At 71.8% G+C, this 57,671-nt stretch carries 45 protein-coding genes and 1 pseudogene (1 of these 46 running past the window's edge); 16 read left to right on the top strand and 30 right to left on the bottom strand.

Annotated elements, in window-relative coordinates; translation table 11 throughout:
* The 5 genes in view from pcaB to M5362_RS00210 are tightly spaced (at most 17 nt apart) and all read right to left on the bottom strand, a layout consistent with a single transcriptional unit that may run on beyond the window.
* A protein-coding gene (gene pcaB / locus M5362_RS00230; protein ID WP_260225124.1) for a 3-carboxy-cis,cis-muconate cycloisomerase crosses the window boundary here: on the bottom strand, window positions 1-1,172 show its 5' portion. 169 nt of this gene lie to the left of the window's left edge; only the first 1,172 of its 1,341 coding nucleotides appear in the window; the start codon lies at window positions 1,170-1,172; its stop codon lies off the left edge, out of view.
* Window positions 1,169-1,735 carry a protocatechuate 3,4-dioxygenase subunit alpha gene (gene pcaG, locus M5362_RS00225; RefSeq protein ID WP_260225123.1) on the bottom strand — a complete coding sequence of 189 codons (567 nt, stop codon included), beginning with the start codon at window positions 1,733-1,735 and terminating at the stop codon, window positions 1,169-1,171. The genes pcaB and pcaG overlap by 4 nt, the downstream gene beginning before the upstream one ends.
* A 6-nt stretch (window positions 1,736-1,741) precedes the next feature.
* The gene (gene pcaH / locus M5362_RS00220) at window positions 1,742-2,512 is read right to left on the bottom strand and encodes a protocatechuate 3,4-dioxygenase subunit beta (RefSeq protein ID WP_260225122.1); all 771 of its coding nucleotides are present in this window, start codon (window positions 2,510-2,512) and stop codon (window positions 1,742-1,744) included.
* 17 nt (window positions 2,513-2,529) lie between these two features.
* Window positions 2,530-3,279 carry a CoA transferase subunit B gene (locus tag M5362_RS00215; RefSeq protein ID WP_260225119.1) on the bottom strand — a complete coding sequence of 250 codons (750 nt, stop codon included), beginning with the start codon at window positions 3,277-3,279 and terminating at the stop codon, window positions 2,530-2,532.
* The gene (locus M5362_RS00210) at window positions 3,276-4,028 is read right to left on the bottom strand and encodes a CoA transferase subunit A (protein ID WP_260225118.1); all 753 of its coding nucleotides are present in this window, start codon (window positions 4,026-4,028) and stop codon (window positions 3,276-3,278) included. Before M5362_RS00210 ends, M5362_RS00215 begins: the two co-directional genes overlap by 4 nt.
* Before the next feature lie 140 nt (window positions 4,029-4,168).
* Between M5362_RS00210 and M5362_RS00205 the strand changes: the two genes are divergently transcribed.
* Window positions 4,169-4,627, top strand: coding sequence for a MarR family winged helix-turn-helix transcriptional regulator (locus M5362_RS00205; protein WP_260225117.1), 459 nt, complete (start codon window positions 4,169-4,171; stop codon window positions 4,625-4,627).
* 112 nt (window positions 4,628-4,739) lie between these two features.
* Here M5362_RS00205 and M5362_RS00200 read toward each other — a convergent pair whose 3' ends face one another.
* A complete protein-coding gene (locus tag M5362_RS00200) occupies window positions 4,740-6,653 on the bottom strand; it encodes an IclR family transcriptional regulator C-terminal domain-containing protein (protein WP_260225116.1) in 1,914 nt (637 codons plus the stop codon).
* A 153-nt stretch (window positions 6,654-6,806) separates the two neighbouring features.
* On the opposite strand from M5362_RS00200, the gene M5362_RS00195 reads away from it, so the two are divergent.
* Window positions 6,807-7,997: a 4-hydroxybenzoate 3-monooxygenase gene (locus tag M5362_RS00195; RefSeq protein WP_260225115.1), complete on the top strand. Its 1,191-nt coding sequence runs from the start codon at window positions 6,807-6,809 to the stop codon at window positions 7,995-7,997.
* Between the two features lie 84 nt (window positions 7,998-8,081).
* Here M5362_RS00195 and opcA read toward each other — a convergent pair whose 3' ends face one another.
* On the bottom strand, window positions 8,082-9,002 hold the full coding sequence (gene opcA, locus M5362_RS00190) for a glucose-6-phosphate dehydrogenase assembly protein OpcA (protein WP_260225114.1): 921 nt from the start codon (window positions 9,000-9,002) through the stop codon (window positions 8,082-8,084).
* Between the two features lie 197 nt (window positions 9,003-9,199).
* Between opcA and M5362_RS00185 the strand changes: the two genes are divergently transcribed.
* Entirely contained in the window at window positions 9,200-10,117 is a 918-nt protein-coding gene (locus M5362_RS00185; RefSeq protein ID WP_260225113.1) for an oxidoreductase, read from the top strand.
* A 19-nt stretch (window positions 10,118-10,136) separates the two neighbouring features.
* Here the strand turns inward: M5362_RS00185 and M5362_RS00180 are convergent, their stop codons facing one another.
* The 4 genes and pseudogenes from M5362_RS00180 to M5362_RS00165 all read right to left on the bottom strand — a co-directional run.
* Entirely contained in the window at window positions 10,137-11,438 is a 1,302-nt protein-coding gene (locus tag M5362_RS00180; RefSeq protein WP_260225112.1) for a sugar ABC transporter permease, read from the bottom strand.
* Window positions 11,435-12,214 (bottom strand): ATP-binding cassette domain-containing protein, encoded by a 780-nt coding sequence (locus tag M5362_RS00175; RefSeq protein ID WP_260225111.1) that lies wholly within the window; start codon window positions 12,212-12,214, stop codon window positions 11,435-11,437. Before M5362_RS00175 ends, M5362_RS00180 begins: the two co-directional genes overlap by 4 nt.
* A 131-nt stretch (window positions 12,215-12,345) precedes the next feature.
* The gene (locus tag M5362_RS00170; RefSeq protein WP_260225110.1) at window positions 12,346-13,428 is read right to left on the bottom strand and encodes a sugar ABC transporter substrate-binding protein; all 1,083 of its coding nucleotides are present in this window, start codon (window positions 13,426-13,428) and stop codon (window positions 12,346-12,348) included.
* Between the two features lie 82 nt (window positions 13,429-13,510).
* A pseudogene (locus tag M5362_RS00165) lies at window positions 13,511-13,786 on the bottom strand (EamA family transporter); the annotation flags it as partial.
* A gap of 449 nt (window positions 13,787-14,235) precedes the next feature.
* Between M5362_RS00165 and M5362_RS00160 the strand changes: the two are divergent.
* Window positions 14,236-14,592, top strand: a complete 357-nt coding sequence (locus tag M5362_RS00160; RefSeq protein ID WP_260225109.1) for a VOC family protein — start codon at window positions 14,236-14,238, stop codon at window positions 14,590-14,592.
* A 153-nt stretch (window positions 14,593-14,745) separates the two neighbouring features.
* Window positions 14,746-17,136, top strand: coding sequence for an excinuclease ABC subunit UvrA (locus tag M5362_RS00155; RefSeq protein ID WP_260225108.1), 2,391 nt, complete (start codon window positions 14,746-14,748; stop codon window positions 17,134-17,136).
* 78 nt (window positions 17,137-17,214) lie between these two features.
* Here the strand turns inward: M5362_RS00155 and M5362_RS00150 are convergent, their stop codons facing one another.
* The 4 genes from M5362_RS00150 to M5362_RS00135 form a co-directional block, all read right to left on the bottom strand.
* Complete coding sequence (locus M5362_RS00150) at window positions 17,215-19,281, bottom strand: iron ABC transporter permease (RefSeq protein ID WP_260225107.1); 2,067 nt, start codon at window positions 19,279-19,281, stop codon at window positions 17,215-17,217.
* A 5-nt stretch (window positions 19,282-19,286) separates the two neighbouring features.
* The gene (locus tag M5362_RS00145; protein ID WP_260225106.1) at window positions 19,287-20,267 is read right to left on the bottom strand and encodes an iron-siderophore ABC transporter substrate-binding protein; all 981 of its coding nucleotides are present in this window, start codon (window positions 20,265-20,267) and stop codon (window positions 19,287-19,289) included.
* Window positions 20,264-21,124: an ABC transporter ATP-binding protein gene (locus M5362_RS00140; RefSeq protein ID WP_260225105.1), complete on the bottom strand. Its 861-nt coding sequence runs from the start codon at window positions 21,122-21,124 to the stop codon at window positions 20,264-20,266. The genes M5362_RS00145 and M5362_RS00140 overlap by 4 nt, the downstream gene beginning before the upstream one ends.
* Before the next feature lie 738 nt (window positions 21,125-21,862).
* Window positions 21,863-23,170 (bottom strand): ABC transporter substrate-binding protein, encoded by a 1,308-nt coding sequence (locus M5362_RS00135; RefSeq protein ID WP_260225104.1) that lies wholly within the window; start codon window positions 23,168-23,170, stop codon window positions 21,863-21,865.
* 185 nt (window positions 23,171-23,355) lie between these two features.
* Here M5362_RS00135 and M5362_RS00130 point away from each other — a divergent pair, with 185 nt between their 5' ends.
* Window positions 23,356-24,669: an ROK family protein gene (locus M5362_RS00130; RefSeq protein WP_260225103.1), complete on the top strand. Its 1,314-nt coding sequence runs from the start codon at window positions 23,356-23,358 to the stop codon at window positions 24,667-24,669.
* Window positions 24,670-24,810: 141 nt separating this feature from the next.
* On the opposite strand, the gene M5362_RS00125 is transcribed toward M5362_RS00130, so the two are convergent.
* Both M5362_RS00125 and M5362_RS00120 read right to left on the bottom strand, forming a co-directional pair.
* Window positions 24,811-25,149, bottom strand: a complete 339-nt coding sequence (locus tag M5362_RS00125; protein WP_260225102.1) for a hypothetical protein — start codon at window positions 25,147-25,149, stop codon at window positions 24,811-24,813.
* 203 nt (window positions 25,150-25,352) lie between these two features.
* A complete protein-coding gene (locus M5362_RS00120) occupies window positions 25,353-25,982 on the bottom strand; it encodes a TetR/AcrR family transcriptional regulator (protein WP_260225101.1) in 630 nt (209 codons plus the stop codon).
* A 69-nt stretch (window positions 25,983-26,051) separates the two neighbouring features.
* Between M5362_RS00120 and M5362_RS00115 the strand changes: the two genes are divergently transcribed.
* Complete coding sequence (locus M5362_RS00115) at window positions 26,052-27,665, top strand: FAD-binding oxidoreductase (RefSeq protein ID WP_260225100.1); 1,614 nt, start codon at window positions 26,052-26,054, stop codon at window positions 27,663-27,665.
* A 57-nt stretch (window positions 27,666-27,722) separates the two neighbouring features.
* Window positions 27,723-28,307 (top strand): RNA 2',3'-cyclic phosphodiesterase, encoded by a 585-nt coding sequence (gene thpR, locus M5362_RS00110; RefSeq protein ID WP_260225099.1) that lies wholly within the window; start codon window positions 27,723-27,725, stop codon window positions 28,305-28,307.
* A 43-nt stretch (window positions 28,308-28,350) separates the two neighbouring features.
* Here the strand turns inward: thpR and M5362_RS00105 are convergent, their stop codons facing one another.
* The gene (locus M5362_RS00105) at window positions 28,351-29,028 is read right to left on the bottom strand and encodes a macro domain-containing protein (RefSeq protein ID WP_260225098.1); all 678 of its coding nucleotides are present in this window, start codon (window positions 29,026-29,028) and stop codon (window positions 28,351-28,353) included.
* A 277-nt stretch (window positions 29,029-29,305) separates the two neighbouring features.
* Here M5362_RS00105 and M5362_RS00100 point away from each other — a divergent pair, with 277 nt between their 5' ends.
* Together M5362_RS00100 and M5362_RS00095 are read left to right on the top strand one after the other, a co-directional pair.
* Window positions 29,306-30,925 carry an ADP-ribosyltransferase domain-containing protein gene (locus M5362_RS00100; protein WP_260225097.1) on the top strand — a complete coding sequence of 540 codons (1,620 nt, stop codon included), beginning with the start codon at window positions 29,306-29,308 and terminating at the stop codon, window positions 30,923-30,925.
* A 143-nt stretch (window positions 30,926-31,068) separates the two neighbouring features.
* Window positions 31,069-31,866 (top strand): crotonase/enoyl-CoA hydratase family protein, encoded by a 798-nt coding sequence (locus tag M5362_RS00095; RefSeq protein ID WP_260225096.1) that lies wholly within the window; start codon window positions 31,069-31,071, stop codon window positions 31,864-31,866.
* Between the two features lie 42 nt (window positions 31,867-31,908).
* Here the strand turns inward: M5362_RS00095 and M5362_RS00090 are convergent, their stop codons facing one another.
* The 3 genes from M5362_RS00090 to M5362_RS00080 all read right to left on the bottom strand — a co-directional run bounded on the left by M5362_RS00090 (window position 31,909) and on the right by M5362_RS00080 (window position 35,915).
* Window positions 31,909-33,975, bottom strand: a complete 2,067-nt coding sequence (locus M5362_RS00090) for a SpoIIE family protein phosphatase (protein WP_260225095.1) — start codon at window positions 33,973-33,975, stop codon at window positions 31,909-31,911.
* 153 nt (window positions 33,976-34,128) lie between these two features.
* Window positions 34,129-34,641 (bottom strand): GNAT family N-acetyltransferase, encoded by a 513-nt coding sequence (locus tag M5362_RS00085; protein ID WP_260225094.1) that lies wholly within the window; start codon window positions 34,639-34,641, stop codon window positions 34,129-34,131.
* Window positions 34,642-34,733: 92 nt separating this feature from the next.
* Window positions 34,734-35,915 carry a low temperature requirement protein A gene (locus M5362_RS00080; RefSeq protein WP_260225093.1) on the bottom strand — a complete coding sequence of 394 codons (1,182 nt, stop codon included), beginning with the start codon at window positions 35,913-35,915 and terminating at the stop codon, window positions 34,734-34,736.
* 139 nt (window positions 35,916-36,054) lie between these two features.
* Between M5362_RS00080 and M5362_RS00075 the strand changes: the two genes are divergently transcribed.
* From M5362_RS00075 to M5362_RS00065, 3 genes are all read left to right on the top strand, one after another.
* Entirely contained in the window at window positions 36,055-36,450 is a 396-nt protein-coding gene (locus M5362_RS00075) for a hypothetical protein (RefSeq protein WP_260225092.1), read from the top strand.
* Window positions 36,451-36,660: 210 nt separating this feature from the next.
* The gene (locus tag M5362_RS00070) at window positions 36,661-38,157 is read left to right on the top strand and encodes an MFS transporter (RefSeq protein ID WP_260225091.1); all 1,497 of its coding nucleotides are present in this window, start codon (window positions 36,661-36,663) and stop codon (window positions 38,155-38,157) included.
* Between the two features lie 161 nt (window positions 38,158-38,318).
* Window positions 38,319-40,133 carry a SpoIIE family protein phosphatase gene (locus M5362_RS00065; RefSeq protein ID WP_260225090.1) on the top strand — a complete coding sequence of 605 codons (1,815 nt, stop codon included), beginning with the start codon at window positions 38,319-38,321 and terminating at the stop codon, window positions 40,131-40,133.
* Window positions 40,134-40,187: 54 nt separating this feature from the next.
* Here M5362_RS00065 and M5362_RS00060 read toward each other — a convergent pair whose 3' ends face one another.
* Both M5362_RS00060 and M5362_RS00055 read right to left on the bottom strand, forming a co-directional pair.
* Window positions 40,188-42,389: an OmpL47-type beta-barrel domain-containing protein gene (locus M5362_RS00060; protein ID WP_260225668.1), complete on the bottom strand. Its 2,202-nt coding sequence runs from the start codon at window positions 42,387-42,389 to the stop codon at window positions 40,188-40,190.
* A gap of 2 nt (window positions 42,390-42,391) precedes the next feature.
* The gene (locus M5362_RS00055) at window positions 42,392-44,884 is read right to left on the bottom strand and encodes a ThuA domain-containing protein (protein WP_260225089.1); all 2,493 of its coding nucleotides are present in this window, start codon (window positions 44,882-44,884) and stop codon (window positions 42,392-42,394) included.
* Between the two features lie 196 nt (window positions 44,885-45,080).
* Here M5362_RS00055 and M5362_RS00050 point away from each other — a divergent pair, with 196 nt between their 5' ends.
* Entirely contained in the window at window positions 45,081-46,133 is a 1,053-nt protein-coding gene (locus M5362_RS00050) for a multicopper oxidase domain-containing protein (protein ID WP_260225088.1), read from the top strand.
* A gap of 124 nt (window positions 46,134-46,257) precedes the next feature.
* A complete protein-coding gene (locus tag M5362_RS00045; protein WP_261365452.1) occupies window positions 46,258-46,515 on the top strand; it encodes a WhiB family transcriptional regulator in 258 nt (85 codons plus the stop codon).
* Window positions 46,516-46,722: 207 nt separating this feature from the next.
* On the opposite strand, the gene M5362_RS00040 is transcribed toward M5362_RS00045, so the two are convergent.
* From M5362_RS00040 to M5362_RS00030, 3 genes are all read right to left on the bottom strand, one after another.
* Window positions 46,723-47,565: an RNA polymerase sigma factor SigF gene (locus M5362_RS00040; RefSeq protein WP_374214392.1), complete on the bottom strand. Its 843-nt coding sequence runs from the start codon at window positions 47,563-47,565 to the stop codon at window positions 46,723-46,725.
* 173 nt (window positions 47,566-47,738) lie between these two features.
* Window positions 47,739-48,173, bottom strand: coding sequence for an ATP-binding protein (locus M5362_RS00035; RefSeq protein WP_260225086.1), 435 nt, complete (start codon window positions 48,171-48,173; stop codon window positions 47,739-47,741).
* A gap of 139 nt (window positions 48,174-48,312) precedes the next feature.
* Entirely contained in the window at window positions 48,313-49,500 is a 1,188-nt protein-coding gene (locus M5362_RS00030) for a PP2C family protein-serine/threonine phosphatase (protein ID WP_260225085.1), read from the bottom strand.
* Between the two features lie 108 nt (window positions 49,501-49,608).
* On the opposite strand from M5362_RS00030, the gene M5362_RS00025 reads away from it, so the two are divergent.
* Window positions 49,609-50,115, top strand: coding sequence for a MarR family winged helix-turn-helix transcriptional regulator (locus M5362_RS00025; protein ID WP_260225084.1), 507 nt, complete (start codon window positions 49,609-49,611; stop codon window positions 50,113-50,115).
* 171 nt (window positions 50,116-50,286) lie between these two features.
* Here the strand turns inward: M5362_RS00025 and M5362_RS00020 are convergent, their stop codons facing one another.
* From M5362_RS00020 to M5362_RS00005, 4 genes are all read right to left on the bottom strand, one after another.
* Window positions 50,287-51,486 (bottom strand): PP2C family protein-serine/threonine phosphatase, encoded by a 1,200-nt coding sequence (locus M5362_RS00020; protein ID WP_260225083.1) that lies wholly within the window; start codon window positions 51,484-51,486, stop codon window positions 50,287-50,289.
* A gap of 63 nt (window positions 51,487-51,549) precedes the next feature.
* Entirely contained in the window at window positions 51,550-51,921 is a 372-nt protein-coding gene (locus M5362_RS00015; RefSeq protein WP_260225082.1) for an STAS domain-containing protein, read from the bottom strand.
* A gap of 92 nt (window positions 51,922-52,013) precedes the next feature.
* Complete coding sequence (locus M5362_RS00010) at window positions 52,014-54,677, bottom strand: GAF domain-containing SpoIIE family protein phosphatase (protein WP_260225081.1); 2,664 nt, start codon at window positions 54,675-54,677, stop codon at window positions 52,014-52,016.
* A gap of 82 nt (window positions 54,678-54,759) precedes the next feature.
* A partial coding sequence (locus M5362_RS00005) for a response regulator (protein WP_260225080.1) occupies window positions 54,760-57,671 on the bottom strand: 2,912 nt, incomplete at its 5' end.

Raw genomic sequence — 57,671 nt, 5'->3', positions numbered from 1 at the left:
TCCTTCGCACGGGCGCGCCCGAGGACGGGGGTGAGAGCGGCGGAGAGCCGCTCGGAGACGATCAACCCGCCGGTGAGGCCGAGGTGTCGGCGCATGACGTCGGCGTGGACCCTGAGCCCCTCCGCCAGTTCGGCGGCGTCGCGGGCCGCGCCGCCGACGACACGGAGCAGTTCGCGCAGCGGCTCCCACTCGGCGTGCCACGCCCCGGCCGGCCGCTCGTCCTCGGCGGCCAGCGAACCGTACAGCGTGGCGGCGAGGTGCGGGGCTCGCCGTGCGGCCGCGGCGACGAGCGTGGCACGCACGGGGTTCGCCTTGTGCGGCATGGCGGAGGAGCCGCCGCCCGCCCCTTCCGTGAGCTCCGCGATCTCGGTCCGGGAGAGGGTGAGGACGTCGACGGCGCTCTTCCCGAGGGCACCGGCGGTGAAGGCCAGGGCTCCCGCGAGGTCGGCCACCGGGGTGCGCAGGGTGTGCCAGGGCAGCGCGGGCTCCGCGAGGCCCGTCTCCCGCGCGTAGGCGGCCACCAGCCGGCCGGTACTCCCCGCGGCGCCTCCGCCGTACGCGTCGAAGGCGGCCAAGGTCCCGGCGGCGCCGCCGAGTTGGGCCGGCAGGGAGTCCCGAACCGTACGGACCCGGTCGCGCGCGTCGAGCACGAGCGCGCGCCAGCCGGCCGCCTTGAGGCCGAAGGTGGTGGGCACGGCGTGCTGGGTGAGGGTGCGGCCGGGCATGGCCGTCTCCCGGTGCGCGGCGGCCAGCGCGGCCAGCGCCGACTCCGTACGTCCGAGGTCGGCCAGGACCAGGTCAAGGGTGCGGCGCGCGACCAGCATCGTCGCGGTGTCCATGATGTCCTGGCTCGTCGCGCCGCGGTGGACGTACGCGCGCCACTCCCCCGGCACGGCGGCCGTGAGGTCCGCGACCAGCGGGATGACGGGGTTGCCGCCGGCCCGGGCGCGCAGCGCGATGTCGCGCGCGTCGAAGCGGGCGCCGCCGGCCGCGGTGGTGACTGCGTCGGCGGCCTCGGACGGCGCCTGTCCGACGGCGGCCTGGGCGCGGGTGAGGGCCGCCTCCGCGTCGAGCAGGGCCCGCAGGAACGCGGTGTCCCCGGTCGCGGCCTCGGCCGGGCCGCCGGCGCGCCCCGGCGCGAGGAGGCCGACGTCGGTGGCGTCGGAGGTCATGTGAACTCCAGGAAGACCGTCTCGCCCTCGCCCTGGAGGCGTATGTCGAAGCGGTACGTGCGGGGCGCGGCCCGTTCGTCGGGCCGGGCCACCAGCGTGGCGCGGCGCTCGGCGGGCAGTGAGTCGAGCAGTATGTCGGCGCCGTCGCGCAGGTACGCGCGGGTGAAGAGGTGGTGCAGCAGCCCGCGGGCGAAGACGCAGACGCTGATGTACGGCAGGCCGGTGTTGCCGGGCGGCAGCGTGGAGAGCGCGTAGTGGCCGTCGGCGTCCGTGGCGACGCGGCCGAAGCCGGTGAAGTCGGTTCCGTTACGGCCGAGATGGCCTCCCGTGACGGGGTCGCGGCGCATCGACCCGGGCGCACCCGCGAGGGAGCCGTCGGGGGCGGCCTGCCAGAAGTCGAGGAGCGCGTCGGGGACGGGGGCGCCCGCGCCGTCGTACACGTGGCCGTGCAGGACGATCCGGTCCGGGTGGCCGTGCGGCGCCATCCGCTCCCCTTCGGGGAAGGGCAGGGCGTAGCCGTAGAACGGGCCGACGGTGTGGGAGGGGGTCGGGAGCGGCGTCATCGGGGTTCAGCGCCCTTCTTCGATCCAGGTGGCGGAGGGGCCGTCGAGGACGATGTCCCAGGCGTAGCCGAGGGAGAACTCGGGCCGCGACAGCGCGTGGTCGTAACGGGCGACGAGCCGTTCGCGTGCGGCCGGGTCGGTGACCGAGCGCAGGATCGGGTCGTGGACGAAGAGCGGGTCGCCGGGGAAGTACATCTGCGTCACGAGCCGCTGGGTGAACGCCGTGCCGAAGACGGAGAAGTGGATGTGGGCGGGGCGCCAGGCATTGGCGTGATTGCGCCACGGATACGCGCCCGGCTTGACGGTCGTGAAGGTGTAGCGGCCCTTGTCGTCGGTGAGGGTACGGCCGACACCGGTGAAGTTCGGGTCGAGCGGGGCCGGGTGCTGGTCGCGCAGATGGGCGTACCTGCCGGAGGCGTTGGCCTGCCACAGCTCGATCAGCTGGCCGCGCACGGGCCTGCCGGCCCGGTCGAGGAGGCGTCCCGAGACGGTGATCCGCTCGCCGAGGGGCTCGCCGGCGTGCTGCCGGGTGAGGTCGTTGTCGGTCTCGGTGATGTCCGTGGGGCCGAAGACCGGGCCGGCGAGCTCCACGGTCTCGGGGTCGCCCCCGTCGACGGCGACGAGCGGCTGCCGGGGGTGGCGGAGCAGGGAGCTGCGGTACGGGGCGTAGTCGCGGGCCGGGTGGCTGCGGGGTGGGGCGCCGGCGGCCCGTTCCTTGTCGTAGGCGTGCTGCAGCTCGTCGATCTCGGTGTCGATGTCCGACTGGGTGAGGGCCATGTGGGTTCCCGGGTCTGTCAGCGGGCGGGGGCGTCGGGGAGCGGGGTGTCGGGGAGCGGGGTGCCGGTGTCCGGGGCGCCGGGGAACGGGACGTCGGTGGGTGGGTCGTGCGGGGCGTCGTGGGGGCGTGTTCCTGGGGCGAGGCGGACCGTGGCGGCCGTCCGGGCGAGGACGTCCGCCGGGTCGACGCCGGGCGCGGTCTCGGTGAGGACGAGGCCGTCGTCGGTCACGTCGAGGACGCCGAGGTCGGTGACGATCCGGTCGACGCAGCCCCGGCCGGTCAGCGGGAGGGTGCACTCCTCCACGATCTTCGGGGTGCCGTCCTTGGCGGTGTGGGTCATCACGACGATGACGGTCCGGGCTCCGTGGACGAGGTCCATCGCTCCGCCGATGCCGGTGACGAGCTTGCCCGGTACGGCCCAGTTGGCGAGGTCGCCGCGGGCGGAGACCTGCATGGCGCCGAGCACGGCGACATCGATGTGGCCGCCGCGGATCATCGCGAAGGAGAGCGCGGAGTCGAAGTAGGAGGCTCCGGGCAGGACCGTGACGGTCTCCTTGCCCGCGTTGATGAGGTCCGGGTCGACCTCGTTCTCGGTGGGGAACGGGCCCGTGCCGAGGATCCCGTTCTCCGACTCCAGGACCACCTCCACCCCCTCGGGGAGGTGGTTGGGGATCAGGGTCGGCAGTCCGATGCCCAGGTTGACGTACTGACCGTCCTTCAGCTCGCGCGCGGCCCGGGCCGCCATCTGCTCGCGGGTCCAGCTCATCGCGTGGTCCTCTTCTCTATCCGCTTCTCGCGGGCCTGTTCCGCGGTGAGGGCGACGACGCGCTGGACGAAGATGCCGGGGACGTGCACGGCGTCCGGGTCGAGTTCGCCCGGTTCGACCAGCTCCTCGACCTCGGCGATCGTGACCTTGCCGGCCATCGCGGCAAGGGGGTTGAAGTTCCGCGCCGACTTGTTGAAGACCAGGTTTCCGTGGCGGTCGCCGCGGGCCGCCCGGACGAGCGCGAAGTCGGTGCGGATGCCGTGCTCCAGGACGTACGCGACGCCGTCGAACTCCCGTAGCTCCTTCGGAGGCGAGGCGAGGGCGACGCCGCCCTCCCCGTCGTAGCGCCAGGGCAGGCCTCCGTCGGCTACCTGGGTGCCCACCCCCGCGGGGGTGTAGAAGGCGGGGATCCCGGAGCCTCCGGCGCGGAGCCGCTCGGCGAGTGTGCCCTGCGGGATCAGCTCGACCTCCAGCTCACCGGCCAGGTACTGCCGGGCGAACTCCTTGTTCGCGCCGATGTACGAGCCCGTCACCCGGGCGATGCGCCCGGCGGCAAGCAGGACGGCGAGGCCGGAGTCCATGGCTCCGCAGTTGTTCGAGACGACCCTCAGTCCCCCGGAACCGCGTCGGTGGACGGCGTCGATCAGGACGTTCGGTACGCCACTGAGGCCGAATCCGCCCACGGCGAGCGAGACCCCGTCCCCGACGTCGGCCACCGCCTCGGCGGCGGTGGGGACCACCTTGTCCATTCGAGAGCCTCCGAATTAGTCAGTGCACTGAGCATCTTCCGATGCCGTCATGCTGGCATCGGTACCGGCGAGCGTCAATAGGCGCCCGGAGCGGGGCGCGTATCGTTCAGTACCCCCACGAACGCAACCGGAGGCAGACGATGGCCGCGGTGGATCTGACCACCCATCCCGGGCACCTGGCCCGGCGGCTCCAGCAGGCGCACCACCTGCTGTGGACGACGATGGTCTCGGAGGAGATCACCTCTCCGCAGTTCGGCGTCCTCAACGCGCTGACCGCCGAACCCGGCCTCGACCAGCGGACCGTGGGCGAGCGCGTGGGCCTGGACCGTTCGACCATCGCCGAGGTCGTCAGCCGGCTCACCCGCCGCGGCCTGCTCGACAAGGTGCGCGACCCCGAGGACGGTCGGCGCTTCCTGCTGCGCCTGACCGAGGAAGGGCAGCGGACGCACCGCCGGCTGACCGTGCGTACCGCGCGGATGAACCAGGTCTTCCTCGCCCCGCTCTCGTCCGAGGAGCAGACGCAGTTCATGAGCCTGATGCAGCGGGTGTCGGACGCGGCGGAGCGCCTGCGCGACCCGTCGGAGCCGGTGCCCTCCTGACGGCATGACAGCCTGACGGCCTGGCTGCCTGACGGCCTGGCTGCCTGACCACCGGGGCCTTGGGTCCTCCCGGGGCCGTGGGGCCGCCTGGGGCATGGGGCCCCCGGGCTGCTCAGGCTTCCGGTACGTGGGCGAAGCGTCCCGCCGTGCGCAGGTCGTCCTCGATCCGGGCGACCGCGGCGCGCAGCTCGGGCAGCACCTCGCCGACGCACTCCTCGACCGTGCGCCGGCTGCTGTGCATGGCGACGTTGACGGCCGCCACGACCGCCCCCGTGCGGTCGCGCACCGGTACGGCGATGGAGCGCAGCCCCTGTTCCAGCTCCTCGTCGACGAGGGCGTACCCCTGCTGCCGTACGCGCTCCAGAACGGCGGCGAGTTCCGTGCCCGAGGTGACGGTGCGCGGCGTGAGCGCCTGCGGCTCGACGTCCGCCAGCCACTCGGCGCGGGCCTCGGGCGGCAGATCGGCGAGCATCACCCGGCCCAGCGAGGTGGCCTGGGCCGGGAACCGGGTGCCGACCGTGATGTGGACGCTCATGATCCGGCGGGTGGCGACCCGGGCGGTGTAGCGGACGTCATGGCCCGCGAGCACGGCGAGGGACGCCGAGTCGTGGACGCGCCGCGAGAGTTCCGCCAGGTGGGGGGCGGCGATCTGCGGGAGCGGCATCCGGGAGAGGTACGGGTAGCCGAGGGCGAGGACCTGGGGGGTGAGCCGGAAGAGCCGCCCTTCGGCGGCGACGTGTCCGAGATGCTCCAGGGTGATCAGGGCGCGCCGGGCGGTGGCCCGGGCGAGCCCGGTGGCCTCGGCGACGGCGGTCAGGGGCAGCGCGGCCCGGCCCTCGCCGAAGGCGGTGAGGACGGTGAGCCCCCGGGCGAGGGACTCGATGAACCCGCGCCCGAGCTCCTGCTTCGAGGCGTGGGTCCAGTCGGCGAGACCGGCGGAGGCCGTTCCGCCCGCGCCGCCGGGCGGCTCCGGCGCGGTGGCGCCCAGCGGCACGAGGGCCTGGAGACCGGTCGGCTCCGGCGGCGTCCCGGGGCGGGCGCCCCGCGAGGCCGCCTGCGGCGAGCCCCCGTCGAGACCCGGTGAGCCGGCCTCCGAGGGAGCCGGGTCGGGGCTCCGCGGGTGGGTGCCGCCCCGGGCGCGTGATCCGCCGCGAGGTGCGTCTCCGGTCGCCGCCCGCCGCGTCGCGACCTCGGCGGCGTGTCGCTTCAGCAGCTCCTCCCAGTCCGCGACCGCTCCCCGCAGGCGCGGCAGCATCGCCTCGCGCAGCGAGTCCGCGCTGTGGCGGCTGGTGTGGCTGACCACGCTGGCCACGCAGGCCACGGCGCCCTCCCCGTCCCGTACGGGCAGGGCCAGCGCGACCAGGCCGGGCTCGATCAGCTGGTCGTCCAGGGCCCAGCCCCGCTCGCCCGCCCGCGCCGCGCGCGCGGCGAACTCCTTCTCGTCCGGCCCGGCACCGGGCGGTACGGCGGGAAAGCCGGCGTTCCCCGGATCGGCCGTCCGGCGCGCCCGCCACCGCTCCCACTCCGTCTCCGTCCAGCGCACCGCGAACAACGCCCCCGGGGCGGTCCGTTCGGCGGGGAGCGGGTCGCCGATGCGGAAGCTGAGGGACATCGCGCGCCGGCGGGTCGCCTGGTGGACGAAGCGGATGCCGTCGCCGTCCGCGACCGCGAGGGAGACCGACTCGTCGAGCTCGTCCGCGAGCGCGTCTGCGGGGCCGCCGAGCAGCGCGGGAAGCCCGAGGGCGGCCAGGTACACGTTGCCCAGCTCCATGAGCCGGGGTGCGAGGAAGACGTCACGGCCGTCGAGCCGTACGTATCCCATGCGGGCGAGCGTGCCGGTCACCCGGTCGACGGTGGAGCGGGCCAGGCCCGTGGTGCGCTCCAGCTCACTGAGGCTGAGGGCCCCGTCGGCGTCGGTGAGCCGGCGCAGCACCATGAGGCCGCGCATCAGCGGCGCGACGGCCTCCGGCGGCACGGCCGCCGACGCTCCGGCGTCCGGCGCCGGAGGGGTTTCGGTCGGTGGCATGGACTCTCCCTGACGGATCTCGGGGACACCGTAGAGGACGGACGGCTGAGGGGTCCGACGCGTCCACGCGGGCGTTGACAGCCGGGCACGGCAGGCGCAGACTCGGCCCACTCTACGGTGAAGTTTTCTTCACTATACGAACATGGAGGCCTGATGCACACCACCGTCGGGATCGTCGGGGGCGGTCCCTCCGGGCTGCTCCTCGCCCGCCTGCTGCACGGCGCGGGGATCGACAGCGTGGTCCTGGAGTCCCGCGACCGCGCGTACGTCGAGCGGCGGCAGCGCGCCGGGATCCTCGAACAAGCCACCGTCGACGCCCTGCGCGCCGCCGGGGCGGGTTCCCGTCTGGATGCCGAGGGCATCCCCCACGACGGCATCGAGCTGCGCTTCGACGGACGTGCGCACCGGGTCGACTTCCCCTCCCTGACCGACGGCCGCCGGGTCTGGGTCTACGCGCAGACCGAGGTGGTCAAGGACCTGATCGGCCTTCAGCTCGCCGACGGCGGACCGCTGCTGTTCGAGGCCGAGGTGCGGTCGGTGGAGGGCGTCGACACGGACCGCCCGGTGATCCGTTACGCCCACGAGGGCCGCGAAAAGACCCTGACCTGCGACTACGTGGTCGGGTGCGACGGCTTCCACGGCGTGGCGCGCACGGCCGTCCCGGAGGGTGAACGGAGGACGTACGAGCGGACGTACCCGTACTCCTGGCTCGGCATCCTCGCCGAAGCCCCGCCCGTGTACGAGGAGTTGATCTACGCCCACTCCGAGCGTGGCTTCGCGCTGGCCAGCATGCGCTCGCCCACGGTGAGCCGGCTCTACCTCCAGGTACCGAACGGCACCGACCCGGCCGACTGGCCGGACGACCGGATCTGGGACGAACTCGACGCCCGCTTCGCGCTCGGGGAAGCCCCCGGGTGGCGGCTCGCGCGAGGCCCGGTCACCCAGAAGTCGGTGCTGCCGATGCGCAGTTCGGTGACCGAGCCGATGCGGTACGGGCGGCTGTTCCTCGCCGGGGACTCGGCGCACATCGTCCCGCCGACCGGCGCGAAGGGGCTCAACCTCGCCGCCGCCGACGTGATCGTCCTGGCGCGGGCCTTCGCCCACCTGGCGGCGACGGGCTCGACCGAGCTGCTCGACGGCTACTCCGACGCGTGCCTGCGCCGGGTGTGGCGCGCCGAGCACTTCTCGTACTTCATGACGACGACGCTGCACAGCGACCCGGCGCAGTCCGGCTTCGACACCCGGCTCCAGCTGTCCCAGCTCGACCGGATCGCGAGTTCTCGGCACGCGGCCGCCGAACTGGCCCAGAACTACGTGGGGTTGCCGCTCGACCCGCAGACCTGAGCGGAGCCCCGCGCTTCCCCGCGAGGCATGCGAGGGCCCCGCTCGCGCCAGTCAAAGGCCCCGCGAGGCTGTCGGCCGCGGCCGCTACGCGGCCACCGCGGCGGCCCTCAGCGCCGAGGCGTACACCTCGTCGGGGTCGAGCCTGCGCAGTTCCTCGGCGATCAGTTCGGCGGTCGTGCGGACCTTCAGGGCGAGGACACGGCTGGGCTGGCCGGGGATGGACAGCCTCGCGACCGGGCCCTCGGGCCGGTCGATGCGGATCTCGCCGTCGGGCGTGCCGAGGCGCACGGCGGTGACGACCGGCCCGTCCGTGACGACCCGTTCGACCGGGACGCGCAGCCGGTCCTCGAACCAGCGGGCCAGCAGTTCGGCGCTGGGGTTGTCGGCCTCGCTCTCCACGGCGGCAGAGACGACCGTCGCCCGGGCCTGGTCGAGGGCGGCGGCGAGCATCGAGCGCCACGGGGTGAGCCGGGTCCAGGCGAGGTCGGTGTCGCCGGGGGCGTAGGAGGCGGCGCGGACGTCGAGCGCGGTGAGGGGGTCCTCGACGGCGTACGCGTCGGTGATCCGGCGCTGGGCAAGCGTGCCGAGCGGGTCCTTGGACGGGACCTCGGGGGCGTCGACCGGCCACCAGACGACGACGGGGGCGTCGGGGAGCAGCAGCGGGAGGACCACGGAGTCGGCGCGGGCGCCGAGTTCGCCGTACAGCCTGAGCAGGACGGTCTCCCCCGACCCGGCGTCACTGCCGACGCGGACCTCCGCGTCGAGGCGGTCGTCCTGGCGCCGCCGGGGCTGGCGGGCGTGTCGCTTGATGACGACGAGGGTGCGGGAGGGGTGTTCGCGGGAGGCCTCGGTGGCGGCCTTCAGCGAGTCGTAGGCGTTCTCCTCGTCGGTGACGATGACAAGGGTGAGCACCATGCCGACGGCGGGGGTGCCGACGGCCCGGCGGCCCTCGACGATCGCCTTGTTGATCTTGCTGGATGTGGTGTCCGTGAGATCGATCTTCATGGCCCGCGCCCGTTCCCTCCGTCGCCGTGTGATCGCTGCGGCCTTCTCCCTGAGCCTACGCGGGCGACGGCGGTCCCGCCCCACTCGCCGGTACCTCCGTACGGAACCCGTGTACGCGACGGCGGCGCGAGGAGCTCCCCTACGGAACGACCGCCGAGCCTGGCGCTCCGGGCCCGCTCGGGGAGATCATCATCGGCATGACCACCACGGAAACGATCACCGCCACCGCCTCGGGCACCTGGACACTCGGCGACCTCACGGTCAACCGCATCGGCTTCGGCGCGATGCGCCTCCCCCAGACCGGAGAGGCACTGATCGAGGCCGCCACGCCCCGCGACCGGGACCAGGCCGTCGCCGTCCTGCGCCGGGCGGTCGAACTCGGGGTGAACCACATCGACACCGCCGCGTTCTACTTCTCGCCGCTGCGCTCCGCCAACGAACTGATCAACCGGGCCCTCGGCCCCTACCCGGACGATCTGGTCATCACCACCAAGGTCGGGCCGGGCCGCGACCCGTCGGGACACTGGATGCCCCACGCCACCCCCGGACAGCTGCGGGGGCAGGTCGAGGAGAACCTGCGCCAGCTCGGCCGCGACCACCTCGACGTGGTGAACCTGCGCGTCGTCGGCACCGACTCGATCGCCGAGCGTTTCGGGGCGCTGGCCGAGCTGCGCGCGGCCGGGCTCATCCGCCACCTGGGCCTCTCCAACGTCCACCCCCACCACGTGGCCGAGGCCCGGGCGATCGCCCCGGTGGTCTGCGTACAGAACCAGTACGGGATCGGGGTACGGCCCGACCACGACGCGTTCGTCCGCGAGTGCGGCGAGCAGGGCATCGCGTACGTGCCCTTCTACTCCATCGCCGGAGCGGGCCGCGAGGCCGGATCCCAGGGCGCGGCGGACGGCGAGGTGCTCGCCGTCGCCCGGGCGCACGGGGCGAGCCCGACGCAGGTGCGGCTCGCGTGGACGCTGCACCGGGGGCCGCACGTGCTCGCGATCCCCGGCACCGGCGACCCGGACCACCTGACCGCCAACGTCGCCGCGGGCGCGCTGCGGCTCACCGAGGACGAACTGGCCGCCCTGGACGCCCTGCACCGGCGCGGCGGCGTCGCGTAGGACCGCTCCTGGCCGTTCCTCAGGCGCGCCCCGCGGCCTTCTGGCTGCGCCGGGACAGCGAGTCGACGACCACCGCGGCCAGCAGGACCGCTCCGGTGATCATGAACTGGACGGCGTTGCTGACGCCCATGATGTTCATGCCGGACTGGATCGACCCGATCACCAGCGCGCCGAGCAGGGCCGACCAGACGGAGCCGCGGCCGCCGAACAGGCTGGTGCCGCCGATGACGGCGGCGGCGATGACGTTCATCAGCAGGTTGCCGCCGCCCGAGGTCTGGCTCGCGGACTGGATCTGCCCGGCGAGGAAGAGACCGCCGACCGCCGCCATGGTGCCGGCGATCGAGAACACGGTCATCCGGATGAACGCCACGCTGATACCGGCCCGGCGCGCGCCCTCGATGTTGCCGCCGACGGCGAAGATCTGACGTCCGTACGTGGTGCGGCGGAGCACGAAGTCCACGACGACCAGCAGGACCAGGAAGATGAGGAGGGCCAGCGGGAGCCCCTGGTACTGGTTGAGGATGTAGGCGGCGGCGAAGGCGATCGCGCCGATGACGACCGTACGGATCACGATCTCGGCGATCGGCCGGTACGGCACCCTGGCCCTCTGGCGGCGCCTGGCGTCGAGGAGGGCGGCCGTCAGGAAGAGCCCGACGCCGACGGCGGCGGTCACATAGGCGGCGGCCGGGCTGTGGAAGATCTTCGAGTAGAGCTCGGAGACGATGCTCTCGCTGGGGATGTTGACCGTGCCGCTGGTGCCCAGCACCTGGAGCATGAGTCCGTTCCAGGCGAGGTTGCCGGCCAGCGTCACGACGAACGCGGGCACGCCGACCTTGGCGAAGAAGAAGCCCTGGATGAGTCCGACGGCCGCTCCGCCGGCGATGGCGACCAGGAGCGCCAGCCACTCGTTCATGCCGTTCATGACGTTCAGGACGGCGAAGATCGCGGCGCACAGGCCGCTGACGGATCCGACGGAGAGGTCGATCTCGCCGAGCAGCAGGACGAAGACGATCCCGATGGCGATCATTCCGGTGCCGACGATCTGCTGGCTGAGGTCGGAGAGGTTCTGCGCCGAGAGGAACGCGCTGTCCAGGGAGCCGAACACCGTCCAGATGATGGCCACGGCGATGACCACCGGCAGGGAGCCCAGCTCACCGCTGCGGAGCTTGCGCCTGAACTCCCCGAGGTACCCCTTGATGCCCTCCTCCCGGACGATCAGCCGGGTGTCCACGGCGGGGACGGCGTCATGGGCCGGCCCCTGGCTGTTCCCCTCGCCGGATCCCGGGAAGGAGGGGTCGTGGCGGCCTCGGTCGCGCCTCATAGCTCCTCCTCCCTCTTACGGGCCTGGCGGCGGGTCACGGCACTGTCGCTCGCCCCGGTGATGGCGGAGATGATCTCCTCCGTGGTGGTGGAGCGTCTGTCGAAGAAGCCGTTGTTCCGGCCGAGGCGCAGGACGGCGATCCGGTCCGCGACCGCCATGACGTCCACCATGTTGTGGCTGATCAGGATGGTGCCGAGGCCGTGTTCGCGGAGCCGTTCGACGAGGTCGAGGACCTCGGCGGTCTGCTCCACGCCCAGCGCGGCGGTGGGTTCGTCCAGGATGACGACCTTCGGTTCGCCGATCAGGGACCGGGCGATCGCCACGGTCTGGCGCTGGCCGCCGGAGAGCGAGGCGACGGGGATCCGGACGCTGGGAATGCGGATGGAGAGCGTGTCGAGCAGTTCGCGCGAGCGCTGTTCCATGCGGACCTCGTCGAGCACGCCCCAGCTCTTGAGCTCACGGCCGAGGAAGAGGTTGCCGACGACGTCGAGGTTGTCGCAGAGCGCCAGGTCCTGGTAGACGGTGGCGATGCCGAGATGCTGGGCGTCATGGGGCCGGTTGATGCTGACCGTGCGGCCCTCCCAGGTGATGACGCCCTCGTCCGGCGGGTTCACCCCGGCGATCGCCTTCACGGCGGTCGACTTCCCGGCGCCGTTGTCGCCGACGAGCGCGACGACCTCGCCGGGGTGGACCTCCAGATCGAAGTCCGAGAGGGCCTGGACGGCACCGAACCGCTTGGAGAGCCCCCGCAGAGTGAGTACAGGTGTGTCGGGCACCTTCGACCGCCTCCTGCCCGTCCCCCGTTCGGCTACGGCTGGTGTACGGAGACGGCCATGGCTACCGCCCACGCGGGGCTACGGTTCGCGCACGCCCACGGGCACGGTCGCCATGGCTCGCACCGCGACGGCTACTTCAGGCCGGCTTCCTCGCAGGCCTGCGCGTAGGTGGGAGTGCAGATCTCGTCGACCGTGTACAGACCGTCCTTGACGACCGTGTCCTTGATGTTGTCCTTGTCGACGACGATCGGGGTCAACAGGTTGGCCGGGACCTTCTGGCCGCTGCCGCTGGTGACGGTCGTCGGCGTCAGGGACGCGGGAAGCTCCTTGCCCTCGGCGAGATCAACGGCCATGGTGGCGGCGATGTCGGCCTCCGGCTTGTACGGCTTCTCGACCGTGATGGTCTGGGTGCCGAGGAGAATCCGCTGGATGGCGTCGAGCTGGGCGTCCTGACCCGTCAACGGCACATTGATGCCCGCCGACTTGAGCGCGGTGGCGATGCCCGCCGCCAGGCCGTCGTTGGCCGAGTACACGCCGACGATGTTCTCCTTGCCCAGTGCGCTGATCGCACCCGACATCTGCTGGTTGGCGTTGTTGGGGTCCCAGTTCGGGGTGTCGTACTCCTTGCCGATCTTGACCTTGCCGTCCAGAACCGAGTGCGCGCCGGCCTTGAACTCCGCGGCGTTGGGGTCCGTGGGCGAGCCGTTGTGCATCACGATCTGGCCGGTCTCGGCCTTGTCACCGAGCGCGTCGAGCAGCGCCTGCCCCTGCAACTCGCCGACCTTGCGGTTGTCGTACGAGACGTAGGCGTCGACGGGACCCTGCGCGAGGCGGTCGTACGCGACGACCTTCACGCCCGCGTCATGGGCCTTCTGCACCGAGGACTGGATCGACTTGGAGTCCACGGCGTCCAGGATCAGCACCTGGTCGCCCTTGGCGAGCGCGGTGTTGACCTGCTGCTGCTGGGTGGTCGCGCTCTCGGCCGCGTTGTAGTAGTCGATCTGCGCGTCGGGCGCCAGTTCCTTGATCTTCTGCTCGATGTACGGCCGGTCGAACTTCTCGTAGCGCGTGGTCTTGCTCTCGGGGAGCAGCAGGCCGATCTTGACTTCCTCCTGCTTCGCTGCGCCCGGCTGGGCTCCGCTCACGGACACCGCGCCCAGGGAGAGGGCTGCGGCACCGGCCAGGGCGATCGCGCCACGCAATGTGCGGGTCATGGGGGGCTCCTTCCGTACGCCCCCTCCCCTTCACCCGGTGAGCGCAGGAGACAGGGGGTGCACATGCGGCCTTAATACGACATTAGCTGCAACTGGAGCACCGGCAAGCGGGTGAACGGCTCGGGCGGCCCGCGGGCGGAAGCTGCCCGGCGACGATCGCGCCGAGGCAGAGCGCGAACCCCATGAGCTGAACCGGGCCGAGCGTCTGGCCGAGCAGCACGGCGCCGAGAACCGCGGCGACCAGCGGTGAGAGCAGGACGAGCACCGCGACCGAGGTGACGGGCAGGGCGGTGAGGCCGCGGAACCACAGGACGAAGGCGAACAGGCCGCCGACCAGTCCGAGCCAGAGATAGCCGAGGACGATCGAGGTCACCGACGCGCCGACGCGGGTCGAGTACGTCGTCTGGAGCCGCGCCGCCCGCACACCCGCGGCGACCGCGTTCCTCACGATCCTCGACGTCCCGGACCTCGACCGCGCCGACGCGGACCGGAAGCGCCCCTGACCCGCGGACCGGTCGGGGCCGGACGGGGCCGGACGGGGCCGGACGGGGCCGGTCGGGGCCGGTCGGGGCCGGTCGGGGCCGGTCGGGGCCGGTCGGGAGGGCCTACCCGACGGGCCGCAAGGCCCCGCCCGCCCAGGTCGGGAGGCCCGTGCCGGACCGGTCAGGAATCGAGAAGCGCCCGCCCCGGGCCGCACGTAGCGTTGCTGCATGGGCGCCCGACGGGCCGCGCGACCGGCCCGGCCCACGCATCCGGGCTCCCCCCGAACCACCGGGTCCCGACCGGCCCACGACCTCAGGAGCGACCATGACCGGCTCGTCCACGCAGGGGATCAAGACCGTGCTGCACCCCGTGTCCGACCTGGCGAAGGCCAAGGCGGTGTACGCCGCCCTGCTCGGCATCGAGCCCCAGGCCGACAGCGAGTACTACGTCGGGTTCGACGCCGAGGGCCAGCACATCGGGCTCGTGCCGAACGGCGGACCGCAGGGCATGACCTCGCCGGTGGCCTACTGGCACGTACCCGACATCGAGGCGAAGATCGCCGAGGTCACGGCCGCCGGCGCCACCCTGAAGGAGCCCGCGCACGACGTCGGCGGCGGCCGTCTGGTGGCCACCTTCACCGACCCCGACGGCAACGTCCTGGGCCTGGTCCAGGACCGATGAGCGACGGCGCCCCGGCGGCAATACCGTTGCCGCCCACGGCGTCGACGGCATAGAACGACAGACGTACAGGTCGAAACCGGTGGGGTCGAGCCGGGCGACACCGACGGAGGCCACGGAAGCGGCCACCGCCTCATGGATGGAGACACGATCAGCATGGCCACGAGGAAGGGCGCGCAGTCGCCCGCGCCGCACGGTGCCGACAGCCACGACCTGATCCGCGTGCACGGCGCGCGGGAGAACAACCTCAAGGACGTCAGCATCGAGATCCCGAAGCGCCGGCTGACGGTGTTCACCGGAGTCTCCGGCTCGGGCAAGAGCTCGCTGGTGTTCAACACGATCGCCGCGGAGTCGCAGCGGCTGATCAACGAGACGTACAGCAGCTTCGTCCAGGGCTTCATGCCGACCCTCGCCCGCCCCGAGGTCGACGTCCTCGACGGTCTGACGACGGTGATCACCGTCGACCAGCAGCGGATGGGCGCCGACCCGCGCTCCACCGTCGGCACCGCCACCGACGCCAACGCGATGCTGCGCATCCTCTTCAGCAGGCTGGGCAAGCCGCACATCGGGCCGCCCAGCGCGTACTCCTTCAACACCGCCTCGGTCCGGGGGAGCGGCGGGCTCACCGTCGACCGCGGTGCCGCCAGAACCAAGACCGTGAAGGCGACCTTCGAGCGCACCGGCGGCATGTGCACGCACTGCGAGGGGCGGGGCAAGGTCTCCGACATCGACCTCACCCAGCTCTATGACGACTCCAAGTCCATCGCGGAGGGCGCGTTCACCATCCCCGGCTGGAAGTCGGACAACGTGTGGACCGTGGGGATCTACGCCGAGTCGGGCTTCCTCGACCCGGACAAGCCGATCCGCCGGTTCACCAAGAAGGAGATGCAGGACTTCCTCTACCGCGAGCCGACCAAGGTGAAGGTCAACGGTGTCAACCTCACCTACGAGGGGCTGATCCCGAAGATCCAGAAGTCCTTCCTCTCCAAGGACAAGGAGGCGATGCAGCCGCACATCCGGGCGTTCGTGGAGCGGGCGGTCACCTTCACCACCTGTCCGGAGTGCGACGGCACCCGGCTCAGCGAGGGGGCCAGGTCGTCGAAGATCAAGCGGATCAGCATCGCCGACGCCTGCGCGATGGAGATCAGGGACCTCGCCGAATGGGTCCGCGCTCTGAAGGAGCCGTCGGTGGCGCCGCTGCTCGCCGCGCTCCAGCGGACCCTCGACTCGTTCGTCGAGATCGGTCTCGGCTATCTCTCCCTGGAACGGCCCGCGGGCACGCTGTCGGGCGGCGAGGCCCAGCGCGTCAAGATGATCCGGCACCTCGGCTCCGCGCTCACCGACGTGACCTATGTCTTCGACGAGCCGACCATCGGTCTGCACCCCCATGACATCCAGCGGATGAACGACCTGCTGCTGCGGCTGCGCGACAAGGGCAACACGGTCCTCGTCGTGGAGCACAAGCCCGAGGCGATCGCGATCGCCGACCATGTCGTCGACCTCGGCCCCGGCGCCGGTACGGCGGGCGGCACCGTCTGTTTCGAGGGGACGGTCGAGGGGCTGCGGGCCGGCGACACGGTCACCGGCCGTCACCTCGACGACCGGGCCGCCCTCAAGGAGTCGGTCCGTACGCCCTCCGGCGCGCTGGAGATCCGGGGTGCGACGGCGAACAACCTGCGGAACGTCGATGTCGACATCCCGCTCGGCGCCCTGGTCGTCATCACGGGTGTCGCCGGCTCCGGCAAGAGCTCGCTGGTGCACGGGTCGCTTCCGACCGGCGAGTCCGTGGTGTCGGTCGACCAGACGCCGATCCGCGGCTCGCGGCGGAGCAACCCGGCGACGTACACGGGTCTGCTCGACCCGATCCGCAAGGCGTTCGCGAAGGCCAACGGCGTCAAGCCGGCGCTGTTCAGCGCCAATTCCGAGGGCGCGTGCCCCACCTGCAACGGCGCCGGGGTCATCTACACCGACCTCGCGATGATGGCCGGTGTCGCCACTCCCTGCGAGGACTGCGAGGGGAAGCGGTTCCAGGCGGAGGTGCTCGAGTACCGGTTCGGCGGCCGTGACATCAGCGAGGTGCTCGCGATGTCGGTGACCGAGGCCAAGGAGTTCTTCGGCGAGGGCGAGGCGGCCACGCCGGCCGCGTACAGGATCCTGGAGCGGCTCGCGGACGTCGGGCTCGGGTACCTGACGCTCGGCCAGCCGCTCACCACCCTGTCCGGGGGCGAGCGCCAGCGGCTCAAGCTGGCCACCCACATGGCCGACAAGGGCGGTGTCTACGTCCTCGACGAGCCGACCACCGGTCTCCACCTCGCCGACGTCGAGCAGTTGCTCGGTCTGCTCGACCGGCTCGTCGACTCGGGCAAGTCGGTCATCGTGATCGAGCACCACCAGGCGGTCATGGCGCACGCCGACTGGATCATCGACCTCGGTCCCGGCGCGGGCCACGACGGCGGCAGGATCGTCTTCGAGGGGACGCCCGCGAAGCTCGTCGCCGACCGCTCCACCCTCACCGGCGAGCACCTCGCGGCCTACGTCGGAGCCTGAGCGCGCCGTGACGGGCGCGAGCCCCGTCGCCGCCTCGCGGCGGTGACGGGGCTCGCGTCCGTGCGGGCCGGTCAGGCGTCAGCGGCGGCTGCGGACCAGCAGGTAGAGGAAGTACGGCGTGCCGATCACCGCGGTCATCATGCCGGCGCCGAGCTGGGCCGGCGCGATCACCGTACGGCCCACGAGGTCCGCGGTGCCGACGAGTACGGCGCCGAGGAGGACCGCGACCGGCACCACGCGCGCGTGCTGCCTGCCCACGAGGGCACGGGCCGCGTGCGGGGCGATGAGGCCCACGAAGCCGATCGTGCCCGCGGCGGCGACGGCGGTGGCGCTGAGCAGGACGCTCAGAACGAGGAAGCCGAGCCGGCCGCGCGCGACGCCGAGGCCCAGGAGCCGTGGCGTGTCCTCGTCGAGCGACAGCAGGTCGAGCTCGGTGCGCCGCAGGACCGCGGCGACCACGCCGACGGCGAGGACGGCCGACAGGGGCAGCACGTCCGGCATGGTCCGCCCGTAGGTGGAACCGGACAGCCAGGTGAGGGCCTTGGTCGCGTTGAACGGGTCGGTGAGGACGATCAGCAGGCTGATGAGCGCGGCCGTGCCGATGGCGACGCCGAAGCCGACGAGGACGAGCCGGTTCTGCTGGAAGCCACCGCGGGCGGCGAGCCCGAAGACGACGACCGAGCTGATCGCGGCGCCCAGGAAGGCGGCACCTGCCACGCTCCACGACGCGGCGAGCGGGGTGGTGGTGACGAGGAGTACGGCGCCGAGCGCGGCGCCGCCGGAGACGCCCAGCGTCGCGGGCTCGGCGAGCGGATTGCGGGTGACGGCCTGGACGAGCGTTCCGGCCAGGGCGAGGGCGGCGCCGGCCGAGAGGGCCGCGAGGACCCGGGGCACCCGGGTGTCGAGGACGAAACCGACGGTCTGGCCCGCCCGGCCCTGCGCCCAGTTCATGACGTCGCCGAGGAGCAGCTTGCTGTCGCCGAGCAGTACGGCGGCGATGGCCACGCCGACGAGCGCCACCGTCAGTACGGCCGTGGTGGCCAGGAAGACCTTCCGGCTCCTGATGCGCAGGCGGTCGGTCGCGGCGGCGCCGGCCGTGTCGCGGACCCGCGTCGCCATCACGATCAGGAAGACGGCGCCCACGAGGCTGGTGACGACACCGGTCGGCACGGCGACGGCCGTGTCCGCGGGCACGAGTGTCCGAAGGAGCACGTCCGAGCCGAGGACGAGGCCGGCGCCGGCGAGGCCCGCCACCGGAAGTCCGGCCCGTGCGCGGGAGAAGGCGCGGAACCGGCGGACGAGGGGCCGGACGATCGCGGGGGCGCAGAGGCCGACGAAGCCGACCGGTCCGGCGAGCGTCACGGCCGCCGCGGAGAGCAGCGACGCGAGCACGACCGCGGTGACGCGGGTGCCGCGCACGGACACGCCGAGGCCGCGGGCGGCGTCGTCGCCGAGCGCGAGCGCGTCGACCCTGCGGGAGATGAGCAGCAGCCCGACGAGGCCGAGGAGTCCGAGCGGCGCCATCTGCAGGACACCGTCGAAGCCGTTCTGCGCGATGCTGCCCTGGTTCCAGGCGAAGAGGCCCTCCGTCTGCTGCGGGAACAGCAGGAGCAGCCCCTCGGTGATGGCGGTCAGTCCGAGGGTGAGGGCGCTGCCGGCGAGCACGAGCCGGACGGTGCCCGCGCCGAGGCCGGAGAGGCCCAGGACGACGGCCGCCGCGGCGAGTCCGCCGACGAACGCGACACCGGAGGAGGCGAACAGCGGGAGCGAGACGCCGCTGACGGCGGCCAGGCCGAGTGCCAGGTAGGAGCCGGCGTTCACGGCCAGGGTGTCGGGCGACGCGAGCACGTTGCGGCTGACGGCCTGGAGGGCGGCGCCCGCCATGCCGAGTACGGCGCCGACGAGCAGTCCGGCGGCCATGCGCGGCAGGCGCGAGGCGACGACGACGGAGGCGTCGGACGGGTCGGCCCGGCCCGTGAACGCCTTCCAGACCTCGGAGGCGCCGACGGAGGCCGTGCCCTGGGTGATGTCGACGAGCGCGAAGCCCGCGACGAGGAGGATCAGTACGGCCGTCACCGCGGCCGCGCCCGTCCGGGACGCGGCCGCCGACGGGATGGTGGCGGAGGAAGGTGCGGTGACGGCCATGGGGGTTACTTCGTCAGCTCCTTGACGACCGAGTCGACGTACTGGTTCATCGACTCGGTTCCGCCGAACATCCAGATGCCGTCGGGCAGCCGGTGCGTGTCGCCCTTCTTCACGAACGAGAGCGAGGTCCACACCTTGTCCTTCTTCAGGACGCCGTCGAACGGGGTGCTGCTCGGGTCACCGTTGTTGCTGATGTACGCGAAGTGGGTGCCGTCACCGAGCTTGGTGAGGCCCTCGACGTCGGTGGTGCCGAGGCCGTAGGCCGGGTCGCCCTTGACCGTCCAGGCGTTCTTCAGGCCGAGCTTCTCGTTCACGGCGCCGATGAGCGAACCGCTGGTGAACGGGCGGATCGAGACCTGGTTGGAGACGACGTAGCCGTCGGCGAAGGCGAACGGCGCGCCGGCCAGACCGGCGTCGGCGAGCGCCTTGCTGCCCTCGGTGAGCTTGGCCTCGAACGCCGTCTTGAGCTTGGCGGCCTGTTCCGTGGTGCCGGTGGCCTTGGCGATGAGGTCGAGGTTCTTCGTCATCCGGCCGATCGGGTCGGCGGCGTCGGCGGCCTTGACCTCCAGGACCGGCGCGATCCCGCGCAGCTGCTTCACGGCGGCCGGCGGCAGGTCGTTGGTCGCGACGATGAGGTCGGGCTTCAGACCGGCGATGGTCTCCACGCTGGGCTCGCCGCGGGTGCCGATGTCCTTGGGGTCGTTCTTCAGCGGGACCGCGGTGTCCCAGGTCTTGTAGCCCTTGACGTCGGCCACGCCGACGGGGTCGACCCCGAGGGAGATCAGGGTCTCGACGACGTTCCACTCGGTGCCGACGACCTTCTTGGCGGGTCCGTCGAGCTTGACCTTCGCACCCGTGTCGTCGGTGAGGGTGATGGGATCCGCGGTCTTCTTCGCGTCGTCCTTGGCGGGTTCGGTGGTCCCGCAGGCGGTCAGGGCGAGGGCCGCCGTGGCGGCGACCGCGGCGGTGAGGAGGAGGCGTCTCATGAGGTGGGGCTGAGCCTTTCGCTTCGCGTGTGGTGGCGGCCGATGGCGCGGGTGCGCAGCCGCCCTGTCGAGGGATCGGTGTCGACCTCGATGCGGATGCCGTACGTGTCCGTCAGCCGGGGTGCCGTCAGGACGTCTTCGGGGCTGCCCTCGGCGATGATGCGTCCCGCTCGGAGCAGCAGGATCCGGTCGGCGACGGCCGCGGCCTGGTCGAGGTCGTGCAGGACGACGCCCACCGCGATGCCGTGGTCGTCGGCCAGGTCGCGGATGAGGTCGAGGAGTTCGATCTGGTACCGCAGGTCGAGATAGGTGGTGGGTTCGTCGAGCAGCAGCACGCCGGTCTCCTGGGCGAGGCAGCCCGCGAGCCAGACACGCTGGAGCTGCCCTCCGGAGAGGAACTCCGCGCCGCGCTCGGCGAACTCCGCGACGCCCGTCATGGCGAGCGCGCGGTCCACGGCGGCCCGGCCGCCCGGGTCCGCCTTGCCCCAGCGGCCGCGGTACGGGTAGCGGCCGAACTCGACGACGTCCCGCACGGTCAGCCCGCTGGGCGTGGGGCGCCCCTGCGTCAGGAGGGCCACGTGCCGCGAGAACTCGCGGGGCGTCAGGGCGAGGCCGTCCGTGTCGGCGTCGATGGTCAGCGTGGCCACCCGGGGCCGCTGCAGCCGGGCGATCGTCCGCAGGAGCGTCGACTTCCCGCTGCCGTTCGGTCCGACCAGGACGGTCACTTCGTCGGGCCGCAGCATCAGGGACGCTTCGTGCACGACATCGACACCGTCGTAGGCGACGGTGACCTCTGTGGCCGACAGGGCGTGACCGCGCACGAGCGGGGCCTGCGGGCTCTCTTCACCAACTCTCACGCGACACAGGTTAGCCTAACCTAATTCCCGGTCGGGAGGGGGTGGGCCCCTCGGCGGGAGCGGGGCCCTGCCCGGCCCCACCAGGGGCGGAACGCAGGGGCTCGGCCTCCGGGTTGCGCACCCCGGCACGAGGAGAGGCGACCGCGCGCTGCGCGGCCGGTCATGCTCGGTCGTGCCGACGACCACGAGGGCGGCCTCCACCGATGCGGTGAGCGCGGCGGGGTGGGTCGGGTTCCGGCGGCGCGGCCGCGACGATCGTGGCCCGGCCGGCGCCGGGAGCGACCTCCCGCCGTGCCACGAGGAGGACGGGCCGCCCTGCCGGGAGGTCGCTCGGCCGATCCGCAGCGCCGGACTGACGTCCCGCGGGAAGAAGCCGTCCAGCACGGGCCCGTCGACGCTGACGGACATGCGGCCGAAACCGCCGAGGGCGAAGGGCCACTCCCCCGCCTGCTCGGGCGTCAGCAGTGCGCTGACCTCCACGGTGTGCACGCCGGGGGCGAGTTCGGGCTCCAGCCGGCGCCAGGAGAGCCGGTGCTCCGCGGACAGCTCGCGGCCGTCCGCGTCCCGCAGCCGGAGGAGACGCCGGGCCGCCCCGGCGGACGGCGCGGTGGCGCTCCACGCCGGGGCGGACGCAGCCGTCCGGAGCGGCGGCACGGGGTGCGCGCCTCTTCGGGCGGTGTCTTCCGCACCGTCCGCTCGTGCCCGGGCGTGACGGTGAAGGTCATGAGTGGTCCGTGCCTACTTCTTGGGCATCTGCTGCTGGGCCTCTTCGAGCGCGGCCTTCACCGACTCCTCGGTGACGGGGCGGCCGGCCGCGGCGTCGGCGAACAGCGCCTTGACGGCGGCGCCGACGACGGTCTCGTACTGGGACTCCTCGGGGACCTGCGGCAGGGCGGTGGCGCTGGTGGCGAGCGTGTCGCGGATGACCTTGAGCGAGGGGGTGGCGAAGGCGTGGTCCTGCTGCGCGGTCTTGACCGGCGGGACGGAGCCGTAGGCCTGGTTCAGGAGCTTCTGCTCCTCGTCGCTGGTCATGAACTTCACGAACTTCAGCGCGCCGTCGATGTTCTTGGTGTTCTTGAAGACGGCCATGTTGATGCCGGCGACCATCGAGTTGACGGACGTGCCCTGGCCCGGCTTGCCGGAGGGAACGGGCGCGGGGGCGACGCCCCACTCCTCCTCGCTCATGCCCTGGGAGGCGAACGCCTGCGAGGGGGTCTGCCACAGGACCATGGCGGTCTTGTCCTTGGCGAAGTCGCTGAGGGACTGGTTCTGGGAGTACTCGGCGTTGCCGGGGGCGACGATCTTGTGCGTGGCCATCAGGTCGACGTACTGCTTGACCGCGGCGACGGCTCCGGCGGAGGTGAAGTCGGCCTTGCCGTCGGCGGTGAAGAAGTCGGCTCCGTGCTGCTTTCCGAGGACGAAGACCTGGTGGATGTTGTTGGAGAGGTTGGAGCCCTCGACCCCGATCCCCCACTTGCCGTCCCTGCTCAGGCGCTTGCCGGTGGCGGCCAGCTCGTCCCAGGTCGCCGGCGGCTTCTCGATGCCGGCGTCCTTGAACATCTTCTTGTTGTAGTAGAGCGCGTAGGCCATCGAGTACAGCGGCACGGCGGCCGGGTCCTGGCCGGGGACGCCGGTGGAACCGAGGGCGGACTCGACGAAGCGGTCCCTGCCCCCGATCTTCTCGAGGTTCTTCGCGTCCCAGGGCAGCAGGGCGCCGGTGGACTGGAGGGAGGCGCTCCAGGTGTTGCCTATGTTGAGGACGTCGGGGCCCTGGCCGGAGGTGGTCGCGGTGAGGATCCGGTTGAGCAGGTCCGACCAGGGCACGACCTCCAGCTTGACCTTGATGCCGGTCTCCCGCTCGAACTGGTCGAGTTCGGGCTGGAGGACCTTCTTGTCGACCTCGATACTGGACCCCTGGTTGGAGGCCCAGTAGGTGAGGGTCTTCGGCTGGGTGTCGGAGCCGGAGGTGCCGCCTCCGCAGCCGGCGGCGGTGAGGACGAGGGAGAGTGTGACGGCACCAGTGACCGCGGCTCTGATTCTGCGCATGGCTCCTCAAGGCCCTTTCGGGGGGTGACGGAGTCCGGGGGAGGTGGGGCGGGCGAGACGTCCCACACCGCCCCATGCGCCCTCCCGGCTTAATTTAGGACGTGAGTTAAATGCCGAGAGAAAAGCGCGTCAAGGACCCCGACAGGGGTATCTTGCGAAGAGAGACTTCACGAACAGGGGGCAGAGTGCGAGCGAAGAGCAGTCGTACGGTGCGTGACCTGCGGCGGGAGAACCGCACCGCGGTTCTGCAACGATTGTATTTCGACGGGCCGCAGAGCCGTCTCACACTGGGCCCCGCGACCGGGCTGAGTTCCGGGTCCGTCAGCAACGTGGTCGGCGAACTCCTGGCCGAGGGCCTGGTGGAGGAGGCCGGAAGCGTCGACTCCGCCGGCGGCAGGCCCCGCACCCTGCTCCGGGTCAGCCCCGCCAGCGGCTGCATGATCGGCATCGACGTCGGCGAGACCCGCATCAGGGTCGAGCTCTTCGACCTCGCGCTGACGGAACTGGCCCGCGTGGAGAGCCCCCTGTCGACGGAAGGTACCGGTCCGCACGGCCGGTACGACATCGGCATCGTGGTCGACCACGTGCGCGACGGCATCGCCGAGGTGCTGCGCACGGCGGACGTGCCCCCTGAGCGACTGCTCGGCGTCGGCATCGGCGTCCCCGGCATCGTCGCCCACACGCCCGACGAAGGTGCCGTCGTTCACGGCCAGACCGTCGGCTGGGACGCGGTTCCGCTGGAACGCCTCCTGCGGGAGACGGGCGCCGTGCCCGAGAGCGTGCCGTACTACATCGACAACGGCTCCAAGACCCTCGGCCAGGCCGAGATGTGGTTCGGCGCCGGCCGGGGGGTCACCGACGCCGTGGTCGTCCTCTTCGGCTCCGGTGTCGGCGCCTGTGTCATAGGCGAGGGGTTCGGCCCCGGCCGGGCGATCGAGTGGGGTCACCTCACCGTCCGGGTCCGGGGGCGCCGCTGCCGCTGCGGCTCCCAGGGCTGCCTGGAGGCGTACGCGGGAGCCGAGGCGCTCCTGGAACGCTGGCGGGAGGCGGGAGGCAGGCCGCCCGCCGGGGCGGACGAGGAGACGGCGCTGACCTCGATGATCGCCGCCGCCTACCCGCCGCACGACGCGGAGGCGGAGCCCGACGCGACGGCCCTCGCCGTCCTGGAGGAGACCGCCGAGTACCTGGGGGCCGGCTTCGCCGACCTGATCAACCTGTTCCAGCCCGAGCGCATCCTCGTCGGCGGCTGGGCCGGTCTCCAGCTCGGCTCCCGCTTCCTGGAGACGGTCAAGCCCCACGCCTCGTCCTTCGCCCTGCGCTACCCGGCCGGCAGGACCCGTATCGAGCTGGGCACGCTCGGCCCCGACGCGGTCACGGTGGGCGCGGCGATCCTGCCCCTCGAAGCGTTCTTCGCCCGGGGCGGCCGCCGCACCGAGGCCCCGCCGGAGGAGCCCGTCCCCACCTGGCAGCCGGCCCTCCAGCACCGCGGCACGTCCTGAGCGCGGGTCACGGCGGAGGCCGGCTCCCCCACTGATCAGGGCCCGGTGCCGCTCAGGGTCGGCCCTGAGCGGCACCGCGCCCTGATCAGCACCGGGCGCCCAGCGGGGTCGCCGCGGTCCGGGTCAGGGCCGGGGCGACGGTCACAGCGACGGGTTGATCCATCGCAGAAGTGCGACGTGGATCGTGTCGTCCAGCCCGCACAGGGCCTCGATGGCGTCGAGGTCGCCGGGCAGGGGCGCGATGCCGGCCGCGGTGAGCGTGGCGTGCAGTTCCAGGCGGCGGCGGTCGGACGGTGCCAGGGGGAAGGCCAGACGGCTCTCCGGCTCCGGCGCGGGCAGAACGTAGTCGCCGAACTCCATGACCCCGCGGGCCATGGACGTCTCCTCGGGCTCGTCGTCCATCAGCATGGCGGGGAAACGGTACGGGTCGAGATCCAGCAGCTCAGCGGTGCCAGTGGCGAAAGCCTGAAACCCGGTCACGAGTGCCTCCTCAGTTCGTCGTGCAACTGGAGAGGACGACTACGAAAGGGCGGCGGGCAGTTGCGGACAGCCCCGCACTCCACCCGAATGCCCCCTACCCCATCTCTTCACAAGAGAGATGAACCGATGGACGCCTCTGCCCCTCGGCACGTCGGCAGCCCGGGCGGCCCTGGGCGACCACGTCGACGGAGGCGGCGCCAGGCTCAGCCGACCGGGTCGGTCGTGAGCGCGGCGGCCGCGGCGAAGAGGCGGGCGCAGCGCTGGGTCATGGCAGTCGGGGACTGGTCGGGGTGCTTGACCCACCAGCGGACGAGGGTGGCGACGAGGTCACGCCAGACGTACTTCAGCGCGTCGGCGTCCAGGGGGTCGGTCGATCCGGCGGCCCGCAGCAGGTCGGCGGTGCCGCCGGCCGCGAGCCGGTCGATCGCCGACCAGTACTCCGCGGCCCGGCGCGCGGCCTCGCCGTCGGCCGGCAGTGAGGTGTCGTAGAGCACGAACCACGCCTCACGCTGCCCTTCCAGGGCGGTGAAGATGCTTTCGAGGACCCGCAGAGGGGTGCGCGCCGTGGTCCCTTCCTGCCCCATCGCGGTGCGGATGGTGTCCAGGAGCCGGTCGCCGACGGGGACCAGGCAGGCGAGGTACAGCTCTTCCTTGGTGCCGAAGTACTGGTGGAGCAGCGTCTTCGTGACGCCGACGCGCTCGGCGATCGCGGGGAGGGAGGCGGCCGCGTAGCCGCGGGTGCCGAACTCCTCCGTGGCGGCCTCCAGCATCTGCTGCTGACGGTGGTGCCGCGGGACTCCCTTGGTGCCGGCTTTCGAGCGCGGGGTTGCCATGGGCGGATATTATCAGTAAGTAATTTACCGCAGGGTAAATTCTGTCCGGCGGCCCCTTGGAGCGCACCCATGTCCGGCAGCACGACGACACAGCAGAGCCCTCCGCGCCCCAGGTCCTGGTGGGGCTGGGGGTGGGAGGACGCTCATCCCGACGACGCGGAGTGCGCCGCGATGGGCGCCCTCATACCCGGCACCCTGCCCCGCCCCCTCCCCGTCCCCCGCGTCCACGACCTGCGGATCGCGAGTGCCTCCGTCGAGCCCCCGGCGAGCCTCGCACACCTGGTCGACACCGACCCCGGGCAGCGCGCCGCGCACGCCATGGGCAAGGCGTACCGCGACGTCGTACGCGCCCTGCGCGGGCGCCCCGGCCGCATCCCCGACCTCGTCGCGCGCCCGACGGACGAACGGGAGGTGGCCGACCTGCTGGACTGGGCCGGTGAGCGACAGGTCGCGGTCGTACCGTACGGCGGCGGGTCCTCGGTCTCGGGCGGCGTGGAGTACCGCGGTGACGCCCACCGCGCCGTGATGTCGCTCGACCTGACCGCCATGGACCGCGTCCTGGAGCTCGACACCGCCGGCCGGGCCGCACGCATCCAGGCGGGGACGCTCGGTCCGAGCCTGGAGGACCAACTCCGGCCGCACGGCTTGACGTTGCGGCACTTCCCGCAGAGCTTCGAGTTCTCCACCCTGGGCGGCTGGATCGCCACCCGGGCCGGCGGCCACTACGCCACCGGCCGCACCCACATCGACGACTTCGTCCAGTCCCTGCGCGTGGTCACCCCGGCCGGCGTCAGCGCTTCGTGGCGGCTGCCCGCGTCGGGCGCGGGCCCCTCCCCCGACCGGTTGTTCCTCGGCTCCGAAGGGGCGCTCGGCGTCATCACCGAAGCATGGGTGCGACTGCAGGTACGCCCCGCCCACAAGGCCTCCGCCTCCCTTGCCTTCTCCGACTTCCACGCGGCACTGGAAGCGGTGCGCGCCCTCGCGCAGTCGGACCTCTCCCCCGCCAACTGCCGGCTGCTCGACGCCGGCGAGGCAGCGCTCTCCGGCGCCACGCACGACGGCTCCTGCGTGCTCGTCCTCGGGTTCGAGTCCGCGGGCGGACCGGTCACCGCCCGGCTCGGACAGGCCGTCGACCTGGCCCGCTCCCACGGCGGGAGGCCCGGCGCCGCCGGCTCGCCCGCGGAGGACGGCGCGCCAGCCGACGCCGCCGTGAGCGCCTGGCGCTCGGCCTTCCTGCGGATGCCGTACCTCCGCGACGGACTGGCCAGGATGGGCGCCGTCGCGGAGACCTTCGAGACGGCGGCCACCTGGGACCGGATCCCCGGTCTGATCGAAGCGGTTCGCCAGGAGGTCGGCGAGGCGGCGCTCAAGGCCACCGGCCATCCGGCGACCGTCAACTGCCGCCTCACCCACGTCTATCCCGACGGCGCGGCACCGTACTTCACCGTCCTCGCCGCCGGCCGCCCCGGAGACGAGGTCGCCTTCTGGGACGAGCTCAAGGCCGTGGCGAGCGACGTCCTGCACCGCCACCGGGCCACCATCACCCACCACCACGCCGTCGGCCGGGACCACCGCCCGGGCTACGACCGCCAGCGCCCCGACCCCTTCGCGCTCGCGCTGCGCGCCGCGAAGGGCGCGCTCGACCCCCGGGGCATCCTCAACCCGGGAGTGCTCGTCGACTGACGGCCGTACCGAACGGAAAGATGACCGAACGGTCCGCGGTGAGGTACGAAGACCTCTGTGAACGATCAGATCCACGCCTCGACCGTTCGGGTGTTCATAGCGCTCGCTCCGCCCGACGACGCCAAGGAGGAGCTGGAGCGGGCGCTGCGGCCCGCCTACGAGGCGTACCCGGACATGCGGTGGAACCGCATCGAGGACTGGCACATCACCCTGGCGTTCCTCGGGGAGCTCCCGGTCGCGGCCGTGCCGCTGCTGCGACCGCCGCTCGCCGTGCTCGCGGCGGCCCGTCGGCCCGTGGAACTGGCGTTGCGCGGCGGCGGGCACTTCGACGAGCGGGTGCTGTGGAGCGGGATCGACGGGGATCTCGAAGGACTGCACCTGCTCGCCTCCGACGTGCGCACCGTGGTCCGGGAGTGCGGGGTCGCCTTCGAGGACCGGCCGCTGCGCCCCCATCTCACGCTGGCCCGGGCCCGCCGGAACGAGACCGCCTGTGTGGTGGAGGCCGCGGTCGGACTCGACGCCTTCGCCGGCCGCCGCTGGCAGGCCACGCGCCTGCACCTGGTCGGCAGCAACTTCGGCCGCGGCCCGGGGCCGATCCACTACCGCGACATCGAAGCGTGGAGCTTCGGCGGTGGTGGCTGAAGGGCGCGGGACCCTGCTCGTCCGGACCCCGGGGAGCCTCCGATCAGCGTCGTGAGGCCGCCCGCTTCGGCGGCTCGATGCGCACCCGTCCCCGCTCGGGCGCCATGTCGAGGTCGTCGAGCTGCGCGGTGATGGTGGCGCGCAGCTCGTCGTAGTCGTCGAAGCGGCAGTCGTTGAAGAGTGTGTAGCCCGTCCACATCAGGTTGGCGCAGACCCTCGCGGGCACCCGGCCGGTCTGCGCCCCCAGGCCCACCAGCGCCACCGACTCGATACTGCCGGGCACGGCGGCGTTCTGCTGATGGATCGCCTGGAACGCGGCGGCGCACGCCAGCGCCACATTCAGGGTCTCCCTCACGTTCTGCGAGGACGATTCCATCGTCGGCGTCGATATCAGAAACCTCGGATTCGCCGCCCCGGAAGGAACGCATACCGCGCTGCCCACCGGGAGGCTGCCCGCGAACCGGTCGCGGATCGCTCGCTGCACACGCAATTGGATACCCGCTCCGAGGTGCCGTTTGACGACCGCGTCGACCCCACCGTCCATACGGCCCCGGGAGTTGGTCGGACTGACCCAGGCATCGACCTGCTCGTCGAGAATCGACCCCTTGCGGATCTCGATCCCTGGAGTGTCGGCGAACGCCGCCCGCCATGCCTCCACCACTGCGCTGTTGATGTCGGTCAGCACCACCTTGAGAGGCGACTGCACACGGATTTCGGTCATGATGCACTCCGATCGAGAAGCGGCCGTTCCACCAACCACGACGCTACCGTGCCCCACTGACAACGCCCTTGCGAGGCAGGGTCGGTGACCCGGCGTCACGATTGCCCTCACCGTGACCCGGTGCTAGCCTGCCGCCACATCTCCGCAGGTCCAGCCGTGAGGCCGACGCTGCCGACGAGAGCCACGCCGGTCGGCACGTACGGCGTCCCAGGTGCGTTCCTCTCCGCATTCCACGGCTTGCGCGCACATTCCGACCACCGCAGGGGGAGTCCCGCTGATGAGCGATGCCAACAACCCGACCGAGCCCGAATCGAATGACCCGCTGGCCCTCGCCGAACTCTTCGCAGGAGGCGGCGAACCGTGGCTGCCGCTGCTGAAATCCACCATCGAGGAACAGCCGGACGCGGCCACGTTCATCGGCGCGGGACGCAGCACCGAAATCGTCCCCGTCCGCGAATTGACCTTCCAGGCCCTCAAGCCCCATCCCCCGCACAAATGGAAGGTCGTGGTATTCGGCCAGAACCCCTATCCGAGGCCGGAGAGCGCCACCGGAATAGCCATGTTCGACAACACCTTCCACGACTGGAAGGACAGCCAGTTCGGCAGGGTCGTCAGCATCCGCTGCATCATCAAGGCGGCGGCGATGTGGAAGTACGGAATTCAGAAGAAGACACCCATCGCCGATGTGCGCGTGCTCCTGAAGAATCAGGACACCGTCCAGCCGCCGGAGTGGTTCCAGGCGATGCTCACGCAGGGCGTCCTACTGCTGAACGCGTCGCTCACCGCGAGCGGCGACGGGTCGACGGGAACGGACCGGCACACCGCGTTCTGGCGTCCGGTGGCCGAGCGGATCGTCGAGGAGATCCTCAAGGCCAAGCAGAACGCCGACGAGGAGGACCGCGGTGTCGTCTTCGCGTGGTGGGGAGCGCACGCCCGCAACCTGAAGAAGGTCGTCCTCCGCCTTCAGGCGAAGTACCCCGAGGTCGACGTCCGGCACATCGACCACTGCAACCCCGCGGCACAGGGCGACATCTTCTGCGAGGGCGACCACTTCGCCCTGGTCAACGACGCCCTCGCGGCGCTGGGCGCGGACCCGGTCGACTGGCTGCCGAGCAAGGGGTGGGACCGGGCCTCCGCGGAGGGCGACGGGGCGCACGGCGGAACCGCCGAGCGCATGGGCGCGTTCATCGCGTCCACCATGGAACTGCACCAGCTGTATCTCGACCGGCTCGCGGGGGTCAAGGACGAGGGTCTCGTCCTCCCCGGGATCACCGGTGTGTTCGACACCCCGCTGATGGACTTCCGCGACGCCGTCGGCCCCGTCGCGAAGGTGCTGTCGAACCTGGACCGGCACGTCACGCTGTCGCACGAATTCGGCAAGAGGCGGGCGGACGGACCGGCCGCCGGCAGTCTGTCCGCCGACGCGATCGCCGCCCTCCACCTCTATACGTGCGAGTCCGCGTTCTACCGGGAGATCAACGCCGTCCTCCGCTCCCCGGACCGGTCCCGGCTCGTCCCGTACATCCCGTACCTACGGCTGCTCTTCTCGGCGGTGTCGCAACTCCCCGCCCGTACGGAGCCGTTGTGGCGCGGCGTCTCGCTGGACCTGCGCGCGCAGTACCCGCTCGGGCGGACCGTGACCTGGTGGGGCGTGTCCTCGTGCACCTCCGAACTCGGTGTGGCGCGCGCGTTCCTGGGGGGCCGCGGCAAGCGGACGCTCTTCGAGGTGACCCCCGTCCGGGCGGTGGGCATCCGCAGCTTCTCCGCGTTCACGGGCGAGGAGGAGTTCATCCTCGCGCCGGGCACCCAGCTCAAGGTGACGGACGTGAAGGCCGAGCGCGGCGGCCTGTGCACCGTACGACTGACCGAGCTGGAGGAGCAGACCCTCGTGTCCTGACCGGCACGGCCGGGGATCGCCACCGAGATCCCTGACCGTGCGCACGGGGATCGCCGTCGGGACCCCCGGACCCGGCGCGTCCTGGGATCGCCGTCGTGATCGCCGGTCTGGTCGTCGGGCCGGGGGCGCGTGAGAATGCCCCCATGACCGACACCCAGGCCGCCCCAGCCGCCCCTGCCGTGCGCGTCGAGCGGGACGGGCCCGTGACGACCGTGATCCTGTCACGGCCGCACGCACGCAACGCCGTGGACGGACCCACCGCCCGGCAACTGGCCGACGCCTTCCGGGCGTTCGAGGCCGACGACGAGGCCTCCGTCGCCGTGCTGTGGGGTGAGGGCGGGACCTTCTGCGCGGGTGCCGACCTCAAGGCCATCGGCACCGAGCGCGGGAACCGGGTGGAGCCGGACGGCGACGGCCCGATGGGACCCACCCGGCTGCGCCTGACGAAGCCGGTCGTCGCGGCGATCGCCGGCCACGCCGTGGCCGGCGGGCTCGAACTGGCCCTCTGGTGCGATCTGCGCGTGGCCGAGGAGACCGCGGTCCTCGGGGTCTTCTGCCGCCGGTGGGGCGTGCCGCTGATCGACGGCGGCACGGTCCGGCTGCCGCGGCTGATCGGCGAGAGCCGCGCCATGGACCTGATCCTGACCGGCCGTCCGGTCCCGGCCACGGAGGCGTACGCGATCGGGCTCGCCAACCGCCTCGTCCCGCCGGGCCGGGCCCGCCACGCGGCGGAGGAACTCGCCCGGGAGATCGCCGCGTTCCCCCAGCTGTGCCTGCGCCACGACCGGCTCTCCGTACGGGAGCAGCACGGGCTGCCCGAACCCGAGGCCCTGGCGGCCGAGCTGCGCCACGGGATGGCGCCGCTCTCGGCCGGGGAGACGCTCTCGGGCGCCGAACGGTTCGCGCACGGGGCGGGACGGCACGGATCCTTCGCCGACTGACCGCCTCGTTCGGCGCCCAGCCGATGCCGTCGGGAGCCCGGCCTACGGGGGCGTGACGCGGGCGGTGAGCAGCGTGATGTCGTCGTCGGACGAGCCGGGGACCAGGCGGGTGATCATGGCATCACAGACGTGGTCCAGTGACGTCTGGGGTTCGGTGAGCAGGCGGGTCAGATCGGCGAGGCGTTCGTCGAGGTCGGCGCCGCGCCCTTCGACGAGGCCGTCGGTGTAGAGGACGAGGATGCTGCCGGCGGGGAACGTGGCCTCGGTCGTCGTGAAGTCGACTCCACCGACGCCCAAGGGGACTCCGGACGCGGTCGGCAGGATGTAGGCCCGGCCGTCGGGCTCCAGGACCGCGGGAGGCGGGTGACCGGCTCGGGTGACGGTGCAGTGGCCGGTGGCGGGGTCGATGACGACGTAGAGGAAGGTGGCGAGCATCGGCTCGGCGAGGTCGGCGAGGGTGGCTTCGAGCTGGTACAGCAGGTCGACCGGGGGCATGTCGAGGCGGGCGAGGGCCCTCACGGTCGCCGAGAGGCGGCCCATGACCGCGGCTGCGGCGATGCCGTGGCCCATGACGTCCCCGATGGCGAGCGCCGCCTTGCCGCCGGGGAGGGGCAGTACGTCGTACCAGTCGCCCCCGACCTCGTTGATGTCGCTCGCGGGCAGGTAGCGGTGGGCGATCTCGATGCCCGGCGGCGGCGTGACGTGTTGCGGCAGCATGCTCCGCTGGAGGATCACGGCGGTCTCGTGCTCGTGCTGGTACAGGCGCGCGTTGTCGATGCTGACGGCGGCGCGGGTGGTGAGTTCGCCGGCGAGGGTGACGTCCTCGGATCCGTACGGCGCCCCGGGCCGGGTCCGGCAGAACGTGGCCACGCCGAGGACGAGGTCGCGGGCGATCAGCGGCACCATCATGAACGAGTGCACGCCCTTGCTGATCAACTGCGCCGGCACGGAGGAGTAGCGGTTCACCTGCGCGACGGCCTGCTCGTCGAGGTGGGCGATCAGATACGGCTGACGGGCCTTGATGGCCTGCGTGTAGGGGGCACCGGCCGGGAAGGTGAGGGTACGGCCGAGCGGGGCGAGGAGGCGCGTGATCGCGGTGCCGGTCAGAGGTGCCTTTCCCAGGCGACGCACGGCGATACCCCCGGCAAGACCGGGGCCCGGTTCGTCGCCGCGGGCGAGGGTGTCCAGGAGGTCGACGGTGACGGCGTCGGCCAGCTGCGGCACGGCGAGATCGGCCAGTTCCTGGGCGGTCCGTTCCATGTCGAGACTGGCTCCCATCCGGGAACTGGCGTCGCTCAGCAGGGCCAGCCTGCGCCGCCCCGCCTCCGCCTCGACGTGGTCACGGTGCTGGGCGGTGACGTCGACGAGGGTGGCCACCACACCGATCGGCCGGCCGCCCGGGTCCTCCATCCTCACGTACGAGCACGACCAGACGTGCTCGTGATCGGGGTCGGCCGGCGTGCGACCGGCGCGGTGCCGGTCCAGTACGGGCTCCCCGTAGGCCAGGGCCTGGCGCATCGCGTCCTCGATCTCCCCCGCGTTGACGTCGGGCAGCAGATCGCTGAGGCGCCGTCCGGCGTGGGCCGCTTCGGTCAGGCCGTTCATCGCCTCCAACGCGGGGTTGACCCGCAGGAAGCGGAGCTCGGTGTCGAGGAGGCCGATGCCGACCGGCGAGCGGGCGAACAGCCCGTCCCACACCGCCGAGGTTCCGCGGATCCGCCGGGTCGTGTGCGCCTCGGCGGCGAAGATCAGGACCGCCGAGGCGCCGCGGCGCCGGTCGGGGACGGGGCAGGCCCAGATCTCCAGCTCCAGCGGGTACTCGTCGTGGTGCCAGGCGGTGACCGTGCCCATCACCCCGTTCCCCGTGGACGCCGTCTCCCACAGGGAACGGCCGAGGCTGCGATCGGCGCCCGGGTGGAGAAGTTCGGCGATGTGCCGCCCGACCACGTCCGGCGGAGAGTAGCCGAGGAGCTCCTGGGCGCCGTGGTTCCAGCGGACCACCGTCCCGTCGGAGGCCGTGGCCACCTGCGCCACCGGCAGGGAGCCCACCCAGCCACCGGCGTGCTGTGCGGCCCCGCTGATCAGCTCCTCGATCGGTTGCTCGCTCATCCGGTGCCCTCCCTCCACGCTCGGGGAACGGCCGCCTCCACACCCCCATCGTCGCGCCGGTAGCCCGGTGGCGCCCCCGTAGGGGCCCGCCACGCGCCTCGCGGCGCCCGCCCGGGCCGGGCGGCGCGCCCCGGGAAGCGAGGAAGCCGCTGGTCAGCGCAGCAGCTCGTCCGCCAGCAGATCCATCAGGAGGCCGTCGTGCCAGGTGCCGTCATCGCCCCGCTCGTACCGGCGCATCACACCGACCGGCCGGAACCCGACCTTCGCGTAGCAGCGGATCGCCACCTCGTTGTCGGCCGCAGGATCGATCACGAGCCGGTGGTAGCCGTGATCGTCGACGAGGTGCCGGGCCAGGGTCCGGACGGCGTCGGTGCCCAGACCGACGCCGTGTGCCGAGGGGTCGAGGAAGAGGTCGATCCCGGCGTGGCGGTAGTCGGGCTCGTCCTCGGAGTACCACTGGATCATGCCGACGACCCGCCCCTGATGACGGACGGTCAGGCAGCGGACGTCGGGGTCCTCCAGGTCGGAGGCGACCTCCGCCGCCAGGTCCTCGCCGCCGCGCCATCGCGCCCGTACCTCCGGTGTGGCCCGGATGGCCGAGAGGGCGGGGACGTCCTCGGCGGCGGCGGGGCGGAGGACGACGGCGGCGCCGTGGAGCTCGGTCATGCCCCGGGACTCTACGCCGCGGGTCTCACGCGAAGCGCTTCTCATTGAAGCCGCGGGCCTCACGCGGGCGCTTCTCGTGGAAGCCGCGGGTCTCACGCGAAGCGCTTCTCGTAGAACCAGTTCCAGCGCGCCACCAGGACCAGCGCCCACACCAGGGTCCCGGGCGCCCACCGCCCGGCGAAGGCGGCGAGGAGCAGCGGCGCCGCGACCATCGGCAGCCCCACCGCCACGACCCACCGCGCGCCCCGCCCCGACAGCGCGCCGGCCACCAGCCCGACGCCCAGGAACACGGCGATGGCACCGCACATCAGCCAGCGCATCCCGAGCGGCAGCCGCCCCTCCGCGTGTTCCACGGCGGCGCCCAGGGCGGCGGCCAGGGAGGCGAGGGCTCCCGTCGCCACACAGTGCATCGGCAGCGCGAAGCGGGGGGCCAGCACTCCGAAACCGAGGAGGGGCACGCCGCTGGAGCGGCGCACCGCCAGCGCCCACAGCGCCAGCAGCAGGGCGAAGGACCCCACGGCCAGGCCGCCCAGGTCCGCGTTCCACTCGGCCCCGGAGGCCGCTTCCACGCCCTGCGCGATGCCCTCGCCGAGCACGATCAGGGTGAACAGGCCCAGCCGCTCGTCCAGATGACGCGGATCGAAGCGGGCGGCCCGCAAGGTCCTCGCCCCGTCGTCTCCGTCGCGCCGGTCCCGCTCCGCCCCCTGCTCCCGGAGCCGCGCCATGAGCCTGTTTCCCGACAGGGCGAACGTGAGGACCAGATCGATGGCGAGCCCGCCCGCCCACAGCCAGTACCGGACGGGATCCTCGGCCCACAGGGAGACGATCCACGGCGTGACACCCGCCGAGAGCTGCGCCATCGGCCAGTCCGCCGGGACCTCGCCCCGCCCCTGCCACACCCGTGAGGCGAGCAGACGGACGAGGACGTAGGCGAGGGCGAAGGCGTCCGCGTGCTCCGAGCGGACCTCGGGGACGGCCGCGGCCATCACCGCGAGCCCGAACATCCCGATGAGCACGGTCCGGGTGTGCACCTTGTCGGCCGCCACGTTCCCGTACGTCGTGAAGCACATCCACGCCGTCCAGAACGCCAGGTAGAGCACGCAGTACAGGGCGAGGTCGGCGTGGCCGGGGGTGCCGTGCAGCAGGTGCGCCAACTGGGCGACACCGGCGACGGCGATCAGGTCGAAGAACAACTCCAACCAGGAGGCGTGCCGTTCGGACTCGCCGGAGGACTCCGGGCGCGGCGCGGACGCCGCGGCGTGCTGAGCGGTCATGACGGCGAGTATCGGACGAATCCCCCATGGGCCCCGGGCGGCGGGCGGTGCGCCGCGCCGTTGTGGCCTAATGGCAGGACCCGGGCCGCCTCGGGCGTACGGGCCGCGGCCCCACCCGACCAGGAGCGGTGAAGGACCGATGACGCTGAACGAGGGCGGCCGCGTACGGCTTGCGGCCGAGGTGCGGCTGAGCGGCTCGCCGGTCTGGGCCGAGGACTCCGCGGCCGGCGGGGACGCCGTCGCCGGTTCCCTCTCGCTGGCGGCGGGGACCGAGGGCACGGTCGAGCGGGTCGACTCCCGCCCGAAGGAGGAGAGCCACGAGGTACGCGAGTACATCAGGCTCACGTCGCTCCTCGACGACTTCGGCGCCCAGATGCCGCCCGGGAGCCGGGGCCAGCTGGAGGACCGGATCGCCTCGTTGGTACCGACGTGGCAGGCCCACGAGCGGCAGCGGGACCGCGTGACGGTGCGAGTCCGACTCGACAACGGTTTCGTCCTCGACGGCGTGCCCGAGGACCTCTTCACCACCGCCTGAACCCCGCCTTGAACCCCGCCTGAACCCCGCCTGAACACCTCCCGGCCCGAACGGCCGTACGGGCGGTCCGGCACCGGTTCGCCCGTACGGTGGACGATCTCGTGGTGGAGCGCCCCCGTCGCCAGCATCCTGGACATGTCGCTCGTGTCCATGGGGGTGTGATCTCTCCTGGTCAGGGCAGACGAACGGGGCCCCGACCGAGAGGGAGTCATGAGCGGCGCATCACAGCCGGCCGCCGAGCCGGCCTCCACAGGAACCGTGACCACCGCCGTTCCGGCCCGGCTCGACCGCCTGCCGTGGTCCCGCTGGCACTGGATGATCGTGATCGGCCTCGGCACCGTCTGGATCCTGGACGGCCTCGAGGTCACCATCGTCGGAAACGTCGCCGGCCGCCTCGCCGAGGAAGGCAGCGGCCTGGACATCACCGCCGCCCAGGTCACCGGAACCGCCGCCGCCCTGTATGTGGCGGGTGCCTGTTCAGGAGCCCTGTTCTTCGGCTGGCTGACCGACCGTTACGGCCGCAAGAAGCTCTTCATGGTGACGCTCGCGGTCTACCTCGCGGCGACCGCGCTCACCGCGCTGTCGTTCGAGTCGTGGTGGTTCTTCCTCTGCCGCTTCCTCACCGGCTTCGGCATCGGGGGCGAGTACGCGGCCATCAACTCCGCGATCGACGAGCTGATCCCGTCCACGTACCGCGGCCGGGTCGACCTGATCATCAACGGCAGCTACTGGCTCGGGGCCATCGGCGGCGCTCTGCTCTCCATCGTCATGCTGGACACGGACATCTTCGCCCTGGACGTCGGCTGGCGGCTCAGCTTCGCGCTCGGGGTGGTCCTCGGACTGGTGATCCTGCTGGTCCGACGGCATGTGCCGGAGAGTCCACGATGGCAGTTCATCCACGGCCGCGGGGACGACGCCGAGGAGCTGGTGTCCTCGGTCGAGCGGGACATCGAGCGGGAGCACGGCCGGCCGCTGCCGCCGCCCCAGGGCGAGATCACGATCCATCAGCGCCACAGCATCGGGTTCGGACTGATCGCGAAGACGGTCTTCGGCCGCTATCCGCGCCGTGCCGTCCTCGGCCTGTCGCTCTTCATCGGCCAGGCGTTCCTCTACAACGCCATCACCTTCGGCTTCGGCACGATCCTCACCACGTTCTTCGACGTGCCCACGGGCCGGACGGGGTACTACTTCGCCGTCATCGCCGCCGGGAACTTCCTCGGCCCCCTGCTGCTCGGCAAGCTGTTCGACACGGTCGGGCGCCGGATCATGATCTCGTCCACCTACATCCTGTCCGGCGTGCTGCTGTTCGGTACGGCATGGCTCTTCGACAGTGGCGTGCTCACCGCCAGTACGCTCACCGCCTGCTGGTGCGTCGTGCTGTTCTTCGCCTCGGCCGGCGCGTCGAGCGCCTACCTGACCGTCTCCGAGGTCTTCCCGATGGAGACCCGGGCCATGGCCATCGCGTTCTTCTACGCCATCGGTACGGCCGCCGGCGGTATCAGCGGCCCGCTCATCTTCGCCAGTCTCACCGAGTCCGGTGTGCCCTCCGAGACGGTCCTCGCCTTCCAGATCGGCGCGGGCCTGATGTGCGCCGCCGGGCTCGTGGCCGCGTTCCTCGCCGTGAAGGCGGAGCGCCGCTCGCTGGAGGACATCGCCGAGCCCCTGTCGGTGGTCCACGGGACGGCGGACACGAAGCCCTCCGGCTGAACCGCGGCCGGCGCCGGAGCCGGGCGCGGACCGGCTCGACCGCTTCACCGCAGGTCACCGCTCCGTGGCGGTGCGTGAAATTGCGCGTTCGCCTTCCGCATACCGGTGCACAGCGGCCTCTTCCGGTGCATGCTGTGCACCAGCAGCGGTCGAGTTCCCGTATGGAGGCCGGAAGAGTGAACGGCGGCAACGGCAGACGGCGCCTGACGGGCCGGGCGGCGGCCGGGAAGGGTGCCGCCGCGCACCGGTCGGCCGGTGCCCGAAGACGGCTCGCCAGGACCGGGGGCGAGGTTCCCCTCGACCGGCTCACCACGCGCGGCCGGCTCGCCTGGCTCAACGCCGCCGGATCCAGGATCGGCACCACCCTGGACCTCGAACGCACCGCCCAGGAGCTGGCCGAGTTCACCGTGCCGGGCTTCGCCGACGGGGCCGCCGTCGACATCCTGGAGAGCGTCCTCCGGGGCGACGAGGGTTCCCGGTGGACGGGGACGGGCGTCCCCCTCATGAGAGCCACCGCGCTGTGCGCCGTCGAGGAGCTGTCCTCCCTGGAACCCACCCCGGTGGGCCAGACGTTCGTCCGCGAGGAGAAGGCCCACGAGACGCTGCTCCACCGGTACTGCCTGCGACAGGGCAGACCGGTGCTGGTGAGCCGGATGCGGAACGAGGACTTCACCAAGGTCGCGCCGACCGCGAGCGCCGCCGCCCAGATGCGCGCCGCCGGAGTGCACAGCTACCTCGCCGTGCCGCTCATCGCCCGCGGGCTGCTGCTCGGCAGCGCGGACTTCGTCCGCGGCCCCGGATCGCCGCCGTTCTCCTCCACCGACCTCGCGCTGGCGGAGCAGCTCGCCTCCCAGGCCGCGGTGTACATCGACAACGCCCGGCTGTACGGGCGCGAGCGCGAGCACGTCGTCTCCTTGCAGCGCAGTCTGCTGCCGCGCGCGACCCCCGTGACGCCCGGGCTGCGGGTGCAGGCCGAGTACGCCCCCTCGACCGCCCATCACGGGGTGGGCGGGGACTGGTACGACGTCATGGCCCTGCCCGGCGGACGTACGGCCCTCATGGTGGGCGACGTCATGGGCCACGGACTGCCCGCCGCCGCCACCATGGGGCGCCTGAGGGCGGTCGCCCGCACCCTGATGACCCTCGACATGGCTCCGGAGCGCGTCCTGGCCCGGCTCGACCTCGCCACGCGTGACCTGGAGGACGAACAGGTCGCCACCTTCCTCTGCGCGGTCTTCGACCCGGCCGACTCCACCTACACCCTGGCCAGCGCCGGGCACCTGCCACCGCTCCTCCTCGACGGGCAGGGCTCCGCGGAGTTCGTGGACGTCCCGATCGGCGCGCCGCTCGGGACGGGAGTGATTCCGTACGACCCGATCCGGCTGAAGGTTCCCGCGGGCGGCCATCTGGCCATGTACACGGACGGTCTCGTCAAGTCCCGTCAGGCGGACCTGGACCACCAGCTGGACCGCCTGCGCTCGGCCGCCCGCGGTCTGACGCCGGAGGCACTCGCAGGGGGCGGCCTGATCGGGTGCTCCCCCGCCGACGCCGCCCGGTTCGACGAGGCCGTGCTCCTCGTCGCGGCGACCGCCTCCGGCACCCCGGCCGACCTCTGCGAGTGGCAGCTGCCGCAGGAGGGACGCGCCGCGTCCGTCGCCCGCGGCCTGGTCACGGACCAGCTCGCCGCGTGGGACCTGGCGGAGCTCGCCGATGTCTTCGAACTCGTCGTCTCCGAACTCGTGGGCAACGCCCTGCGCTACGGCAACGGCCCCGGCAGGCTCCGGCTCCTGCGCGGCGAGCGCCTCGTCGTGGAGGTCTCGGACACCGGCCCGGACCTGCCCCAGATCCAGCACGCGGACCTCAGCGACGAGGGCGGCCGGGGCCTCCAGCTCATCAACATGCTCTGCCGCAGATGGGGCTCCTGCCGCACCGTGACCGGCAAGGTGGTCTGGGCGGAACAGAACCTGCCCTCCTGAAGGCACGGGCCCCTCCCCCGGGTACGGGAGAGGGGCCCTGACACCGTCCGGCGGCTACAGCTCCTTCACTCGGATGTTGCGGTAGGAGATGACGTCCGTCGTCCCGTGGACCTGGAGGCCGATGTAGCCGGAGGCGTACCGCCGGCCATCGGTGCCCGGGTCGTCGGAGCGCGGTGGCTGGAAGAGCTGACCACCGGTGTTGTCGAACTCGTTGATCAGCTTGCCGTTGCGGAAGACCGAGTAGTGCTGGCCCTCCACGCGGATCTCGTAGTCGTTCCACGTGCCCTTGGGCGTCACCCCGGCGCCGGCGAGGCCCACGCGGTCGAAGCCGTAGACCGAGCCCGTCTTGTACATGTCGCCGTCGGGCCGGTCGAGGACCTGGATCTCATGGCCGTACTTGATGGCGACCCACTCCGGACGTGACTCCTCGGGGTTGTCGTGGACGTACGGGAAGCGCACGAAGACGCCGCCGTTGGCGTTGCCGGCCCCGGGGGCGTCGTCGCGCCACTGGAGCTTGAGCGAGAAGTCCCCGTACTGCCTCTGCGGGAACCACAGCATGCCCATGCCCGGCACCGTGGTGCTGCTGGTCATGGCCCCGTCCGCGCTGAGCGCGAAGCTGCCGCCGCCGACGTGCTGCCACTTCGAGAAGCTCGCCGCGCTGCCGTCGAACAGATCGCGGTAGCCCTCGGTCTGGCCCGGCTTGCCGATGCCCGACTGCTTGGCCGCACGGTAGATCTTCCTGTGCTCGCGGGTGTCGATGACGCCGTCGGCGAGCAGCCGGTCGACCACGGTGTCGACGTGCTTGAGGAACAGTGCGTGCGAGGACCAGTCCTTCTCGTCCTCGATGAGTTCGTTGACGGTGCAGCGGCGGTTCGTCATCCGGTTCGGGACGCCGGTGTCGACGGTCCCGACGATGACGGTCGACCGCTCGTCGAACTCGGGGCAGTCGGGCGCCGGCACCCCGCCGCCCTCGGCGACGGTGAAGGCCGTGCTCCTCGCCGTGGAGGTGTTGCCCGCCTTGTCCGTCGCCCTGTACAGCACCGTGTGGCGGCCGACCCGGTCGACGATCACCGCGGTGGTGTAGGCGAGGTAGGGGCCGCCGTCGAGCGAGTACTCGATCCGGTCGAGGCCCGAGTCCGCGTCCGTCGCCGACAGGGTGACCGTGGCGCTGGTGATGTACGCGCCGTCGGAGTCGCGCACCCCGGCGACGGAGGCGGAGGCCTCGGGGGCGGTGGTGTCCGGGTCGGGCTGCGTCACGACCGTGAAGCCGACGGACTTCTCCGCCGCCGCGTTGCCGGCCTTGTCGCTCGCCTTGTAGCGGACGGTGTGGGTGCCCGCCTCGTGCACCATCACGGGCGCGGTGTACGGCTGCCAGGCGCCGTCGCCGATCGCGTACTCGATGGTGTTGACGCCCGAGCCGGTGTCGGATGCCGTCACCGTCACCGTGGCCATGTCGAGGTAGCGGCCCTGGTCGTCCTGTTCTCCGGTGACCGTCGCCGAGGTCTCCGGCGCCGTCGTGTCGTCGGTCGGCGGGGCGACGACGGTGAAGTCGGCGGTCTTCTCGGCGGCCGTGTTGCCCGCCTTGTCGCTCGCCCGGTAGCGGATCGTGTGCGCGCCGACCTGGTCGACGACGACCGGGACGGTGTACGGCTGCCACGGGCCGTCCGCCCCGACCGCGTACTCGACCTTGTCGACGCCCGACCCGGCGTCCGTCGCAGCGAGCGTGACCGTCGCCTGGCCGACGTAGGCGCCGTCGGCGTTGCGGTCACCCTCCACCTTCGCGGTGGTCTCCGGTGCGGTGGTGTCCTCACCGCCGCCCTCGGTGACGGTGAGGATGCCCTGCATCTGGCCGTGCCCGGGGATCGTGCACTTGAAGAGGTACCGGCCCGGGGTCAGCGTCACCTCGGCCGTGTGCCGGCCACCGTTCGCGTCGCTCGGGTTGGCCAGGATGTTGAGCGGGACGTCGTTGTTGTACTCGGGGTCGGAGACGTCGAACGTCAGGGTGTGCGGCATACCGGTCGTGTTGCCGGTGGCCGTGCTGTTCTCGAAGACGATGGTCGTCGCGCCGGCCACCGCCGTGGTGGGGAACTCCAGGTAGCGGTCGATCGGGTCGCCCGCCTTCCAGGTCAGCACCTGCGCCGCGGCGGACCGCCGCCCGTCGTCGCTCCTGCCGTAGGCGGATGCCGAGGTCAGCCCCACGATCATCGCGACGGCGGCCAGCAGGGCCGCCCACAGCCTCCCGTCACCGTGTCTCATGGTCACCGCGCCGCCTTCCTTGCGAGCTGGTCCGCGGCCGGGGTGGGCCCGCCGCCCTTGTAGGTCACGCGCCAGAGCGCGGAGTCGGGGTGCGAGGTGAAGAAGCCCCGCCCGTAGTCGAGGACGTACAGCGAACCGTCGGGGGCGAACTTCCAGTCCATCAGGTTGCGGATGCCGCCCTGCCCGACCGGGATGATCTTCTTCAACGACTCGGCGTGCACGGGCAGTCCGCCCTTGCCGACGGTCTTCGGATCGGTCAGCACGGCGTGCCGCGGCTGGTCGCCGTCGTAGAAGTCACCGACGAACCACTTGCCGTCCCAGTACGACGGCCACTTCACGGCCGAGTCGCTCGCGGCGTCGTAGCGGTAGAGCGGCCCGTTCATGGTGGCCTGCCCGCCGCCCTTGAGCCACGGGAGCAGCAGCTTCTGCTCCTCCTGCTTGTAGCTCGGGACTCCGTTCGCGTCCCGCGGGTAGTCCACGCCGCCGCCCTGGGGCGAGTACCAGATCGTGTTCGCCGTCACCGGCGGCAGGTTCACGAGCCCGTCGTTGTTCGGCGACTCGTTCTTCGGCGCGTTGCAGTCGTACCAGCCGAGCGGCTTGCTCGGATCGGTCGGGCCGCGGTCCCGGTAGGGCTGCTTGTTGCCCATGCAGTACGGCCAGCCGTGGTTCCCCGCCCTGGTGATCGCGGCGAAGGTGTCGTACTTGGCCGGGCCCCAGGTCGTCGACGGCGCGCCCGCGTCCGGGCCGACCCAGCCCGCGTAGAGGATGTCGGTCTTCTGGTCGACGGAGATGCGCGCGGGGTTGCGCACGCCCATCACGTAGATCTCGCCGCGGGTCTTGCCGCCGCCCTCGTCCGTCTCCTCGCCCGTGAAGAGATTGCCTTCGGGGAGGGTGTACGTGCCGTCGTCCTCCGGGTGGATCCGAAGGATCTTGCCGTTGAGGTTGTTGGTGTTGCCGGCGGTGCGGCGCGCGTCCGCGAAGGAGACGCCCTTGAAGTTCGGCGCGGGGTTGTTGCCCGAGTAACCGCCGCTGGAGCCGGACGAGTTGGTGTCTCCGGTGGCGATGTAGAGGTTTCCCTTGGAGTCCCAGGCCATCCCGCCGCCCGCATGGCAGCAGCTGTGGATCTGGACGGGCCAGCTCAGCAGCACCTTCTCGCTCGCCAGGTCGAGCCGGTTCGTGGCGAGGTCGAGGGTGAAGCGGGAGACCCTGCGCTCGCCCATGTGCGCGTCGCGGTCGATCCGGGAGTGCGGCGTGTAGTGCAGATAGACCCAGCCGTTGGTCATGAAGCCGGGGTCGAGCTCGATGCCGAGCAGCCCCTCCTCGTTCTTGACCAGTTCGTCGCCGCCGCCCTTGTTGCCGAAGACGGTGAGTGCTCCGGCCCTCGTGACCTGCTTGGTCCTCGGGTCGTAGACGTGGATCTCGCCGTTGCCCTTGCCGATGTCCGGGTTGTTCCAGTCGGTGACCACCGGCACGCTGGAGTCGGCGCCGCCGCGTCCGATGTACAGGATGCGCCCGTCGGGAGCGGCGACGAGGCCGTGCGGCTCGCCGATCTGGTCGTTCTGGCCGGGCTGGTTGGGCTTGGTGACGCGCTCGGCGGTGTAGTTGGCGTCGATGGTCGCCTTGCAGTCCGCCTGGGAGATACGGGCGGTCCAGGCGATCGCGCCGCGCAGATGGTCGCGGAAGTCCGCCTCGGCGTAGCTGTCGACGGTGCCGCCCATGGCGGTGTAGAAGGACCGGCCGCCGTCGTAGTCACGGCACCAGGACACAGGGTGGTCCCAGCCGTTCGGCTTGGCCGCGGGCTGGTACGAGGCTTCCCGGACGCGCGCCACGGTGTGGACGGTGCCGGACGGGTTGCGGTCCCAGTTGAACCACTTGTCGGGCCGCTTCCACTCCAGCGGAAGGGACGCGGTGGCCGGGTGCTGCCGGTCGCCGACCTCCACCACCGCACGCTGCGCGCTGCTCGGCGCCCCGGTGGGCCGTGCGCCGATCAGGCCGCTGAACCAGGTGGAGTACGGCTCGGTGCGCGCCGCCTCGTGGACGCCGACGAACCCTCCGCCCGCCTCCATGTAGGACTCGAGGCCCGCCTCCTGCTCCGGATCGAGCACGTCGCCGCCCCCGGTCAGGAACACCACCGCGTTGTATCTGCCGAGCCGTTTGGCGTCGGTGAAGACGGCCGGGTCGGCGGTGGCCTCCGTACGGAAGCGTCCGGCGCTCGGGCCGGTCAGCCCGATGGTCTCGACGGCCGCGATGCCGGCGTCGACCGTCGGCGACTCCTCGGTCGCCGACCCGTGGAAGACGAGCACCCGCACGTTCGCGCCGCCTGGCGGAGACGGGAGAGACAACGTTGTCGAGGCGGTGATCGACGGTGGGTCCGGATACGGTCTCGCCGAGGCGGGGCCTCCTCCGAGCAGGGATGCGGTCAGGGCTCCGGCCCCAAGTGCCGCCACCGCAAAGCCTGTTCTTGTTCTCGATTGGTGATGTGGTGTGCGCTTCATGGGTCACCCATCCCTCTGAGGTCACAACAACAGCCGTTGAAGCTAGACCTCTTTGCACGGTTCGCCAATACCTATGACCACAACAGGACGAACTTTGTCCTGGGTGTGGAGAAACGAGAGCCGCCCCGCTACCGTGTGGGCCGTCCCCAGGGGCCCTTCACCCCGTCAATCTCCACCGAGAAGCGGAGAGTTCGACATGGACAGACGCAGCTTCAACCGTCGCCTGCTCGCAGGCGGGGCCGTCGCCGCGACCGGCGTGACATCGTTGTCACTCACCTCCGCCTCAAGCGCCACACCCGGCACGGCAGCCGCCCTGAGAACTGCCCCGGCGGGCGGCCGGATACGCCATCTCAAGCTGTACGCGGAGAAGTTGGCCGACGGACGGATGGGGTACGGCCTGGAGAAGGGCAAGGCGTCCGTACCCGGCCCGCTGATCGAGCTCATCGAGGGCGACACGATCCACATCGAGTTCGAGAACCTGATGGACGTCCCCGTGAGCCTGCACCCGCACGGCGTGGACTACGACATCGACAACGACGGTACGAGGATGAGCGGCAGCCATGTCGAACCGGGCGCCACCCGCACGTACACCTGGCGCACCCACGCCCCCGGCCGCCGCTCCGACGGCACCTGGCGCCCCGGCAGCGCCGGGTACTGGCACTACCACGACCACGTCGTCGGCACGGACCACGGCACCGGAGGCATCCGCAAGGGCCTGTACGGCGCCCTGGTGGTGCGCCGCAAGGGCGACATCCTCCCGGACAAGCAGTTCACCATCGTCTTCAACGACATGACGATCAACAACCGGCCGGCGGCGGAACCGCCGGACTTCCGCGCCACGGTGGGCGACCGGGTGGAGATCGTCATGATCACGCACGGCGAGTACTACCACACGTTCCACATGCACGGTCACCGCTGGGCCGACAACCGTACGGGCCTTCTGTCCGGCCCGGACGACGTGAGCCGGATCATCGACAACAAGATCACCGGTCCGGCGGACTCGTTCGGCTTCCAGATCATCGCGGGCGAGCACGTCGGGGCCGGGGCCTGGATGTACCACTGCCACGTCCAGAGCCACTCCGACATGGGCATGGCCGGTCTCTTCCTGGTGGCCAAGCCGGACGGCACCGTACCGGGCCACGGATCGCACCACGCGGGGGCGGGGCGGGAGGAACCCGGCACTCGGACGGAGCCTTCCGCTCGGGAGGGCGCGGCCCCGTCGGCCTCCGGCGGCTCCCACCACCACTGACGGCGCGGGCGGCCGGAGTCACGTGGAATCGGGGCGCGAACAGAAGGGGTGACGGGGTTTCAAGTGGCCATGGGCGGTGAGCCGAAGAGAAGAGACTCATCCGTTCACGCGACAGGAGGAACCCATGGTGGGCTGGCGGGAATCCGCTGCTTGTCAGAACGTCGACCCCGACCTCTTCTTCCCTGTGGGGACGGGGGCTCCCGCGCTGATCCAGGCGGAGGAGGCCAAGGAGGTCTGCCGGGAGTGCCCCGTTCGCCAGGCGTGTCTGGACTGGGCGATGGACGACTCGCGCCAGCTCTCCGGCGTGTGGGGAGGCCTGCGCGAGGACGAACGCCAGTCCTTGAAGCGCCGCCTGCGCCGACGGTCCCACAGGCCGGCCTGAACGGCGGTCGAACGGCCTGACGCACACAAGGCCCCGTCCCGGATCCGGGACGGGGCCTTGTGTGCGTCAGGCCGTTCTAAGACCCGGAAGGCTCCCCGGAGACCAGGAACAGGAGAACCCGGACACGCGGAACGGCCTCACCAGAAGGGGGTTGGTGAGGCCGTTCCGCGTGTCCGGGTCTCCGGGGGCCGGAGTCTCCGGGAACGACTACCCGACACCGTCGAGCATGCCCTTCCGCAGCTGCTCCAGGTTGCGGGAGAGGAGCCGGGAGACATGCATCTGCGAGATGCCGAGCTCCGCGCCGATCTCCGACTGCGTCATCTCCTCGACGAAGCGCAGGTGCAGAATGCGGCGGGCCCGCTCGTCGAGCTCCACGAGGAGGGGGGCGAGGGTGTGGAAGTCCTCGAAGAGTTCCAGGGCCGGGTCCTCGGCCCCGATGAAGTCCGACAGCGCCGCGTCGTCGTCGTCCGCGCCGATGGCGGCGTCCAGGGACGTGGAGTTGTATCCGTTGGAGGCCACGCGGGCCTCGATGACCTCGTCCTCGGAGAGGTTCATCAGCGTCGCCAGCTCCGCGACGGTCGGCGACCGGCCCAGGCGGGTGCTCAGCTCCTCCGTCGCCTTGGCGAGTTCGACCCGGGCCTCCTGGAGCCGACGGGGCACGTGGACCGCCCAGGAGGTGTCGCGGAAGAAGCGCTTGATCTCGCCCACGATGTACGGGACGGCGAAGCTGGTGAACTCCACCTCACGCGTTATGTCGAACCGGTCGATGGCCTTGATCAGACCGATCGTGCCGACCTGGACGATGTCCTCCATCTCGTCACCGCGGGCCCGGAACCGCCCGGCCGCGTACCGCACGAGCGACATGTTCATCTCGATCAGCGTGTTGCGTGCGTACTGGTACTCGTGGGTCCCCTCTTCCAGCACCGCCATCTTGTCGAAGAACACCTTCGACAGCTCTCGTGCGTCCTTGGGGGCGACCTTGCGAGGCGCTTCGAGTACGGGAAGACCCCCCACACTCGCTCCGGCTCGGGCCTTCGTCTCCGTCGTCACCGCAGTCGGCACTCGGACGACCTCCCTCGTAGCTCGAACATTCGACTCCCCGTCAGCAGACCGCCTGCCCCGAGTCCGCCGAAGCATTCCCATGAATGTGAATCAGTTTTCTCCGGCGCTCCGATTCGCCCGACCCTGTCCCGATCCACCCCAATTGCGGTGGCCCTTTCGGATCAGGCGAGCGAGAGGCGCGCCCGGACTCGCTTACCCGAGGGCAGCGGTTCCACACTCACACTCTCGCAGACGGCCACCACGATCTCGACGCCGTGCTGGCCGATCCGGCCGGGGTCATGGCCGCGGGGCACAGGAGACGCCTCCCGCCGGTCGAACACCGAGATCTCCAGGGCCTCGTCGAACAGCTCCAGCAGGACCCGGCAGGGGCCCGGTGCGTGCCGCACCACGTTGGTCACCAGCTCGCTGACCACCAGACGTGCGAGGTCGATGCGCTCACGCGCCACCGGTTCACGCCCCACCGCCGGGGAGGCGCTGAGGAAGTCGGCGATGAAGTCGCGAGCGGAAGCGATCACCCCGTCATCGATGTCGTAGTCGACGCTCGCGGACAGCGAAGGTCGTCGGGTCGCGCTCTGCGTGGCCGTCGAGTCCGTCACCGCCCCTCCTCCCTCACGCGTTCCGTGGATCCCGTCTCGTCCTGCGAATTTTCCCTGCTTCGCACGATCCACACCCCCCCGTCCGGGAATCGGGACGAGCCGCCCCTCCCGTGGCCGCGGCCGCGGCCTCCGCACTGTTCTACCGGTCCCCGCCCCCGTCCGCATCCCGTTCGGCGACGCGGCCGCCGTGCCAGTCGAGACAGAGGACGAGGACGGCTTCCGCCGAACCACCCGGAGTTCCGCGCAACGCCCGGACCACCGCCCTGGGCGTGTCGGCACAGGTCAGGTGCCGGGCCGCGTCGATCGCGCTGCTCACGGCACGGTCCGCCGCCGGGTCGCCCGCGCCGGGCGGACTCTCGGACCGGTCGCAGGCGAGGAAGACCAGCCGGTCGCCCGGGAGGATCCGCAGGCGCTGGGTCGCGTAGACGGTGTCCTCGAACATTCCCAGCGGCAGCTGCCGTTCCAGATCGAGCCGCTCGGTCACCGCTCCACGGGTCCGCCAGACGGTGGGCGAGCCCGCGTCGACGACCCGCACCTCCCCGTCGGCGAGCCTGACGCTCATCAGGAGTGCGGAGAGGCTTCGCTCACCCCGGTGCTGGCCGTAGAGCGCCTGGTCGGTGAGGCTCGCCTGACCGACCAGGTCGAGTCCGGCGCGCCGGGCGTTGCGGAGGGCGCTCAGGGCGAGGTTGCTCACCAGGACCGAAGGGGTGCCGGGCCCGGTGCCGTCGGCGACGACGAGGGTGAGGTCCTCGTCGGTCACCGACCAGTCCAGGACGTGGCCGCCCGAGGTGTAGGCCGGCTCCCAGTAGGCGTGGAGGGTGAACTCCTCGCCCGCGCAGGCCCGCCCGGGAAGCATGTCCCACTGCATCTCCGCCGGGATGCTGAGGGCGCGGGCCCGGCGGGTCTGCCGGTAGACGTCGGTGTGGCGGTCGGCGACCTGGAGCGCGTGTCCGAGGGTTTCGGCGATTCCGACGAGATCCTCCGCACACCGGGGCGTGAGGTGCTCCGGAAGGAGGTCCACCACAAGAACCCCACACCGGTCGCCGCGAACCGACACAGGAAGGTACGCGGTCGCCGTCGGCCCGTCCGCCCCGGAAAGATATGGTTGCTGTGTGGTGAAGGCGTGCCCCGCGGGCCCGGAGTCCAGGGCCGAGGGCTGCAACCCGGCACGGGCCTGGACGGGCTCGACGGGGCGTAGCGCCGTGAGCCCGTAGTCGACGAGCAGGAGGTCGACGGAGAACGCGGCGAACTGCTGTGCCAGATTGATTCGGAGGGAGTCCAGGAGGCGGTGTGCCGGCGCCCCGCGCAGAGCGCGTTCCACTGTCACGCGTCGATCCACCGAATCCGTACCGCCTTCTGGAGAGATGTGGAGATGACCGGGCGCCCGGCAGGACCGGCGCCCTCGGCCCCGGACGCCTGAGGAGTGTCGATAGCCATGGACACGGATCCCGCCCCGTCTCAGCGGGAGGCGCAGGAGACGACCGAGGCGGCCCGGGAGCTCATCGAGCTTCTCGAGGTGCTGTGGGAGCGCGGCCGGGACATGGTGTCGTCGACACCCGTGTCGGCGTCTCAGCTCCGGGTGCTGTACAGCCTCGACCGTGAGGAGGGGATCAACCTCCGCGCGCTGGGCGAGCTGCTCGGTTCCGCGCCGCCCTCGGTGAGCCGCATGTGCGACCGGCTGGAGGCCCTGGGGTTCGTGCAGCGGCTGCCCAGTCCCGTCAGCCGGCGCCAGCTCGAGCTGCACCTGACCGTCCGCGGCAAGGCGTACCTCAAGGACCTCAGGGCCCAGCGGGAGGACGCGCTGCTGGCCGTCATCGCCACCATGCCGCCGACGGCTCGCAGGGCGCTGCTGCGGGGGCTGACCGGCTTCCAGGACGCCCTGGACAAGGAAGGTTCGTCCCCCCGGAGAGCGTCCCCGCTCAAGGGCGTCCGGTCCGCCTGACGCCCGTGCGCAGTGGGCGCCGTCCGATCACGTGCCCCATGTCCCACTTCTCACCCCTGGTCCCCTACGACGTGTTCACTCCCGGGCACGAGCCAGGTGTTGCCATAAGGATACAGTTGTCACGCGGCAACTGTTAACGCGAGGTGGTGCGCCCAGCGGCGGAAGGCCCTGTCAGGGGCGGGTGTCCTCGGGCGGGGTGACGTCCTGGCGGGCTCCGCGTCCCCACCAGTCGAGGCAGACGACGAGCGCGTCGTCCTCCAGCGCCGTGTCTCCGTGGTACGTCGCGAGTTCGCGCAGGACGGCGCCGGGCACCTGGGTGGGCGGCAGCAGCCTGGTCGAGGTGAGCGCCCGGGCCAGCGCCCGTTCGCCGTAACTCTCCCCGTTCGGGGCCTCGGCGTCGTACACGCCGTCGCTGCCGAACAGCAGCCGGTCTCCCGGGCGCACGGTGAACCGCTCGGGGACGTAGGCGGTCTCCTCGAACATCCCGAGGGGGAGCTGGGCCTCGAACGAGACGGGCTCGACCGAGCGGTCGCGCAGCCGCCACAGCCGGGGCGAGCCGGCGTCGAGGGCCTCGACCTCTCCCGTCGCGAGGTCGAAGCGGAGCAGCAGTACGGAGACGTAGGCACTGCCCCGGTACTGCGCGAACACCGCCTGGTCCGCCAGGGCCGCCTGGTCCGCGAGGCCGAGCCCGGCACGGCGGGCGTTGCGGAGCGCGTTGATGGCGAGATTGGTCAGCAGGGCGGCCTCGATGCCCTCTCCCATCCCGTTGGTGACCGTCAGGGTCAGGTGGTCGGCCGACGCGGACCAGTCGTAGTTGTCCCCGAAGATCGCGTAGGCAGGCTCCAGGTGGGCGCCGAGGGCGAACTCGGGCCGGGCGCAGGAGCGCCCCGGAAGCAGCTGCCACTGCATCTCGGCGGCCAGGGTCAGCCGGGTGGCGCGCCGTGCCTGGACGTACAGGTCCGTGTCGCGCTCCGCGACGAGGATCTCGTGGCCGAGCGCCTCGCTGATGTGCCGGAGCTCCGGCAGCAGGGGGTCCAGGTCACGGTCCGGCGGCATGGTCACGGTGAGCACACCCATGCGGTCGCCCCTGATGGTCACCGGCAGGTGCGCGGAGGCGGTGTCCGCCTCGTGCGTGACGTACGGCTCCTGCGCACCGAAGGCGCGGCCCTGCGGGCTGTCGTGGATCAGCACCGGCGCGCTCGCGTGCAGGACGCGCTCGACGAGCTGGAGCGACCGCAGGCCGTAGTCGGCCAGCCGTAGCTCCACCCGCCGGGCGCCGTAGTGCTCCCGCAGAGCCTCCTCCACGACGCTCATCAGCATGTGCGGAGCGGCCCGGCGCAGCGCCTGCTCGACGGCGGTGATCTCGTCCACGTGTTCCCGCTTCTCCTTCCGCCCGGCCGCGGGCCCGCCGCCGCGGGCCCGCACCGGGGTCGACTATCCGGCGCGCCCGGTCGCCGCGGCGAGCGCCTCCGCCACGTCGGCGTGCAGGGGCGTCGTCATGGTGAGTCCGGTGATCTCCAGGATGCGTCGCACGGCCGGGGTCGGCGCGACGAGATGGAGGTCGCCCTTGGACTCGCGCGCGTCCCGCGCCGCCCTGATCAGGACGTTCAGGCCGGACGAGTCCATGAAGGCGAGTGAGGAGAGATCCAGGACCAGGTGGCGGCGGCCGTGCAGGACCTGGTTGGCCAGGTGGTGGTGGAGCACGGTGGCCGTCTCGATGTCGAGTTCGCCGCCCACGGACAGCACGGCCGTGTCGGCGTCGCGGATGTCCACCTCGACGTCCAGGTTCACTTCTCGCTCGGGCATACTCCCTGCTTTCTGTGGAGGGGGGCGTTCGGTCTTCCGTGCGTGGGGGCGCGCGGTCTTCCCTGGGTGGGACCTTCGATCGGGGCACGTGGTCAGGAGACCCGCACGCCGATCAGACACGTGTCGTCGTCCGTGTCGGACTTGCTGTGCGTGAGCAGCATGTCCAGACGCCGTTCGAGGCTGTCGGCGGGGGCCTGGGCCGTGGTCAGGAGCTGGGCAAGGGAGTCGTGCACGGCCGTGTCCCGGCGCTCGACGAGTCCGTCGGTGTACATGAGGACCGTGTCGTCCGGCTCGAGCTGGAACTCCGCCTCCTCGTACTCCGCCTGCGCGAGCGCTCCCAGGAGCATCCCCTTGAGCAGCGGCAGCGTCGAGGCCTCCGTACCGCGTACGAGAACCGGCGGGAGGTGGCCCGCCCTGGCCCAGCGCAGCGTGCGGGTCTCGGGGTCGAAGACCCCGCAGACGGCGGTCGCCGTGACCTGCTCGGTGAGGTGGTGGGCCACGATGTTCAGCCAGGACAGGAGCTGGCCGGGGCCCGCTCCCGTGACGGCGAGGCCGCGCAGGGCGTTGCGCAGGACGACCATGCCGGTGGCGGCCTCGATGCCGTGCCCGGCGATGTCCCCGACGCACAGCAGTATCTTCTTGGACGGCAGCACGACCGCGTCGTACCAGTCGCCGCCCACCAGGGACTCCGTCTCCGCGGGCCGGTAGCGCACCGCGACGTCCAGGCCGGGTGCGTCGAGCGGCGCCCTGCTCGGCGGCATGATGGCGTGCTGCAGCTGGAGGGCCAGCCGGTTGCGCTCCGCCGACTCCTGCTCCGTGGCGGCGAGTTGATCGCGCGTCGCCGCCAGGGCCACCTCGGTCCAGTGCTGCGAGGAGATGTCCTGGTACGCGCCCCGTACGGCGAGGAGCCGCTCGCCCGGGCCGAGGACGGGTTCGGCGATGACGCGGATGTGGCGGGTCACTCCGTCGGGGCGCAGCAGCCGGAAGGCGGTCGAGGTCGCCCGCCGGTGGTGCAGCACGGCCTGCAGGAAGCGGCCGATGGCGACGGAGTCGTCGGGGTGGGCATGGGCGCTCAGGTCGTGCAGGGACACCGGCCCCGCGGAGACGTCCCTGCCGTACAGGTCGAAGAGCTGTCCGTTCCAGGTGATCTCCCTGGTGAGGAGGTTCTCCTCGAATCCGCCGATGCGGCCGAGCCGCTGAGCGTGCTGGAGCAGGCTCGCGAGCCGGGCGGTCTCGTCCTCGATGCGCCAGATGAGGAGCACGCTGCCGCCGTGCCTGCTGATGCTGAGGTCCGCGACCGAGGCGAGCTGCACCTGGTCCACGAGCGCGGTCAGCCGGGCGCGGCGCGCGCGGAAGGGCTCGCCGGTGGCGTAGACGCGCTCGATCCGCTCGAAGAGTTCGTTCTCGCCCGCGGCCGTGGGGTACGCCTCCAGGAGCAGGGCTCCGTCGACGGCGCTCCTGGTGCGGCCCGCGGGGTCCTGGAACCGTTCGTTGGCGTGGCGGATGCGGAAGTCCGAGAGGCGGCCGTCGGAGTCCAGTTCCGGAGTGAGGACGAGGGCCGGGTCGTACAACCCGTCGGCGAGGTCCACGAGTTCGGTCACCCCGGCCGGTTCGCGCGGCCGCATCGGCACCGGCTCGGCGGGAAGGGTCTCCAGCGTGTGGGCGCACAGTTCGGCCAGCGCCTCGAGCTGGCGCTCGACGGCCTGGGGGTGCTGGTCCAGAGGTCCGGGCCAGCAGATCTCGAGGACGCCGTGGATGCGGCCGCCGGTTCCGGCGGGTACCGCCACCCGGCCGCCGTCGGGGTTGCGGGTGTGCCCGATGGAGGGGATGCCCGCGGCCGCGAGCGAGGGGAACCGCACGGTACGGCGCCCGGTGAGCGCCTGCCGGGCGACGGTGGCCACCCCGGGCGGTACGTAACGCCAGCGGCCGGGCTCGTCGGGGCCGAACCCCGCGTGGCCGCAGAGGGTGAGGGAGGAGTCGGGGCCGGCGGTCCAGACGGCGACACCGCTGGCCCCGAGGGGCGCGAGCGCGTGCTCCAGGAGGGATTCGGCCACGGCCTGGGTGTCGCCCGCGTTCAGCGCGGCGCACTCGGCCGTACGCAGACGCACGGCGACCGAGGTCTCGGAGGTCGCGTCGGTCTCGGCGCCCGCCCCGGTCCCGGTTTCACCCGCCGTCCGTTGGACGAAGTCGTCGGCCACCTCGGCGACCCGGTCGTGGGCCGCCTGGTTGACGATGTCGGCGGCCAGTTCCAGCTGTGAGAGCCCGGCCTGGGCCGCCAGGGCGGCCAGTTGCCGCGCCGCCTGGGCCGGGCCGCACCGGAGCCGCTCGACGATGACGCCCTTGGCGAGTTCGACGAGCGCGCGCCCGTCGGCCGCGGCCTGTGCGGCGCGCACCTCTCCGCGCAGCCGTTCCACCGTGGCGGCCAGCCGGCCGACGGTGGAGTGGTGTTCCGACAGCGGATCCTCCTGGTTCGACGGTGCGGGCGCAGGGCCCGCTCCGGGGTCGTAGCCGCGCGGATCACCGCCCACCGGGTCGGCGCCGAGCGGACCGTCCCCGCGCGGATCGCCGCCCACCGGGTCGTAGCCGAGCAGGTCGTCGCCCACCGGGTCCGGCCCGGGCTCGGAGACGGCCCTCAGGGCTTCCACGGTCCGTGACCGGGGCGCCGGCAGTTCGCGGAACGCAACGTCCCCCTTCGGAGCGTCGTCCCCAGGGGGGCCGACGGACGGGTCTCCGCCGGGGTGGTGGGGAGCACTCATGACGCGGACTCCTGAGAAGCGAGGGCCGGGGGGCCTGGGGCGGACGGGGCGGGGGCGTGAGGTCGGTTCGGGCCCGTGGGGGCTACCCCTCACCCAGCCAGCGGCGGATGCAGTTGATGAGGTCGTCGGCGTCGACCGGCTTGGTCACGTAGTCGCTGGCGCCCGAGGCGAGGCTCTTCTCACGGTCCCCGGGCATGGCCTTGGCGGTGACCGCGATGATCGGCAGATGGGCGTGGGCGGGCATCTGCCTGATCTTGGCGGTGGCCGTGTAGCCGTCCATCTCGGGCATCATGACATCCATCAGGATCAGGTCGATCTCCGGGTTCGCGGCGAGCGCCTCGATGCCCTTGCGACCGTCCTCCGCATGCAGGACCTCGACGCCGTGCAGCTCCAGGATCCCGCTGAGGGCATAGAGGTTACGGGCGTCGTCGTCGACCACGAGCACCGTACGGCCCTGCAGGGTGGCGTCCACGGCCTGCGGGACCGGCTGCCGCTGCTCGGCGCGTACGAGAGGCACGACATCGCCCGGCTGGTCGGCGGAGAGGTGCAGGGCGATCCGCTCGCGCAGTTCGTCGAGGCTGGAGAGCAGCTCCAGGGGACGCTTGCGGGCCCGCGACTGAAGGGCCCGCTCGTGGTCGGCGGCGAGCCTGCGGTTGTTGTGGGCGAGAACGGGAACGGTACGCAGCGCCCGGTCGCCGTCCATGGCGTCGAGGAAGGTGAGGGCCTCGCTGTCGGCCATGTCGAGTTCGAGCACGACGCAGTGGAAAGGCTGGGTGGCGAGGGCGGTGGCGGCGTCCTGGGGTCCCACGGCCGTGATCACCTCGATGCCGTCCTGGAAGCCGAGGTTACGGCCTCCGGCCAGTTCCGCGACCGCGTTCTCGGCGACGAGCGAGAGCAGCCCTCGCGGGCGTTCCTCGATCACCAGCAGGCGCCTCGGCTGCCGGGGCTGCGCGGGGGCCAGCACGTCGCGGGCCGAGGGAACACCGTCGGCGGCAGGCGCGGGCTGCGCGCCGTCCTCGGTCCTGGCGAGGTGCGCGTGGCCGGACTGCTCCTGGAAGTCGGCCCGTGCCACGGGCAGGTAGAGCGTGAAGGTGCTGCCTTCGCCGGGCGTGCTCTCGGCCGTGAGGGCGCCGCCGAGCAGGTAGGCGATCTCACGGCTGATCGAGAGACCGAGGCCGGTGCCGCCGTACTTGCGGTTGGTCGTGCCGTCGGCCTGCTGGAAGGCTCCGAAGATGGCTTCCAGGTGCTGGGAGGCGATGCCGATGCCCGTGTCCTTGACCCGGAAGGCGACGACGGCGCCGCCCCGGTGCACCCCGGCGGGCAGCTCGCCGTCCGCCGCCGGTTCGATCCGCAGCTCGACGCCGCCGCGCTCGGTGAACTTGACCGCGTTGGAGAGCAGGTTGCGCAGCACCTGGCGCAGCCGGGAGTCGTCCGTGACCAGGTCCACCGGGACGCCGGGCGCGGTGGAGACGGTGAAGTCGAGGCTCTGCTGTGTGGTGAGCGGCCGGAACGTCGCCTCGACGTAGTCCAGAAGCCGGCGCAGCGCGACCCGTTCCGGGTTGAGGTCCATCTTCCCGGCCTCCACCTTCGACAGGTCGAGGATGTCGTTGATCAGCTGCAGCAGGTCGGATCCCGCGGAGTGGATGATGCCGGCGTACTCGACCTGCTTGGCGGTGAGGTTGCGGGTCGGGTTCTGCGCGAGCAGCTGGGCCAGGATCAGAAGGCTGTTGAGGGGGGTCCGCAGCTCGTGGCTCATGTTCGCGAGGAACTCGGACTTGTACTTCGAGGCCAGGGAGAGCTGCTGGGCACGGTCCTCCAGCTCCTGCCGGGCCTGCTCGATCTCCAGGTTCTTGGCCTCGATGTCGCGGTTCTGCGTGGCGAGCAGGGCGGCCTTGTCCTCGAGTTCGGCGTTGGACCGCTGGAGCTCGTCCTGCTGGACCTGCAACTCCTCGGATCGGGCCCGCAGTTCGTCCGCCAGCCGCTGCGACTCGCCCAGCAGTTCGTCCGTCCGGGCGTTGGCGAGGATGGTGCTGACGTTGACGCCCACCGACTCCATGAGCTGCTCCAGGAAGTCCCGGTGCACGGCGGTGAAGGGGGTGAAGGAGACCAGCTCGATGACGCCGATGACCTGGTCCTCGACCACGATCGGCAGCACGATCAGGCTGCCGCCCGAGGCCCGGCCCAGCCCCGAGGAGATGTACACGTAGTCGCCGGGCACGTTCTCGGCCGCGATGGTGCGGCGGCTGCGGGCGGCCTGGCCGACGAGGGACTCGCCCAGCCGGAACCGCTTGCGGCCGGGGCTGTCCGCGGGCAGGCCGTAGGAGCCGACGAGCCCCAGTTCGGTGCCCTCCTCCCCCTCCTCCGCCAGGTAGAAGGCGCCCGACTGGGCGGACACGAGGGGGGCCAGCTCGTCCATGACGAGCTCGGCCACGACGGCCAGGTCGCGGTGGCCCTGCATCAGCGCGGACATCCGGGCGAGGCTGGACTTCAGCCAGTCCTGCTCCTGGTTGGCCCGGGTCGTCTCGCGGAGCGAGCCGACCATCGAGTTGATGTTGTCCTTGAGTTCGGCGACCTCGCCCGAGGCGTCGACGGTGATCGAGCGGGTCAGATCGCCCTCGGCGACCGCGCTCGCGACCTCGGCGATGGCGCGGACCTGCCGGGTGAGGTTGCCGGCGAGTTCGTTCACGTTCTCCGTGAGCCGCTTCCAGGTGCCGGAGACCCCCTCGACCTCGGCCTGGCCCCCGAGCCTGCCCTCGCTGCCGACCTCCCGGGCCACGCGGGTGACCTCGGCGGCGAACGAGGACAGCTGGTCCACCATCGTGTTGATGGTCGTCTTCAGCTCCAGGATCTCGCCCCGGGCGTCGACGTCGATCTTCTTCGAGAGGTCGCCGTTGGCGACGGCGGTGGTGACCTGGGCGATGTTGCGGACCTGTCCCGTCAGGTTGTTCGCCATGGAGTTGACGTTGTCGGTCAGGTCCTTCCACGTGCCCGCCA

This window comes from Streptomyces sp. Je 1-79 (assembly GCF_025195125.1).
Classification (GTDB): Bacteria; Actinomycetota; Actinomycetes; order Streptomycetales; family Streptomycetaceae; genus Streptomyces.
This window is presented reverse-complemented; position numbering and strand designations above follow the sequence as displayed.

Coding starts and splice junctions, on each gene's coding strand:
- pcaG (WP_260225123.1), bottom strand. CDS start 1,735: ATGACGCCGCTCCCGACCCCCTCCCACACCGTCGGCCCGTTCTACGGC.
- pcaH (WP_260225122.1), bottom strand. CDS start 2,512: ATGGCCCTCACCCAGTCGGACATCGACACCGAGATCGACGAGCTGCAG.
- M5362_RS00215 (WP_260225119.1), bottom strand. CDS start 3,279: ATGAGCTGGACCCGCGAGCAGATGGCGGCCCGGGCCGCGCGCGAGCTG.
- M5362_RS00210 (WP_260225118.1), bottom strand. CDS start 4,028: ATGGACAAGGTGGTCCCCACCGCCGCCGAGGCGGTGGCCGACGTCGGG.
- M5362_RS00205 (WP_260225117.1), top strand. CDS start 4,169: ATGGCCGCGGTGGATCTGACCACCCATCCCGGGCACCTGGCCCGGCGG.
- M5362_RS00200 (WP_260225116.1), bottom strand. CDS start 6,653: ATGCCACCGACCGAAACCCCTCCGGCGCCGGACGCCGGAGCGTCGGCG.
- M5362_RS00195 (WP_260225115.1), top strand. CDS start 6,807: ATGCACACCACCGTCGGGATCGTCGGGGGCGGTCCCTCCGGGCTGCTC.
- opcA (WP_260225114.1), bottom strand. CDS start 9,002: ATGAAGATCGATCTCACGGACACCACATCCAGCAAGATCAACAAGGCG.
- M5362_RS00185 (WP_260225113.1), top strand. CDS start 9,200: ATGACCACCACGGAAACGATCACCGCCACCGCCTCGGGCACCTGGACA.
- M5362_RS00180 (WP_260225112.1), bottom strand. CDS start 11,438: ATGAGGCGCGACCGAGGCCGCCACGACCCCTCCTTCCCGGGATCCGGC.
- M5362_RS00170 (WP_260225110.1), bottom strand. CDS start 13,428: ATGACCCGCACATTGCGTGGCGCGATCGCCCTGGCCGGTGCCGCAGCC.
- M5362_RS00160 (WP_260225109.1), top strand. CDS start 14,236: ATGACCGGCTCGTCCACGCAGGGGATCAAGACCGTGCTGCACCCCGTG.
- M5362_RS00155 (WP_260225108.1), top strand. CDS start 14,746: ATGGCCACGAGGAAGGGCGCGCAGTCGCCCGCGCCGCACGGTGCCGAC.
- M5362_RS00150 (WP_260225107.1), bottom strand. CDS start 19,281: ATGGCCGTCACCGCACCTTCCTCCGCCACCATCCCGTCGGCGGCCGCG.
- M5362_RS00145 (WP_260225106.1), bottom strand. CDS start 20,267: ATGAGACGCCTCCTCCTCACCGCCGCGGTCGCCGCCACGGCGGCCCTC.
- M5362_RS00135 (WP_260225104.1), bottom strand. CDS start 23,170: ATGCGCAGAATCAGAGCCGCGGTCACTGGTGCCGTCACACTCTCCCTC.
- M5362_RS00120 (WP_260225101.1), bottom strand. CDS start 25,982: ATGGCAACCCCGCGCTCGAAAGCCGGCACCAAGGGAGTCCCGCGGCAC.
- M5362_RS00115 (WP_260225100.1), top strand. CDS start 26,052: ATGTCCGGCAGCACGACGACACAGCAGAGCCCTCCGCGCCCCAGGTCC.
- M5362_RS00105 (WP_260225098.1), bottom strand. CDS start 29,028: ATGACCGAAATCCGTGTGCAGTCGCCTCTCAAGGTGGTGCTGACCGAC.
- M5362_RS00100 (WP_260225097.1), top strand. CDS start 29,306: ATGAGCGATGCCAACAACCCGACCGAGCCCGAATCGAATGACCCGCTG.
- M5362_RS00095 (WP_260225096.1), top strand. CDS start 31,069: ATGACCGACACCCAGGCCGCCCCAGCCGCCCCTGCCGTGCGCGTCGAG.
- M5362_RS00090 (WP_260225095.1), bottom strand. CDS start 33,975: ATGAGCGAGCAACCGATCGAGGAGCTGATCAGCGGGGCCGCACAGCAC.
- M5362_RS00085 (WP_260225094.1), bottom strand. CDS start 34,641: ATGACCGAGCTCCACGGCGCCGCCGTCGTCCTCCGCCCCGCCGCCGCC.
- M5362_RS00080 (WP_260225093.1), bottom strand. CDS start 35,915: ATGACCGCTCAGCACGCCGCGGCGTCCGCGCCGCGCCCGGAGTCCTCC.
- M5362_RS00075 (WP_260225092.1), top strand. CDS start 36,055: ATGACGCTGAACGAGGGCGGCCGCGTACGGCTTGCGGCCGAGGTGCGG.
- M5362_RS00070 (WP_260225091.1), top strand. CDS start 36,661: ATGAGCGGCGCATCACAGCCGGCCGCCGAGCCGGCCTCCACAGGAACC.
- M5362_RS00065 (WP_260225090.1), top strand. CDS start 38,319: ATGGAGGCCGGAAGAGTGAACGGCGGCAACGGCAGACGGCGCCTGACG.
- M5362_RS00060 (WP_260225668.1), bottom strand. CDS start 42,389: ATGAGACACGGTGACGGGAGGCTGTGGGCGGCCCTGCTGGCCGCCGTC.
- M5362_RS00055 (WP_260225089.1), bottom strand. CDS start 44,884: ATGAAGCGCACACCACATCACCAATCGAGAACAAGAACAGGCTTTGCG.
- M5362_RS00050 (WP_260225088.1), top strand. CDS start 45,081: ATGGACAGACGCAGCTTCAACCGTCGCCTGCTCGCAGGCGGGGCCGTC.
- M5362_RS00045 (WP_261365452.1), top strand. CDS start 46,258: ATGGTGGGCTGGCGGGAATCCGCTGCTTGTCAGAACGTCGACCCCGAC.
- M5362_RS00025 (WP_260225084.1), top strand. CDS start 49,609: ATGGACACGGATCCCGCCCCGTCTCAGCGGGAGGCGCAGGAGACGACC.
- M5362_RS00015 (WP_260225082.1), bottom strand. CDS start 51,921: ATGCCCGAGCGAGAAGTGAACCTGGACGTCGAGGTGGACATCCGCGAC.
- M5362_RS00010 (WP_260225081.1), bottom strand. CDS start 54,677: ATGAGTGCTCCCCACCACCCCGGCGGAGACCCGTCCGTCGGCCCCCCT.